This window comes from Modestobacter sp. SYSU DS0657 (assembly GCF_054050925.1).
Map to the genome: position 1 here is coordinate 1 of NZ_JBJHAG010000024.1, position 56,404 is coordinate 56,404.

The following is a 56,404-nucleotide window of genomic DNA, read 5'->3' on the forward strand; positions in this document are numbered from 1 at the left end:
GGTGCGCCGCGGGCGCGCGGCCCGCGCGCCCGCCCCCCCCCCCCCCCCCCCCCCCCCCCCCCCCCCCCCGCGGGCGCCCCCCCCCCCCCCCCCCCCCCCCCCCCGTTCCCACATGTAGGCACAGTTCGGCCGTAGACGCAGAGAGGCGGCGATCATGGCCGCTTTCGTCGACCGCGTGACGGTCCACGTGGCCGCAGGCAAGGGCGCCAACGGGGTCAGCTCCGTGCACCGCGAGAAGTTCAAGCCCCTCGGTGGCCCCGACGGCGGGAACGGTGGGGACGGCGGCGACGTCGTCGTCGAGGTCGACCCCAGCGTGCACACCCTGCTGGACTTCCACCACCACCCGCACCAGAAGGCCGGCAACGGCAAGCAGGCCGCCGGCAACTACCGCAACGGTGGCCGCGGCGAGGACCTCGTGCTCCGCGTCCCCTCGGGCACCGTGGTGAGCATCGGCGGGGAGCCCGTGGCCGACCTGGTCGGCGCCGGCGCCCGCTTCGTGCTTGCCCGCGGGGGCAAGGGCGGGCTCGGCAACGCCGCGCTGGCCAACGCCCGCCGCAAGGCCCCCGGCTTCGCCCTGCTCGGGGAGCCCGGCGATGCCGTCGACGCCGTCCTGGAGCTCAAGAGCATCGCCGACGTCGGCCTCGTGGGGTACCCCTCCGCGGGCAAGTCCTCGCTGGTCGCCGCCATGTCCGCGGCCCGGCCGAAGATCGCCGACTACCCGTTCACCACGCTCGTGCCGCAGCTGGGTGTGATCCGCTCCGGCGACACCACGTACACGATGGCCGACGTCCCCGGGCTCATCCCCGGCGCCTCGGTCGGCAAGGGCCTGGGCCTGGAGTTCCTCCGGCACGTCGAGCGCTGCGCCGTGCTGGTGCACGTCATCGACATGGCCACGATGGAGCCCGGGCGCGACCCGGAGACCGACATCGAGGCGCTCGAGCACGAGCTGCGCGAGTACGGCGGCGAGGAGCTGGACCTGGTGGGCCGGCTGCGGATCGCCGTGCTCAACAAGATCGACGTGCCGGACGCGCGGGAGCTCGTCGACCTGGTGCGCGCCCCGCTCGAGGAGCGCGGGCTGACCGTCTTCCCGATCAGCGCGGCAACCGGCGAGGGCCTGGCCGAGCTGGGCTTCGCGCTCGCGGCCGCGGTCGAGGAGCACCGGGCCGCGCTGCCGGAGCTGGCGCCGGCGCCGATCACCCTGACGCCGCGTGCGGTCGACGACGGCGGCTTCACCGTCGAGCCCGACCCGCGCACCGACGGCTGGCTGGTCCGCGGTGTCCGCCCCGAGCGATGGGTCCGGCAGACCGACTTCAGCAACGACGAGGCGGTCGGGTACCTCGCCGACCGGCTCAACCGGCTGGGCGTGGAGGAGGAGCTGGCCAAGGTCGGCGCCGTCCCCGGTGACGCGGTCACCGTCGGCGACGTCACCTTCGACTGGGAGCCGACCCTGCCGGCCGGCACGCTCAGCGTCGAGGAGACCGCCGGCCTGGGTGGCCGGGGCACCGACACCCGGCTGGAGACCAGCACCCGGCTGTCGGCCGACGAGCGGCTGGCGGCCAAGAAGGCCCGGCGGCTGCCCTACGAGCTGGCCGACGCCGACGGCTCCTTCGACCAGGAGCTCCTCGAGGGCGACAGCGACCGGTGAGCGTGCGGGCCGAGATCGCCGGCGCACAGCGGGTGGTCGTGAAGGTCGGGTCGTCGTCGCTGACCACGCTGCCCGGCGGGCTGGACGAAGGCCGGCTGCGCGCGCTGGTCGACGTCCTGGGGGCCCTGCGCGCGGCAGGCCGGGAGGTCGTGCTGGTCTCCTCCGGCGCCATCGCCGCCGGCCTGGCGCCGCTGGGGCTCGACAGCCGCCCCCGTGACCTGGCCACCGCGCAGGCCGCGGCCAGCGTCGGGCAGCTGCGCCTGGTGCAGACCTACGCCGACGCCTTCGCCGGGCACGGGGTGACGGTCGGGCAGGTGCTCCTCACCGCCGACGACCTCACCCGGCGCAGCCACTACCGCAACGCCCGGCAGACCGTCGAGCGGCTGCTCACGCTCGGCGTCCTGCCGATCGTCAACGAGAACGACACGGTCGCGACCGAGGAGATCCGCTTCGGTGACAACGACCGGCTCGCCGCGCTCGTGGCGCACCTGGCGGTCGCCGACGCACTGGTGCTGCTCTCCGACGTCGACGGCGTCTACGACGGCGACCCGCGCACCGGCCCGGCCCAGCTGGTCGACACCGTGCGCAGCCGGGAGGACCTGGCCGCGGTCACCCTCGGCTCGGCCAGCCGCAACGGCGTGGGCACCGGGGGCATGGCCACGAAGGTCGAGGCCGCGTTCATCGCCTCCGCGGCCGGCGTGCCCGTCGTCGTCACCTCCACGCCCCGGGCGGCCGCGGCGCTGGCGGGGGAGCGGGTCGGCACCCTGTTCGCGCCCAGCGGCCGGCGCCCCTCGGCCCGGCAGTTCTGGCTGCGGTACGCCAGCCGGCCGCGCGGGCGGCTGCTGCTCGACGAGGGCGCGGTGCGCGCCGTCCGGGAGCGGCACGCCTCGCTGCTGGCCGCCGGAATCACCGGGGTGGCCGGGGAGTTCCTCGCCGACGACCCGGTCGAGCTCGTCGGACCCGACGGCGTCGTCGTCGCCCGGGGCCTGGTGGCCTACGACGCCCGCGAGCTGCCCGACCTGCTGGGCCGCAAGACCGGTGACCTCGACCCGGAGCACCGCCGCGAGGTGGTGCACCGCGACGAGATGGTGCTCGTCGGGCGCCGCGCCCCGGCCTGAGAGACTGCCTGCCGTGACCGTGCGACCCATCCGCGAGATCGGTGACCCGGTGCTGCGCACCCCGGCCGACCCGATCCGCTCCTTCGACGCCGACCTCGCCGCGCTCGTCCGCGACCTGGAGGAGACCGTCGACCACCCCGGCCGGGCCGGCGTGGCCGCCACCCAGATCGGGGTGGGCCTGCGGGTCTTCTCCTACAACGTCGACGGCGTGATCGGGCACCTGGTGAACCCGATGATCACCGAGCGGTCCGAGGAGACGCAGGACGGCGACGAGGGCTGCCTGTCCATCCCGGGGCTCTACGCACCCACCGTGCGGGCGATGCACTGCGTCGCCGAGGGCTTCGACGTGCACGGGGAACCGCTGCGGCTGGAGGGCAGCGGGCTGATGGCGCGCTGCCTGCAGCACGAGGTCGACCACCTGGACGGCAAGCTGTTCGTCGACCGGCTGACCGGCGAGGCACGCAAGCGCGCCATGCGCGCACTGCGTGCCTGAGCTGCCGGTGGCCGAGCCGGCCGGCTGGGGTCCGGTTGCGCTGACCGGTCAGCTGGTGACGCTGGCGCCGCTGTCCCTGGCCGACGCCCCCGACCTGGCCGTCGCCGCGGCCGACGGGCGGCTGTGGGAGCTCTGGTACACGTCGGTGCCCACGCCCGAGGCGATGGCCGACGACGTCGCGGCCAAGCTCGCCGCCCAGCAGGCGGGCACGATGCTCCCCTTCGTCGTCCGCCGCCGGGGCACCGGGGACGCGCTCGGGGTGACGACGTACTGCAACCTCGACCGGACCACCCCGCGGCTGGAGGTCGGCTACACCTGGACCCGGGCGTCGGCCCAGTGCTCCGGGGTGAACAGCGAGAGCAAGCTGCTCCTGCTGCAGCACGCGTTCGAGGTGCTCGGCTGCGTCGCGGTGGAGTTCCGCACGCACTGGCACAACCGGCAGTCGCGGACGGCGATCGCCGCGCTCGGCGCCAAGCAGGACGGCGTGCTGCGCAACCACCGCCGCCAGCCCGACGGGTCGCTGCGGGACACCGTGGTCTTCTCCATCACCGTGAGCGAGTGGCCGGCGGTGCGGAGCAACCTGCGCTCCCGCCTCGCCCGCCACGCCGCCCGGGATCAGGAGAGCTGATCGTGCGTGCTCCTGGCTCACCCCGCACCGTGAGCCAGGAGCACGTGAGCTGAGCCCGGACGCCGCTGGTGCCGCGTAACCTCGACGCGTGTCCGACGCCGACTTCCCGCTCATCGGCGCCGCCGCGGTGCGTGCCCGCGAGGCCGCCCGCGTGCTGCGCACCCTGCCCACCGAGACCAAGGACGCCGCGCTCGCCGCGATGGCCGAGGCGCTGGTCGAGCGGGCCGACGAGGTGCTCGCCGCCAACGCCGCCGATGTCGAGGCGGCCGCGGCCGACGGCACCCCGGCCTCGGTGCTCGACCGGCTGCGGCTGGACCGGCCGCGCGTGGCGGCGGTCGCCGACGCGCTGCGCCAGCTGATCGCGCTGCCCGACCCGGTGGGCGACGTCGTCCGCGGCTCGACGCTGGCCAACGGGCTGCAGCTGCGCCAGGTCCGGGTGCCCCTCGGGGTGGTCGGGATCGTCTACGAGGCCCGGCCCAACGTGACCGTCGACGCCGCGGGTCTCTGCCTGAAGAGCGGCAACGCGGCGCTGCTGCGCGGGTCGGCGTCGGCGCACCGCACGAACACCGCGCTGGTGGCCGTGCTCACCGAGGCCGCCGAGAAGGCCGGTCTGCCGGCCGGCTCGATCGCCCTGCTGCCGGCCGACCGGGCCTCGGTGGGCGAACTGCTGGCCGCCCGCGGGCTGGTCGACGTGGTGATCCCGCGCGGCGGGGCGTCGCTGATCCAGCGGGTGGTCCGCGAGGCGGTCGTGCCGGTGATCGAGACCGGCGTGGGCAACTGCCACGTCTACGTCGACGCCTCGGCCGATGCGGCGACGGCCGAGGCGATCGTGCTGAACGCCAAGACCTCCCGGGTCAGCGTGTGCAACTCCGCCGAGACGCTGCTGGTGCACCGCGACGTCCCCTTCCTGCCGCGGCTGCTCGCGGCGCTGGCCGACGCCGGGGTGACGCTGCACGGTGACGAGACCGCGCGGGAGGCGCACGACGCCGTCGTCCCGGCCACCGACGAGGACTGGGCGACCGAGTACCTCTCTCTGGACATGGCCGTGCGGGTGGTCGATGACCTGCCGCAGGCGCTCGACCACATCGCGCAGTGGGGGAGCGGGCACTCCGAGGCGATCGTCGCCGACTCCGCGTCGGCGATCGCCGCCTTCACCGCGGGGGTGGACGCCGCGGCGGTGCTGGTCAACGCCTCGACGCGGTTCACCGACGGCGGCGAGTTCGGGTTCGGTGCCGAGATCGGCATCTCCACCCAGAAGCTGCACGCCCGCGGCCCGCTGGGGTTGCCGGAGCTCACCTCGACGACGTACGTGGTGACCGGCAGCGGCCACGTCCGCTGACGGGGACACCGCGCTCCACCCCCGGTGTAGCGAGACAGCACCGTCCACATGTGTCAGGGTGTGCGACGGCGGGCGGCTGCCCGCGGGTGCCCGGGGTCTCCCACCGGGGGACCGGCGGCACGGGGGCGCCGGTCACCGGGCCCGCGCGACGGCGGCCGTCCGCCCCTGGCCGCCCGGTCCCACCGGGATCCGGTGGTCGGGCGACCGGATCACGCGATGCCGGGCTAGGCTCGGTCAGTGGCAGCGCGTCGGCTCGGGGTGATGGGTGGCACGTTCGACCCCATCCACCACGGGCACCTGGTGGCCGCCAGTGAGGTGGCCGAGCTGTTCGGGCTCGACGAGGTCGTCTTCGTCCCGACCGGCCAGCCCTGGCAGAAGTCCGAGCGCGGGGTCAGCCCGGCCGAGGACCGCTACCTCATGACGGTGATCGCCACGGCGTCCAACCCACGCTTCTCGGTCAGCCGGGTCGACGTCGACCGCGGCGGCCCGACCTACACCATCGACACCCTGCAGGACCTGCACCGCGAGCACCCGGACAGCGAGCTGTTCTTCATCACCGGTGCCGACGCGCTGGCCCAGATCGTCGGCTGGCGGGACACCGACAAGCTCTTCGACCTGGCGCACTTCGTCGGGGTGACCCGGCCGGGCTACCAGCTCGGGGACGCCGATCTACCGGCGGGAGCGGTGAGCCTGGTCGAGGTGCCCGCGCTGGCGATCAGCTCCACCGACTGCCGCGACCGGGTCCGGCGGGGCCGGCCGGTCTGGTACCTGGTGCCCGACGGTGTGGTGCAGTACATCGAGAAGCGCGGCCTGTACCGCACCGAGGGCACCGGACGCCCAGCGGTCGGCCGCCCGGCCGCCGGCCGGCACACGCCCGAACCCGCCGAGCCGACCCTGCCCGACGACCCAGCCCCCGGGGACACCTCGTCCCCCGATCTGCAGGAGATGCCCCGATGACCGCCTCGGCCGAGGCCCGAGAGACCGCGCTGATCGCCGCGCAGGCCGCCGCGGACAAGCTCGCCACCGATGTCTCGATCGTCGACGTCAGCGACCGGCTCGCCATCACCGACGCCTTCGTCCTGGCGTCGGCTCCCAACGAGCGCCAGGTGCAGTCGATCGTCGACGCGGTCGAGGAGCGGCTGCGCGACCACGGGGTCAAGCCCGTGCGACGCGAGGGCGTCGCGGAGTCCCGCTGGGTCCTGCTCGACTTCGTCGACGTCGTCGTGCACGTCCAGCACGCCGAGGAGCGCGCCTACTACGCGCTCGAGCGGCTGTGGAAGGACTGCCCGGTCATCCCCTTCGTCGACCGGTCCGCGCCTGCCGCCGCGCAGGCGCCGGTGGCCGCGACCCCGGCGGCCGACGCCGACGAGTCGACCGAGGACGCCGAGTCGGGCACGACCGACCGGTGAGCGAGGCCGCCCCCGGTACCCCGCCGGTCGGCCGGCTGCTGGTCTGGCGCCACGGGCGCACCGAGTGGAACGCCAGCGGGCGCTTCCAGGGGCAGCTCGACCCGCCGCTGGACGCGGAGGGACGGGCGCAGGCCGCTCGCACCGCACCGGTGCTGGCGGCCGGCCTGGACCCGGCCACCACCGTGCTGGTCTCCAGCGACCTGCAGCGCGCCCGGGACACCGCCGGTGCTCTGGCGTCGCTGCTGGGACTGCCCGTGCAGGTCGACGCCCGGCTGCGTGAGCACGGCCTGGGCAGCTGGGAGGGGCTGACCCGGGACGAGGTCGCCGAGCAGCTGCCGGAGCAGTACGCGGAGTGGGTGGCCGGTCGTCCGGTGCCCGGCCGCGGCGGGGAGCTGCAGGCCGACGTCGCCGCCCGCGCCCTGGCGGCGGTGGCCGACCTACCGCCGGCCGAGACCGCGGTGCTGGTGACCCACGGCGGCACTGCCGGCCGGCTGCTGGAGGTGCTGCTGGGCCTCGGCCCGGAGCACCGCAGGATCTTCGGCCCGCTCGGCAACTGCCACTGGAGCGAGCTGTCGTTCCAGGCGTCGGGCTGGCGGCTGATGCGGCACAACTCGGCGGTGCCCACGCCCGGTCCGGTCGAGGGTGGGCCGGGCGCCCACCGGGACCGCGGACCGTCCGGGTCCGATGCGCCGGACGCGCCGCTGCCGCCCGCCGGCGCGAGCCCCGAGGAGGGGGCGCCGGCGCAGGACGCCGACGCCGGCGGCTGAGCCATCCGGTCCTCCGGGGCCCGTGGGTGGGAACGGCCGGCGCGGCGCCGGTTAGCCTCCGCCCATGTCCGTCGCCGTGGTCACCGACTCCACGGCCTACCTGCCGGCGGAGATCGTCGCCGAGCTGGGCATCGAGGTCGTGCCGCTGTACGTGGTGCTGGCCGGCCGCTCCGGCCGCGAGGGCAGCGACGTCACCTCCGCCGAGGTGGCCCGCGCGCTGGCCGTCCGCGGCGGGCACGTCACCACCTCCCGGCCCACGCCCGGGGACTTCGTGGCCACCTACCGCCGGCTGCTGGACGGCGGCGCCGACCGGGTCGTCTCCGTGCACCTGTCCGGTGAGCTCTCCGGCACCTGGGACGCCGCGCGGGTGGCGGCCGGGCAGGTGGGCGAGCACCTGGTCACCGTGCTGGACTCCCGCTCGGCCGCCATGGGCAACGGGTTCGCGGTGCTGGCCGCGGCACGCGCGGCGGCTGTCGGTGGCAGCGCGGAGCAGGTGGCGCAGGCGGCCCGGGAGACGGCCGCGGCCAGCCGCACGTTCTTCGTCGTCGACACCCTCGAGCACCTGCGCCGCGGCGGCCGGATCGGGTCGGCAGCCGCGTGGCTGGGCACCGCGCTGGCGGTCAAGCCGGTGCTGCACGTGACCGAAGGCCGGGTCGTCCCGCTGGAGAAGGTGCGCACCTCCGCCCGTGCGATCACCCGGCTGGTGCAGCGCGCCGCCGAGGTCGCCGGGGACCGCCCGGTCGATGCCGCCGTGCACCACCTCGCCGCCCCCGAGCGGGCGGACCGGCTCGCCGAGCAGTTGCGCGCGCGCCTGCCCGGGCTGCGCGAGCTGCACGTCAGCGAGCTCGGGGCCGCGATCGGCGCGCACGTCGGCCCCGGTGCCGTCGGGGTGGTCGTCGACCCGACCGTCCACGGCACGGACTGACCGGAGGCGGCGCGCGAGGCAGCGGGCGGGCGGCATCGGCCGACCGTGCCGGGCTGGCAGCTCAGGCCGGCCGTCGCCGTCCACAGCCGGGACCTCCGTCCACAACCTGGTCGGAGGCGGTGCGGGACGCAGCGCGGCCTCCCTAGCGTCCTCGGCGTGCGCTCCTCGCCCCGTCGCAACGACGACGACGTCATCCGTGCCCGGCTGCGGGCGCTGCTGGCGGAGGGGCAGCGCCCCGGCGGCTGGGTCCCCGACGAGGACGAGGGCGAGGACCGGTCGGGGCGTCCCGACGACCGCGACTCGGACGATCTCCGCGACGGCGCAGCGCGCCGGCCCTCCCGGGCACCCGACGACACGCCGACGACCCCGCTCGGCGAGCCGGCCGAGGAGCAGGGGCTGCCCCCTGGGCTGGGGCGCCACCGGGCCCCAGGGCCGGCCGCGCGGGTGAGCCCGGGCCGGCCGGGGGCGTGGACGCTGTGGGCGGTCGCCGTCCTCGCCGCCGCGGTGGTGGTCGGCTGGACCTGGGCCGACCGGCCGACGGTGGACCAGGTGTCGGCCGGGTCCAGCTCGGCGGCGTCACCGGGCCCGGTGCCGACTGCCCCGTCGCCGGCCCGGGCGCGCAGTGAGCCGTCCGCCGCTGCCGAGGTGGTCGTGTCGGTGATCGGCCAGGTCGCCTCGCCTGGGCTGGTCACCCTGCCGGCGGGCTCGCGGGTCGCGGACGCGCTGTCCGCTGCCGGGGGGCTGCTGCCGGAGGCCGATCCCGCGTCGGTCAACGCGGCAGCGGTCCTGGTCGACGGCGAGCAGCTCGCCGTGGGGCTGCCGGGGGCGGTCCCCGGGCCACCGGAGGCAGCCGGAGGCCACACCGCCGGTGGGCTGCTCGACCTGAACCGGGCGACGGCGGCGGAGCTGGACGCCCTGCCGGGCATCGGCCCGGTGCTCGCCCAGCGGATCGTGGTGCACCGGAGCAACCACGGCCCCTTCACCAGCGTCGAGCAGCTGGACGACGTCAGCGGCATCGGGCCGGCCACCTTCGCCGAGCTCGTCGACCTGGTCACGGTCTGACGTGCCGGCCGGACGACGGTCCGCCGCGCCTGGCCCGGTGCCGCTGCCGGTGCACCGGGTGCGGGCGGCCGGCCGCTGGCGCTGGCTCGACCTGCGACTGGTGCCGGTCGCGGCCACCGTCTGGCTGCTGACGCTGGCCGCACCGCTGCTCTCCCCGGGTCTGCTCCTCGGCCTGGCGGGGAGCGCTGCGGCGGTCGCCGTCGTCCTGCTCGCCAGCCGCCGGGCCGGCGCGGCGCTGGTCCTGGTCGGGTGCCTGGCCGCGATCACCGTCACCGGTGCCGTCGCCGGCGTGCGGAGCCAGGCCCGGGACGACTCACCGCTGACCGGGCTGGCCGCCCGGGGCGCCGTGGTCTCCGTGGCCTTCGCACTCGGCTCGGACCCCCGGCCACTGGTCGGCAGCCCCGAGCGGGTGCTCGTGACCGGCCGGGTCAGCGAGGTCGACGGCCATCCCACCGGCGGGGACCGGGTGCTGCTGTTCGGCCCGGCGGAGGAGTGGCGGGGCCTGCTGCCCGGCCAGTCGGTGACGGTGCGGGCCTCGCTGCGCCCGGCCGGCACGACCGACGACGTGCTCGCGGTCCTGTCGGCGCGCTCCCCACCGCAGCCGGTGGGTGACGCCAGTGCCATGCAGTCGGCGGCGGGGACCCTCCGCGCCGGGCTGTCCGCGGCAGCGTCCCGCACGCTGCCCGATCCCGCGGCCGGCCTGCTGCCGGGGCTGGTCGTCGGCGACACGTCCGGCCTGGACGACGTGCTCATCGGGGAGTTCCGCCGCTCCGGGCTCTCCCACCTGCTGGCCGTCTCCGGTGCCAACGTGGCGATCGCGGTGGGGCTGGTGCTCGCCCCGCTCCGGGCCCGCGGCAGCGACCGGCGGCTCCAGGCCCTCGTCGGCGTGCTGGCCATCGCCGGCTTCGTGGTGCTGGCCCGGCCGGAGCCGAGCGTGCTGCGGGCCGCGGCGATGGGCGCGGTGGCGCTGCTCGCGCTGGCCTCGGGCCGCAGCCGGGTCGCCGTCCCAGCGCTGGCGGCCAGCGTCACCCTCCTGCTGCTGGTCGACCCGGCGCTGGCTCGGGATCCCGGGTTCGCCCTGTCGGTCACCGCGACCGCCGCGATCGTGCTGCTGGCGCCGGGCTGGTCCCGCCGGCTGCGGCGACGGCGACTGCCCCGGCCGGTCGCCGACGCGGTGGCGGTGAGCGCGGCGGCCGGGCTGGCCACCGCCCCGCTGGTCGCGGCCCTCTCCGGTGCGGTGAGCCTGGTGTCGCTGCCGGCCAACCTCCTCGCCGCTCCGGTGGTCGCGCCGGCGACCGTGCTCGGGCTGCTGGCCGCGCTGGTCGCCCCGGTGACCGAGACGGGGGCCGACGCGCTCACCTGGCTGGCCGGGTGGCCGGTCCGCTGGCTGGTCCTGGTCGCCCGGACGGCAGCCGCCGTCCCCGACGGTGCGACGCCCTGGCCGGCCGGGCGGACCGGCGCCCTGGCGCTGGCGCTGTTGCTCGGGGCGGTCTGCTGGGCGCTGGTCCGCTGGCCGCGGTCGCGCGGGCTGGCCCTGGCCGCCGTGCTGGGCGCGGTGGTGGTGGGGTGGCCGTTGCGCCAGGCCGGGCGCGGGTGGCCGCTGCCGGAGACCGTGGTGGTCGCCTGCGACGTCGGGCAGGGCGATGCCCTGGTGTTCCCGACCGGGCCGCGCGAGGGGGTTCTGGTCGATGCCGGACCCGACGCGGCCCTGGTCGACGGCTGCCTGGACCGGCTCGGCGTCGACCGTCTGCCGCTGGTGCTGCTCTCGCACCTGGACGCCGACCACGTCGGCGGGCTGGCCGGGGCGCTCACCGGCCGCGCGGTGGGTGAGGTCGCCACCGGTGCCCTGGCCCCGGACGAGGACCGGCTCTCGGCGGTCCTGGAGGTGCTGGGCCAGGTGGGTGGGCGGCACGCCGTCCTGCGGCCGGGGGAGCGGCGCACGGTGGGCGGAGCGGTGTTCGATGCGCTCGCCCCCGATCCGACCGAGGCCACCGCGGGCGCGGACGCCAACCACCTGTCCCTGGTGGTGCGCGCGGAGCACCGCGGACTGCGGGTGCTGCTCACCGGTGACATCGGCGAGGAGGCGGAAGCCCGGCTCCGCAGGTCCGGGGCCGACCTCACCGCCGACGTGCTGAAGGTGCCGCACCACGGCAGCGGTGACGTCGACCCGGGTTTCGTCGCCGCGAGCCGGGCCCGCGTGGCGCTGATCTCCGTGGGCGCCGGCAACAGCTACGGGCACCCGGCGCAGGAGCTGCTGGCGGTGGTCGCCGGGGCCGGGATGCGGGTGCACCGCACCGACCGGGACGGCGACGTGGCGGTGGTCGGCCGGGCGGGGCAGTGGGGCGTGGCGGTGCGCGGCCCGGACACCGTGCTGCGCGGGGCGGCCGCGCCCGAGCCGGCCGCCCCGCTGCTGACGGCGACGGTCCCGGTGCGCCGGGCGGCAGCACGGTCGTGTCGGGAGCGCGTGGCAGCATGGCCTCGTGGCTGCCGCACCCCCCGCTCCGACGTCCCGGTTGCGGCTGGTGGTCGGGGAGGAGGAGCTGCTGCGGGCCCGCGCCGTCTCCGCGGTGCGCGCCGCGGTCCGCGACCGCCACCCCGACGTCGAGGAGCACGAGCTGGTCGCCGCCGGGCTGCCGCTCGGGCACCTGGCCGACGTGCTGTCCCCGTCGCTGTTCGGCGGGCACCGGTTGGTCGTCGTCGCCGGCGTGCACGAGGCCGCGGCCGCACTCGCCGACTCCCTGACCGCATACCTGAAGGACCCGGACCCCGAGCTCACCCTGGTGCTGGTGCACGGCGGCGGGAAGCGCAACGAGGCCCTGCTGAAGGCGTTCAAGGCCGCCGGGGCAGCGGTCGACGAGTGCCCGAGGATCAGTTCGGCGGGGGAGCGGGTCGCCTTCGTGCGCAACGAGGTCCGCCACGCCGGTGGCCGGATCACCCCCGATGCGGTCACCGCCCTGCTCGACGCGGTCGGCAACGACCTGCGCGGGCTGTCGGCGGCGGCGAGCCAGCTGGTGTCGGACTTCGGCGGCAGCATCGACGCCGACGACGTCGCCCGCTTCCACCGCGGGCAGGCCGAGGTCACCGGCTTCACCGTCGCCGAGCGGGTGCTGGTCGGCGACACCGCCGGGTCGGTGGAGATGCTGCGGTGGGCGCTGGACCGCGGCGTGGCGCACGTCCTCATCGCCGACGCCCTGGCCGACGGTGTCCGCACCGCGGCCCGTGTCGCCTCGCTGAACACCTCGAACATCGGCGAGCTCGCCCGGCAGCTGAAGCTCCCGCCGTGGAAGGTGAAGAAGGCGCAGAGCCAGGCCCGGGGCTGGAGCATCGACGCCCTGCAGCAGGCGATCGGCGTGGCCGCCGAGCTGAACGCCGACGTCAAGGGCGCGGCCGCCAGCGCCGACTACGCGCTCGAGCGGGCGGTGCGCCGGATGGTGGCCATCCGGGCCGCCGGCGGCGGACGGGCCCACGCCGGCCGTTGACCCGGTCGCCCCGGGGCCGCGCCGAGCTGCCGACCGGCCGGTCAACGCGTCGGGCCCCCACTCCCGGAGGGGAGTGGGGGCCCGACGTCCAGCGGCGCAGCTCCGGTCAAGCGGGGCGCCGCTGCGGTGGATCAGAGAGAGGCGACCCGCTTGGCCAGCGCCGACTTGCGGTTGGCGGCCTGGTTCTTGTGGATGATGCCCTTGCTGGCGGCCTTGTCCAGCGCCTTGCTGGCGGTCTGGAGCGCGGTGGTCGCCGCTTCCTTGTCCCCGGCGTCGGCGGCCGCGCGGAAGCGACGCACCTGCGTCTTCAGGGCGGACTTGACCGCGACGTTGCGCTGACGCGCGATCTCGTTGGTCTTGATCCGCTTGATCTGGGACTTGATGTTCGCCACGCGTGAGCCTCGGATGTCTCGCAGGGAGGTGTACTTCTGACAGTGCGTCCGCGGCGCAGCACAGCGCACTGCGGACCGGCCTCACAAGATACCAGCTCATCCGCACCAGCCCCTACGGCGGACCGGTCGCCCACCCGGCGCACCGCCCCGCGCCACCGTGGGGGACGACGCCCCGCCGGGCGATCGCCGTCCCCGGCCCAGTCATGGGACGATGGTCAGCACTGTGACGACTCCTGCCTCCACCGATCCCGCCCGGATCCGGAACTTCTGCATCATCGCCCACATCGACCACGGCAAGTCGACGTTGGCCGACCGGATGCTCGAGGTGACCGGGATCATCGAGGCGCGGCAGATGCGTGCCCAGTACCTCGACCGGATGGACATCGAGCGCGAACGCGGCATCACCATCAAGGCGCAGAACGTGCGCCTGCCGTGGACCCCGCGCACCGGTGCAGCCGCCGGCGACGAGTACGTGCTGGACATGATCGACACCCCCGGCCACGTCGACTTCACCTACGAGGTGTCCCGGTCACTGGCCGCGTGCGAGGGCGCGGTGCTGCTGGTCGACGCCGCGCAGGGGATCGAGGCCCAGACCCTGGCGAACCTGTACCTGGCACTGGAGAACGACCTCACGATCATCCCGGTGCTCAACAAGATCGACCTGCCGGCCGCCCAGCCGGAGAAGTACGCCGCCGAGATCGCCCACATCATCGGCTGCGACCCGGCCGACGTGCTCCGGGTCAGCGGCAAGACCGGCGAGGGCGTCGCCGAACTGCTCGACGCGATCGTGGAGAAGATCCCGCCACCGGTCGGCGACGCCGACGCCCCGGCGCGCGCGATGATCTTCGACTCGGTCTACGACATCTACCGCGGCGTCATCACCTACGTCCGCGTCGTCGACGGCCGGATCAGCGGCCGTGACCGGATCAAGATGATGTCCACCGGCGCCGCCCACGAGCTGCTGGAGATCGGCGTCATCTCCCCGGAGCCCAAGCCGGTCGAGGGCCTCGGGGTGGGCGAGGTCGGCTACTTCATCACCGGGGTGAAGGACGTCCGGCAGTCCCGGGTCGGTGACACCGTGACGCTGCAGCACAAGCCGGCACCCGAGCCGATCGGCGGCTACAGCGACCCCAAGCCGATGGTGTACTCCGGCCTGTACCCGATCGACGGCAGCGAGTACCAGCTGCTGCGCGAGTCGCTGGACAAGCTGCTGCTCAACGACGCGGCGCTGGTCTACGAGCCGGAGACCTCCGCGGCGCTGGGCTTCGGCTTCCGGGTCGGGTTCCTCGGCCTCCTGCACCTGGAGATCGTCCGCGAGCGGCTGGAGCGCGAGGCCGGGATCAGCCTGATCTCCACCGCGCCCAACGTCGTCTACCGGGTGGTGATGGAGGACCGCTCGGAGGTCGTCGTCACCAACCCCAGCGACTGGCCCAGCGGCAAGATCGACAAGGTGTACGAGCCGATCGTGAACGCCACGATCATCGCCCCCAGCGACTACACCGGGGCGATCATGGAGCTGTGCCAGAGCCGGCGCGGGTCGCTGACCGGGATGGACTACCTGTCCGAGACCCGGGTCGAGCTGCGCTACACGCTGCCCCTCGGCGAGATCATCTTCGACTTCTTCGACGCGCTGAAGTCCCGCACCCGCGGCTACGCCTCGCTGGACTACGCCGAGGCCGGTGAGCAGGAGTCGAAGCTGGTGAAGGTCGACATCCTGCTGCAGGGCGAGGCCGTCGACGCCTTCTCCGCGATCGTGCACGCCGACAAGGCCTACAGCTACGGCGTGCTGATGGCCGGCAAGCTGCGCGAGCTCATCCCGCGCCAGCAGTTCGAGGTGCCCATCCAGGCCGCCGTCGGCTCCCGGGTCATCGCCCGGGAGACGGTCCGCGCCATCCGCAAGGACGTCCTCGCCAAGTGCTACGGCGGTGACATCAGCCGCAAGCGGAAGCTGCTGGAGAAGCAGAAGGAGGGCAAGAAGCGGATGAAGATGGTCGGCCGCGTCGAGGTCCCCCAGGAGGCCTTCGTTGCCGCGCTGTCCACCGCCGAGCCCACCAGCGCGAAGAAGTGACCGGTCAGGTCCTCGCCGTCTGTGTCTCGGGCGCGGACCTGCTGCCGCTGCCGGACAAGCGCCCCAGCCGGTCGGGCATCGACAAGCGGCCGGTCGCCGGCCGGGTCGTCGTCGGCGAGCTCGGCCTGGACGGCGACGTGCAGGTCAACAAGAAGCACCACGGCGGCGAGGGCCAGGCGGTCTACGCCTACGACCAGGCCGACGCCGACTGGTGGGCCGCCGAGCTGGACCGCGAGCTGCCGCCCGGCCGGTTCGGGGAGAACCTCCGCACGTCCGGCCTGGACCTGACCGCCGCGCTGATCGGCGAGCGCTGGCAGGTGGGGACGGCGCTGTTCGAGGTGACCGCCTGGCGCACCCCGTGCGCGAACTTCGCCCGGTTCTGGGGCGTGCCCGACCTGGTCAAGCGGTTCGCCGCCCGGGGTGCGACCGGCGCCTACCTGCGGGTGCTGGAGACCGGTGACGTCGGCGCCGGGGACGTGGTCGAGGTGCGCGACCGCCCCGACCACGGCATCACCGTGGGGGAGGCGTTCCGCATCGCGACGTTCGAGAAGTCGCGCGTCCCGGAACTGGCCCCGGCGCTGCCGTACCTGCCGGTGCGGGCGCAGCCGAAGCTCGCCGCCCAGATCGAGAAGCGGCTGGCAGCCCGGGCCTGACCGCCGCTCAGACGGTGAAGACGATCTTGCCGTTGGTGCGCCCCTCCAGCATCCGCGCGAACCCCTCGCGGGCCTCGGACAGCGGCAGCTCCACGTCGATCTGCGGGCGCACCCCGGTGACCCGGCACATCTCGATCAGGTCGTCGAGCTCCTCGCGGGTGCCCATCGTGGAGCCGATCACCGACAGCTGGGTGAAGAAGACCCGGTTCAACTCGGCGCCGGGGTTGAAGCCGGTGGTCGCCCCGCAGGTGACGACGACGCCGCCGGGCTTGAGCGACCTGACGCTGTGGCTCCAGGTGGCCTCGCCGACGGTCTCCATCACGCCGTCCACCCGCTCGGGCAGCCGCGCGCCGGACTCGAACGCCTGGTCGGCACCGAGCGCCAGCGCCGCGGCGCGCTTCTGCTCGCTGCGGCCGGTCACCCACATCCGGTAGCCGGCGGCGGAGCCCAGCCGGACCAGTGCCGTGGCCACGCCGCCGCTGGCGCCCTGCACGAGCACGGTCTGCCCCGGCCGCAGGCCGGAGCGGACGAAGAGCATCCGGTAGGCGGTCAGCCACGCGGTGGGCAGGCAGGCGGCCTCGGCGAAGGACAGCTCGGCCGGCTTGGGGACGACGTTGCGCCGCGGCACCGCCACGCGCTCGGCGAGCGTGCCCTGGTACCGCTCGGACAGCAGCGAGCGCTTCGGGTCCATCGTCTCGTCACCGGTCCAGCCGGGGGAGGAGACGACCGCGTGCACGACGACCTCGTTGCCGTCCTCGTCCAGCCCCGCGGCGTCGCAGCCCAGCACCATCGGCATCCGCTCGGCCGGCAGCCCGACACCGCGCAGGCTGAACAGGTCGTGGTGGTTGAGCGAGGCGGCCCGCACCGTCACCGTCGTCCAGCCCTCCGGGACCTCCGGCTCGGGCCGGTCGCCCACCTCCAGCACCGAGAGCGGGTCGTCCGGGGCGGGCGTGGAGACGAAGGCAGCCAGCATGCCCGGACGCTAGCCGACCACCTCCCCCGTCCGCGACGCCGTGGTCGCGACCGTCCCCGGTTCCCCGGCTGCCTGGCGGGCCGCGGTGGCGCGCCAGGCAGCCGGGTGCGAACGGTGCCCGGACGGTCGGGCGACCGGGTGTCAGCGGATGGCGTGCCCGTCCGGATCGAACAGCAGGACCTCGCCCAGGTGGACGCGCAGGACCAGCTCGGTGCCCTCCTGGACGACCTGGCGCTTGTCCAGCCGGACGATCAGCTCGCTCCGCGGGGCCACGCCGTCGTTGAGGCCCAGCGGGTCGAGGAAAGCCAGCGTCTCCGAGCCGAGGCGCTCGATCCGGGTGACCCGTGCGGCCAGTCGGTCCCCTGACCCGGTCACGTCACCCCCGATGGCGTCGGCCCCCTCCGGACGGATGCCGACCGTGACCCGCTCGTGCCCCGTCCTGCCACCGGGAACGGGGATCTGCAGCCACGGGGTGACCTCGGCCCGGCCGTTCCGCACCGGCACGCCGTCCACCAGGTTGATGGACGGCGAGCCGATGAACCCGGCGACGAAGGAGTTGACCGGCCGCTCGTAGAGCTCGGTCGGAGTGCCCACCTGCTGCAGTTGCCCGTCCCGGAGAACGACGACGCGGTCGCCCATCGTCATCGCCTCGGTCTGGTCATGGGTGACGTAGACGGTCGTGGTGCCCAGCCGCTTCTGCAGGTTCGCGATCTCCGCCCGGGTGGACACCCGCAGTTTCGCGTCCAGGTTGGACAGTGGTTCGTCCATGCAGAACACCTTCGGATCCCGGACGATCGCCCGCCCCATCGCGACCCGCTGCCGCTGCCCGCCGGACATCTTGGCGGGCCTGCGGTCCAGCAGGTCCTCCAGCTGGAGCACCCGGGCGGCCTCGGCCACCCGCGTGCTGATGTCCGCCTTGCTGACGCCGAGGTTCCTCAGGGCGAACGCCATGTTCTCCCCGGCGGTCATGTTCGGATACAGCGCGTAGCTCTGGAACACCATGGCGACGTCCCGGTCACGGGCCCGGCTGCCGGTGACGTCGACACCGTCGATGAGCACCCGCCCCGAGGTCACCGGCTCCAGGCCGGCGAGCATCCGCAGGCTCGTGGACTTCCCGCACCCAGACGGACCCACGACGACGAGGAACTCGCCGTCGTGGACGTCCAGGTCCAAGCGGTCCACTGCCGGCCGCTCACCCCGGGCGAAGGAGCGTGTGACCTCCTCGAACCTCACCGACGCCACGGCCGGCTCCCTCCTGCTGCTGGCCGGGACGTCACAGCTTCGGCTCGATGTCCCGCTCGTAGACCTGCTGGCTCTCCTCGGCCAGCTGACCGAAGACGGTCTCCACGTCCTCACCGCCGATGGTGATGCGGTCGAGGCCGGCGCCGATCCGGGCGCCACCACCGGGCAGGAACACCCGGACGTAGTCCTGCGGCGCGGTGACCTCGAGCTGCTCCAGCGCGGTCCGCGCGTTCGGGTTCTCCTCCAGGTAGGCGGCCATCTCCGGGGCGTCGATGGCGTCCTTGCGGACCGGCATGTACCCGGTGGCCTGGCTGAAGGTCACCGTGTTGTCGGTGTTGGTGAGGAAGGCGATGAGCTCCATGGCCGCCTCCTTGCGCTCATCGGAGATGCCCGCAGGGATCGCCAGCCCGGCTCCACCGGTCGGCGTGCCGGGACGCGGGCCGGGCAGGAAGGCCGTGCCGAACTCGAACTGGGCGGTCTCGCTGAGCCCGCCCAGGGACCCGGTGGACTGCAGCAGCGAGGCAGCCTGGGCAGCACCGAACTGGTTGTTCGCGTCGTTGGAGATGGCGATGTGGTCCTGGCGGTACTGGTCCTGCAGGAAGCGACCGGCCTCCAGCGACTCCGGGGAGGTGAACGTCGGCTCCCACTCGTCGGAGTACGCCCCGCCGAAGGTCCAGATCATGCCCTGGAAGTACCAGTCGAGGTAGTTGCTGCCGTCGGGCAGCACCATGGGGGCGATCCCCGGGTTGGCGGCGGCCAGCCGCGGTGCCCACTCGGCGAACTCCGCCCAGGTCTCCGGGCCGCGGTCGGGCAGGCCGGCAGCCGCCCACATCTCCTTGTTGTAGTAGAAGAGCGGCGTCGACCGGGCGTAGGGCAGGGCGTAGTGGGCGCCGTCGTACTCGTAGTCCTCCCGGAGGGAGTCGACGTACCCGGCGGTGTCCACGCCGGCGGCCTCCCACAGGTCGTCCATCGGGGTGATGGCGTCGTTGAGCGCGAAGTTGAACCAGGTGACGTCGGAGGCGATGACGACGTCGGGCAGGTCCCCGCCGGACAGCGCGGCGTTGAACCGTTGGGCGGCTTCCTCGTAGGACTGCCCCGCGGTGACCAGATTGACCTCGATCCCGGTCTCGGCCGTGAAGGCGTCGAGCAGCTCGGTCTCGACGGGCTTGGACTCACCCGGGTGGTTGGACCACATGGTCAGCGTCTCGACCGCTCCACCGTCGCCGGACCCCCCGGTCCCTCCGGTGGCGGTGCCGGCGCAGGCGGACAGCGCGAGGACGCCGACCGTGGCACCGGTCAGCAGGAAGGAGCGGCGGTCCAGGGACCTCATGGGGGATCTCCATTCGTGGTGGTGGGATTCGTGCGGTGGGGTGTGAAGGGCACGCACCGGTGCGCAGGACGAACCGGCTGCCCGGGTCGGCCGACGTGGGTGGTGAGGGAGGGGAGCGGGGGCCGCGGCACGGACCGGCGTCCGAGCCGCCGGATCACCCCTTGACCGCGCCCGCGGTCAGGCCCTTGATCATGTGCCGCTGGAGCAGCAGGAACACGATCAGGATGGGCAGCATGGTGAGCACCGTCCCGGCCATGACGGGGCCCCAGTTGGTGAGGCCCGCAGTGTCCTGCAGCTGGGCCAGCCCGACCGGCAGAGGCGCGGTGGAGGAGTCGTCCGCCATCAGCAGCGGCCAGAGGTACTGGTTCCACTCGGTGACGATCGTGATGAGCACGAAGGCGATCAGGGTGGGCCAGGACATCGGCAGGACGACCCGCCACAGCATCTTGAGCGGCCCGGCCGCGTCCATCTCCGCCGCCTCGATGATCTCCTTCGGCAGCGACAGGAAGTGGTTGCGCAGCAGGAACGTGCCGAAGGCGACGCCGGCCAGCGGGACGATGATCCCGGCGAAGGTGTTCCGCCACCCGAGCTGGGCGACCAGGGCGTAGTTGCTGATCACGGTCACCTGGTTGGGGACCATCAGGCTGGCGATCACGAACAGCAGCACCAGACTGCGGCCCGGGAACCGCAGGAAGGCGAGCGCGAACGCCGAGAGCACCCCGAGGGTGACCTCCACGACCGTGAGCACCGTGGTGATCAGGATCGAGTTGCGCAGGTAGTCGGTGAACGCGACGCCGGTGCCGACCCGCGAGTAGTTCGCCGTCGTGAACGGGTCAGGCACCCACGTGACCGGCACGGTGTAGATGTCCGGCCGCTCCTTCAGCGACGAGATCAGGATCCAGTACAGCGGCAGGGCCACGACCAGGACGATCAGCAGCAGCCCCAGGTAACCGCCGATGCGGCCCAACGGCCCGGACTTCTCGTGCGGCGCTGACTGCCCGTGCGCCGCAGGACCCGTCCGCGCCTGCGGCGTCGCGTCCGTCTGCCCGGAGGGCGTCGGCGTGCTCACGACTCCCGCCCCCGCTCCATGACGCGGACCTGGACGAGGGTGACGACCAGCAGGACCAGGAACATGATCGTCGCCACCGTGGCGCCGAAACCGGCCCGCTGGTGCACGAAGGTCTCCTGGTAGACCTGATAGACCATCGTCGTCGTGCCGTTGCCGAGCGGGCCACCGCGGGTCATCGTGTCGATCACGTCGAAGACCTGGAAGCTGTTGAGCAACACGGTGATGAGCAGGAAGAACGTCGCCGGGCGCAGCTGCGGCCACGTGACGTGCCGGAACCTGCGCCAGGTCGAGGCCGCGTCGATCTCGGCGGCCTCGTCGAGCTCTGCCCGCCTGCCCTGCAGGGCTGCCAGGTAGATGACGAAGGTGTAACCCAGGTTCTTCCAGATGTAGGTGGCAGTCACCATGAACAACGCCCACCCCGGGTCCTGGTAGAACGCCGGGGCGTCCACGCCGACCCGGCCGAGCAGGTCCTGCACCAGGCCGAACGTCGGGTCGAACACGAACTGGAACGCGACGCCGACCGCTGCCCCGGCGAGTACGAAGGGCGCGAAGACCAGCGAGCGCACCGCGTTGCGACCGAAGAGCTTCTGGTCCAGCAGCAGGGCCAGCGCCAGGCCGATGACCATCGAACCGATCACCGCCGCCCCGGTGAAGACGACGGTGTTCCACAGCACCTGCCGGCTGGCCTGGCTGGTGAACCACTCGACGTAGTTGTCCAGGCCGATGAACGAGGCGGTCGGTGCGGAGATGTTCCAGTCGGTGAACGACAGCCGGACGTTGTCCAGCAGCGGGCGGTAGGTGAAGACCGCCAGCAGGACGAGGTTGGGCAGCAGGAAGGCGGCTGCGATGAGCACGTCGCGCCGACGGTTGCCCGGGGGGTCGGCCTTGAGCGAGGGCGCAGGCAGGTCGGGAGGGGCGGCCAGCGGAGCCGATGGGCGCGGAGTGTCGGACGCAGCGGTGATCGGCTGGGCACTCACGGTCGCCGACCTTGACTCGCTGGGGTGAACAGCAGGTGATCGGGCGTGTCCGTCGGACACGCCGTCGGGTGAACACGCCGATCCGGCGACTCGGCGACCTGTGTCCCCGCTCGTCGAGCCCGGCGGTGCCCGGGTTCGACCGACCGCCCTCGTCCGGCGCTGCCGGGCGCTCACCGGACGACGACGGCGAACTCCTGCTGCTCGACGAACTCACCGATCACCGGGGCGCCCAGCACCTCGCCGCCGAGCAGCAGCCCGCCGGAGGTCTGCGCGTCGGCCAGCAGCAGCGCCTCGTCCTCGCTGACCGCGGACAGGTCGGTGTGCGGGCGCACCCAGTCCAGGTTGCGCCGGGTGCCCCCGGAGACGTAGCCGGCGGCCAGCGCCTCGCGCGCCCCGGTCAGGTACGGGACGGCGGCGGCGTCGACCACCGCGGTCACCCCGCTGGCCCGGGCCATCTTGTAGAGGTGGCCGAGCAGGCCGAACCCGGTCACGTCGGTGCCGGCGCGGATCCCGGCGGCGACGGCGGCGCGGGAGGCCTCGGCGTTGAGCGTGGTCATGGCGGCGAGCGCCTCCGGGGAGACCTCGCCGGTGGCCTTCATCCGGTTGTTCAGCACGCCGACGCCCAGCGGCTTGGTCAGCGACAGCGGCGTGCCGGCGACCGCCCCGGAGTTGGTGATGATCCGGTCGACGTCGACCAGCCCGGTGACCGCCATCCCGTACTTGGGCTCCGGGTCGTCGATGGAGTGCCCGCCCCCGACGTGGCAGCCGGCCTGGTGGGCGATCTCCAGCCCGCCGCGCAGCACCTCGGCGGCCAGCTCCGCGGGCAGCACGTCGCGCGGCCAGCCCAGCAGGTTCACCGCCACGACCGGGGTGCCGCCCATCGCGTAGACGTCGGACAGCGCATTGGCGGCGGCGATCCGGCCGAAGTCGTAGGCGTCGTCGACGACCGGGGTGAAGAAGTCGGTGGTCAGCACCAGCCCCTGGCCGCCCGGGATGCGCACGACGGCCGCGTCGTCGCCGTCGTCCAGCCCGACGACCAGCTGGGCGGCGGGGTCGACCGGACCGGTGGCGGTCAGCCCGGCCACGACGGACTCCAGCTCGCCCGGCGGGATCTTGCACGCGCACCCGCCGCCGTGCGCGTACTGGGTCAGCCGGATCGCAGTGGCGGTCATGACCTCGAATCTAGGCGCTCGCTCCCGGCCCGGTCGGTGACGCCCGGGTCCGGGCGTAGGGTCGGTCGCGGAGACGTCAGGGTGCCTGGTGGCCCCCGCGGCCTCTAAAGCCGACGTGGCCGAGCATCTCGGTCAGGCGGGTTCGATTCCCGTCCGTCTCCGCCAGCCCGCGCCCGCGGGGCCGGTCCCGCACCGGCCCCGCGCCGCTGCTGGTCTGCGGCACTGCCCAGCCGTCCGCTCGTCGGGGCGTGGGTGGGCGCCGTGCTGTGGCACGCTCGCCCCGGAACTGCGGACGGGTGTCCGCACCCGGCACGGGGGCCCCGCGGCCCCCGACCGGGACAGTGACGGGGAGGAGCTGCCGTGGCCGCCACCCTGCACGACGTCGCCCGGCTGGCGGGGGTCTCGTTCAAGACCGTGTCCAACGTGGTCAACGACTACCCGCACGTCCGCGCGAGCACCCGGCAGCGCGTGCGGGCCGCCATCGAGGAGCTGGGGTACCAACCCAACCTCTCCGCCCGCAACCTGCGGTCCGGCCGCTCCGACGCGATCAGCCTCGCCGTGCCCGAGCTGCGCCTGCCGTACTTCGCCGAGCTGGCCGACGAGGTGATCCGCGCCGCCGAGCGGCGCGGTCTCGTCGTGCTCATCGAGCAGACCAACCGCGACCGGCAGCGGGAGGTCGACCTGCTGACCAGCAACCGCCTGCGGATGGTGGACGGGCTCCTGTTCAGCCCGCTGGGGATGGGGGAGGAGGACGCCGCCCTGCTGGAGATCGGCGTCCCGCTGGTGCTCCTCGGTGAGCGGCTGTTCCACCCGTCGGTCGACCACGTGATGATCCAGAACGTCGAGGCGGCGCGGGCCGCGACCCGGTACCTGATCGAGCGCGGTCGCCGGCGGATCGCCGTGGTGGGCTACCACCCCGGCGAGGTCGTCGGGTCCGCCGGCCTGCGCCTGCAGGGGTACCGGGAGGCGCTGGAGGAGGCCGGGATCGCCCTGGACGAGCGCCTCCTCGGCGTCGCCCAGCTGTGGCACCGGCACCAGGGTGCCGAGGCCACCCAGCAGCTGCTGGACTCCGGTGCGGACTTCGACGCCGTCTTCGCCTTCAACGACACCCTCGCCCTGGGTGCGATGCACGCGCTGCTCGCCGCGGGGCGGCGGGTGCCCGAGGACGTCGCCGTCATCGGCTTCGACAACACCGACGACGGCCAGTACTCCCAGCCGACGCTCACCACGATCGACCCGGGCCGGCGCGCCATCGCCGACCGGGCAGTCGAGACCCTCGCCCGGCGGATCGCCGACCGTGACCTCCCGGTCCAGCACGTCGCGGTCGACTGGTCCCTGGTCGAGCGAGAGTCGACCTAGGACCCGGTCGGACCGGGGCAGGCGGCCTGATCCCCCTGGCGAGAGCGCTCTCCCGCCGGAGGACTCGCGGAGCACCTGCGCGCCCCCGACACGCGCTACGTCACGAGTAGGTCCCGCGTGCTTGACAGCTCTCCCCGAAGTGAGCACGATCTCCATTCACAACGTTGTAAAAGTGCTCCACCGCACAACCCGACGCGGAGTCAGCACCCCTCGGTCGTCCTCCTCGGCGGCCGGGAAGGCCTCCTCCTCGAGACCTCGCACCGACTCCGCACCGCTGTACCGGGCCCGCCGCGGCCGGCCCGGTACAGCACCGGGGCACCCCTTCCGGCCGGTGCCCTCGCTCCACCGCACCACCCCACGACGACGACGTCAGTGGGCGTCACTTCCGAGAGGGAGCACCGTGAAGACCCGACTCCTCACCGCCGTCATCGGCGCCGGCACCGCCCTGGCCACTCTCTCCGCCTGCGGTGGCGGGGGCGGGGGCGGCACCGCCAGCGCAGACAGCGGCAACTGCAGCGTCCCGATCACCAAGACCGAGGCCCCCGTCGTCTCCGTCTGGGCCTGGTACCCCAACATGAAGACGGTCGTGGAGAACTTCAACGAGCTCCACGACGACGTCCAGGTCTGCCTGACCAACGCCGGCCAGGGCGCCGACGAGTACGCCCGCCTGCAGACCGCGGTCTCCGCGGGCACCGGCGCGCCGGACGTGGTCATGCTCGAGACCGACACCGTCCCGGTCTTCGCGCTGCAGGAGGCCCTCGTCGACCTCACCGAGTACGGCGCCGAGGAGGTGCAGGGCAACTTCGGTGAAGGCGCCTGGCGGGACGTCTCCAGCGGCGACGCCGTCTACGGCATCCCGGTCGATGGCGGCCCGATGGCGATGATGTACCGCAAGGACATCTTCGACCAGTACGGCATCACCCCGCCCACCACATGGGACGAGTACCGGGCTGCGGGCGAGCAGCTCAAGGCCGCCGGCGGGCCCCTGATGGGCGACTTCCCGGCCAACGTGCCGGCCCCGACCGTCGCGCTCATGCAGCAGAACGGTGCCGAGCCGTGGAAGTACGACTCCGCCGACCCGACCCAGCTGGAGATCGACCTCAACGGCCCGGAGAGCAAGCAGGTCCTCGACTACTGGGCCGGCCTGGTGCGCGACGGGCTCGTCGGCACCCAGGACCAGTTCACCACCGACTACATCGCCGGTGCGATCCGCGGGGACTACGCCACCTACATCTCCGCCGCCTGGGCGCCCGGCTACCTCACCGGTGCCGGGGCCGGAGAGGGCGAGGACGCCGGCACCTGGGCCGTCGCGCCGCTGCCGCAGTGGGACGCCGACAACCCGGTGTCGGTGAACTGGGGTGGCTCGGTCTTCTCGGTCACCAGCCAGTCCGAGCAGCCCGAGCTGGCGGCGAAGGTGGCGATGGAGCTCTACGCCGACGAGGCCTCGCTCACCGACGGGTGGACCAGCCAGACGATCTTCCCGCTGAACCAGTCGGTGCTCGGCTCGCCGGAGTTCATCAACAACGAGTCGGAGTTCTTCGACGGCCAGACGGCGAACCGGGACGTCTACATCCCCGCGGCCGAGGCCTACGAGGGCTCGACCTACAGCCCGTTCGGCACCACGTTCTACGCCCAGTTCACCGAGGAGATCGCCGCGATCAACGCCGGGGAGAAGACCGGCTCCGAGGCGCTCGACGACCTGCAGGCGGAGATGGAGAACTACGCGACGCAGCAGGGCTTCACGCTCAACTGAGCTGCCCCGCCGACCCGTCCGGGTCCCGGGAGCGGGTCACCCCCGCTCCCGGGACCGCCTCCACCTCCCCGCGCACGAGAGCGAGACCGCAATGGCAACGCTGGACACGGCGGCGCGACCGCAGGCCCCGGTCGCGCACCCGGCTCCCGAACGCAGTCGACGGCGACGTCGCGGGCGTTCCCAGGGCCTCATCGGGTGGGCCTTCCTGGCCCCCTTCGCAGTGGTGTTCCTGGTCTTCCTGGTGGCGCCGCTGCTCTACGCCTTCTACCTCAGCCTCTTCACCAAGGGGCTGGCCACCGGTGAACGGTTCGCCGGTCTGGACAACTACACCCGCGCCTTCACCGACCCGGCGTTCCTGAACGGCGTCTGGTTCGTCGTCCGGTTCTCCGTGGTCGTCATCCCGGTGCAGATCCTGGTCGCGCTGACCGCCGCCCTGGTGCTGGACTCCCTCACCAGCCGCTTCGCCCGCTTCTCGCGCCTGATGATCTTCGTGCCGTACGCGATCCCCGCGGTCATCGGTGCGGTGATGTGGGGCTTCCTCTACAGCCCCACCTTCGGGCCGCTGGAGCAGGTGTTCGGTGACTCCGCACCGTTCCTGCTCAGCCGGGACAACCTCTTCTACGGCTTCACCAACGTGGTGACCTGGCAGTGGGCCGGCTACTACATGATCATCATCTACGCGGCGCTGCAGGGCATCGACCCGGCGGTGTACGAGGCGGCGCGGATCGACGGCGCGAGCGCCCGGCAGATCGCGCTGCGGATCAAGATCCCGATGATCAGCTCGGCGCTGATCCTCATCCTGGTGTTCTCGCTGATCGGGACGCTGCAGTTCTTCACCGAACCCCAAGTGCTGACCCCGATCTCCAACGGGGCGATCACCACCGACATCACGCCGAACGTCTACGCGTTCAACCTGGCGTTCCGGTTCGCGCAGTTCAACTACGCCTCCGCCATCTCCTTCGCGCTGGGCATCGTCGTCTTCATCGGCGTCTACCTCTTCCTCTTCCTGACCCGCAAGCGTGGGGGGTTCCTCAAGTGAGCGTCCTGTCCCGCACCGCCGACGTCGAGGCCCCACCCGTGGGCACGGCCGGCGCCCCCCGCCGCCGTGGGCGGCGCGCCTGGGCCTCGCACGTGTTCCTCGCGTTCCTGGTCCTGTACTTCGTGCTGCCGCTGTGGTTCCTGGTCGTCGCGAGCACCAAGAGCGGGGGTGGCCTGTTCAACTCACCGAACGGTGCCCTCTGGTTCGGCGACGGCCTGCACCTGTTCGACAACCTGTCGACGCTGTTCACCTACAACGACGGCATCTACCTGCGCTGGCTGGGCAACTCGCTGCTCTACGCACTGGGCGGGGGAGTGGGGGCCACCGTCCTCGCCGTCCTGGCGGGCTACGCCTTCGCCAAGTTCGACTTCCCCGGCCGGCGGCTGACCTTCTCGCTGCTGCTGGGCGCGGTGATGGTGCCGATGACGGCGCTGGTGATCCCGACCTTCGTGATGCTGTCGGAGGTGGAGATGACCAACACCGTCTGGGCGGTCATCCTGCCGTCGATGCTGAGCCCGTTCGGCGTCTACCTGATGCGGGTCTACTGCGCCGACGCCGTCCCCGACGAGCTGCTGGACGCCGCCCGGATGGACGGCGCCGGGGAGTTCCGGGTGTTCCGGCAGGTCGCCCTGCCGCTCATGCGCCCCGCGGTCGTCACCGTGCTGCTGCTGTCGGTGGTCGGCACCTGGAACAACTACTTCCTGCCGCTGGCGGTGCTCTCGGACTCGCAGTTGTTCCCGGTCACCGTCGGCATCAACCTCTGGCAGGGGCTGGCCGGCGCCAACAACGGCGGCGGGGTGTCGCTGTACACCCTGGTCATCGTCGGCTCGCTGATCTCGATCCTGCCGCTGATCGCGGCCTTCCTGGGCCTCCAGCGGTACTGGCAGGGCGGGTTGTCCATCGGCAGCCTCAAGTAGCCCGCGGCGGGGGCCCCCCCCCCCCCCCGCCCCCCCCCCCCCGCCCCCGCCCCCCCCCCCCCCCCCCCCCCCCCCACCACTGTGCGGGGGGTGGGTGGATGAGACGGCTCCACCGGCGTCGGCGCAGCAGCACCGGCTCGACTCCGCCGGCGCCCAGCTCCTCGGTCGCCCCGTCGCAATCAGCGCAGGGTGACGACGACCTTGCCGCGCACGTGCCCGCCGGCCACCAGCTCCTGGGCCTGCGCGGTCTGCTCCAGCGGGAACGCCTTGGCGATCGACACCCGCAGCTGACCGGCGTCGGCCATCCGGCCGAGCTCCTCCAGGTCGTGCCGCTCGGGACGGACGAAGACGTACCGGCCGCCCATCTCGTTGACCGCGGGGTCGACCACGCTGGCGATCCGGGACACGTCGCGCACCTGCTTGGGGGCGTCGGTGAGCGCGTCCCCGCCGTTGAGGTCCAGGACCGCGTCGACCGGCTCGGCCAGCTGCTCGCTGATCGGGCCGGCGGAGTAGTCGAGCACCTCTGCGGCCCCGGCGTCGCGCAGGAAGCCGTGGTTGCGCGGGCTGGCGGTGCCGATCACGTGCGCACCGAGAGCCGCGGCGATCTGCACGGCGAAGAAGCCCACGCCGCCGGCGGCCCGGTGCACCAGCACCCGGTCGCCCTCGCCCACGGCCAGCGCCTCGGTGAGCGCCTGGTAGGCGGTCAGCCCGGCCAGCGGCAGCGCCCCGGCCTCGGCGAAGGAGAGCGAGGACGGCTTGTGCGCGAGGCACCGCTGCGGGGCGGGCACCAGCTCGGCCGTCGTCCCCCACTGCACCTCGTCGCGGCGCAGGTAGCCGAACACCTCGTCGCCCGGGGCGAAGTCGACGATCGCCGGGCCGACCGCCTCGACCGTTCCGGCCAGGTCCCAGCCGGGGATGATCGGGAAGTGGTGCGGGAAGAACCCGGCCAGGCCGCCGGCGCGGATGCCCATGTCGACGGGGTTGACCCCGGCGGCGTGCGTGCGGACCAGCACGGTGTCCGGCCCCACCGGCGGCTCGGGCAGGTCGTCGCGCAGCTGCAGCACGTCGACGTCCCCGAACCGGTCGTACGCGATCCCTCTCACCGACGTCCCTTCACGTAGCGCCCGAAGGCCCGCTCCATCTCCCGGCGCGAGTCGCGCTCGGCGAGGTCCTGCCGCTTGTCGTAGCTCTTCTTGCCCTTCGCCAGCGCGAGGGTGGCCTTGACCTTGCCGTCCTTGAAGTACAGGTCCAGCGGGACGAGCGTCAGCCCGCCCTCCTTGGTCTTGCCGATCAGCTTCTCGATCTCGGCGCGGTGCATGAGGATCTTCCGCTTGCGGCGCGGGGTGTGGTTGGTCCACGTGCCCTCGGTGTACTCCGGGATGTGCACGTGCTGCAGCCACACCTCGCCGTCGTCGACGGAGGCGAAGCCGTCGACGAGCGAGGCACGGCCGGCCCGCAGGCTCTTCACCTCGGTGCCGGTGAGCACCAGGCCCACCTCGTAGGTGTCGAGGATCGAGTAGTCGTGCCGCGCCTTCTTGTTCTGGGCGATCAGCTTGCGCCCCTGTTCCCGCGGCATGCCCACCAGTCTACGAAGGCCCCGCAAACGATCACGGCGCCGCTGGGCTGCCTCCCAGTTCTGCGATCTGGTGGTCACCCTTGCCGGGTAGCCACCGGATCGCAGCACTCGCTGGGCCTGTGGACAGCCCCGGCGCCGCCGGCGGGCGAACCGCCACCCTCTGCGGGTGCCCCGCCGCCCCGCACCGTCCCGCATGCGCGGCCCGAGCACGCGCGCGGCCGCGCGCGCTGCCGGCATCACCGGCTGGCAGCTCCGCCATCCGGACGTGGTGCGGCTCAGCCGGGACACCTATCTCCCGCGCAGCGACGATGCCGACCTGCGCACGCGACTGCCGGCGGTCCTGCTGACCGCGCCGCCCGGTGCTGTGATCAGCCACCACACCGCCGCACGACTGTGGCGGATCGAGATCCCCCTGGCCTCGCCCTCGCGCGTGGCCCAGCTGACGGTGCCGGCGGGGTCGAGGGCCCGGAACCGGGCCGACCGTCGCCTGCACCGCGCACCACTGCCGCCGGAGGACGTCGCCCGGTGGTGGGGCATGCCGGTGACGACACCCGCCCGCACCTGGCGTGATCTCGCAGCGGAACTGGAGCCGGCTGCCCTGCTCGCGGTGACCGACCAGCTCCTCGACGTGCTGTGCCGGCCGGCCGAGCTCCAGGCCGCGCTGCAACGGCGACCCACCGGACGGGGCGCCGCCCGCGCCCGGCGGGTACTCCCGGTCGCGGAGCCGAGGGTGGACTCGCCGATGGAGTCCGTGCTCCGGTGGCTGCTGCACGACGCCGGCCTGCCCCGGCCGGCGCTGCAGCACCAGGTGCGCGACGACGCCGGGCGCCAGATCGGTTTCGGGGACCTGGCCTGGCCTGACGAAAAGGTGCTGGTGGAGTTCGACGGCGACGTCCACCGCGAGCGTCTGGTCTTCGTCACCGACCTCAGGAGGCAGAACCGCCTCGTGCTGGAGGGCTGGGTCGTGCTGCGGTTCAGCTCGGCCGACGTCCTGGGTCACCCGCAAGAGGTCGTCACCGCCGTCCGCCGTGCCCTGCGCCGGTGAGTTCTGCGGTCTCGTGGTCACTCCGGCCAGGAAGCCACGAGACCGCAGAACTGACGGCTACAGCCGCACGTACAGCCGCAGGGTGACGTAGGCGGCGACCGCGGCCAGGCCGACGCCGGCCGCGGCGATGATCGGCGAGATCGCGGCGATCGCCGACCAGTCGACCGGCGGGATGATCCCGGCCTTGATCGGGCCGGCCAGCGTCTTGTCGACGAAGAGGATCTTCGTGAGCACCAGGCCGCCGATCGCCAGCCCCGCGCCGATGAGGCCGGCGAGCGCCGCCTCCAGGATGAACGGCAGCTGGGTGTACCAGCGCGAGGCGCCGACCAGCCGCATGATGTTGGTCTCGTTGCGCCGGTTGAACGCGGCCAGCTGGATCGTGTTCGAGATCAGCAGCAGCGCCGCGAGCGCCTGGACCACCGCCACCGCGATGGTGGCGTTGCGCGCCCCGTTGAGCAGGCTGAAGAGCCGGTCGAGGAAGTCGCCCTCGTCGCGGACGTCCTCGACACCGTTCTGCCCGACCGGGAACTGCTCGGCGATGACCTGGTAGCGCTCGGGGTTGACCAGCTCGACCCGGAAGCTCTCCGGGAGCGCGTCCTCCGGGGTGTTGGCGATCAGCGCCGGCTGCTCCTGGAACTGCTGGGTGAAGCGCTCGTAGGCCTCGGCCTTCGACTCGTAGAGGAAGCTGGCCACCTCCGGCGAGTCCTCGAGGGTGGCGGCGATCGAGTCGCGCTGCTCCTCGGTGACGTCGTCGGTGAGGTAGATCGAGACCTGCACCTTGTCGTAGTAGATCTCGCGCATGTCGCTGATCATGTTGGCGATCAGCAGGCCGGTGCCCATGAGCCCGAGCGAGATCCCCGTGGTCAGGATCATGGCCACCGTCATGGTGAGGTTCCGGCGCAGCCCGGCGGCCACCTCGGAGAGGACGAAGTTGACGCGCATCAGTTCCCTGTCGTGTCGTTCAGCTGCACGGCGGGCCCGGCGGCCCGCAGCTCAGCGGCCAACGCCGTAGACGCCACGAGACTGGTCGCGGGAGAGGACCCCGTCGTTCAGCTCGATCACGCGCCGCCGCATGGAGTCGACGATGTGGTAGTCGTGCGTGGCCATCACCACGGTGGTGCCGGTGCGGTTGATCCGCTCCAGCAGCAGCATGATGTCCTGGCTGGTCTCCGGGTCCAGGTTCCCGGTGGGCTCGTCGGCCAGCAGCACCAGCGGCCGGTTCACGAACGCGCGGGCGATGGCCACCCGCTGCTGCTCGCCACCGGAGAGCTCGTTGGGCAGCCGGTTCTCCTTGCCGTCCAGGCCGACCATCTCCAGCACCTCGGGCACGACCCGCTTGATGGTGCGCTGCGGCTTGTTGATCACCTCGAGGGCGAAGGCGACGTTCTCGGCGACCGTCTTGTTGCGCAGCAGCCGGAAGTCCTGGAAGACGCAGCCCATGGTGCGGCGGAGCTTGGGCACCTGCCACTTGCTCATGGTGCTCAGGTTCTTGTCGTTGACCTTGATGACGCCCTTGGTGGGGCTGTCCTCCTTCAGCAGCAGCCGGAGGAAGGTCGACTTGCCCGAACCCGAGGACCCGATGAGGAAGACGAACTCGCCCTTGTCGATCTGCATCGAGACGTCATCCAGAGCCGGCCGGGGGCTGGTCGGGTAGATCTTGGTGACGTGTTGCAATTCGATCACGAGGCGCCACGGTACCTGCCGCGAGGCCCGGCACGGCCCCTCCGCACGGCGTGCCCCGAAGCTGTGTGCGCGCAGAGTGACGAGCGGGCCACCGACCGCCGCTACGACGCGCACGGAGCGTCGGCGTCCAGCCCGGGTTCCCACGCGTCGTGTGGCCGTTCTCTCCCCCGCGCCGCCCCTCCCGTGCCTGGGTCAGCGGCCCGGGGCGGGAGAGTCAGGCGGCCTCGGCGTCCTGCCGCCGCCGCCAGCGGATGCCGGCCTCGATGAAGGCGTCGATGTCGCCGTCCAGCACCGACGCCGGGTTGCCGGTCTCCACCTCGGTCCGCAGGTCCTTGACCATCTGGTACGGGTGCAGCACGTAGGAGCGCATCTGGTTGCCCCAGCTGCTCCCCTCCCCCTTGAGCGCGTCCATCTCGGCGCGCTGCTCCTGCTGGCGGACGACGAGCAGCCGGGCCTGCAGCACCCGCAGCGCGGCCGCCCGGTTCTGGATCTGGGACTTCTCGTTCTGGCAGGAGACGACGATGCCGGTCGGGATGTGGGTCATCCGGACGGCGGAGTCGGTGGTGTTGACGCTCTGCCCACCGGGGCCGGAGGAGCGGAAGACGTCGACCCGGATCTCGTTCTCGGGGATGTCGACGTGGTCGGTCTGCTCGACGACGGGCAGCACCTCGACCCCGGCGAAGGAGGTCTGCCGGCGGCCCTGGTTGTCGAAGGGCGAGATGCGCACCAGCCGGTGGGTGCCCTGCTCGACCGAGAGGGTGCCGTAGGCGTAGGGCTGCTTGACCGCGAAGGTCGCCGACTTGATGCCGGCCTCCTCCGCGTAGGAGACGTCGTAGACCTCGGTCGGGTACTTGTGCCGCTCCGCCCAGCGCAGGTACATGCGCAGCAGCATCTCGGCGAAGTCGGCGGCGTCCACGCCCCCGGCCTCGGAGCGGATGGTCACCAGCGCCTCGCGGGAGTCGTACTCGCCCGACAGCAGGGTGCGCACCTCCAGCTCCTCGATGGCGGTGCGGATGCTGGTCAGCTCGCGCTCGGCCTCGGCGGTGGTGGCGGGGTCGTCCTCCTCCGCGGCCATCTCGTGCAGCACCGCGACGTCGTCCAGACGGCTGCGCAGCTCCTCGACCCGGCGCAGGTCGCCCTGCAGGTAGGAGAGCTTGGAGGTCAGGGCCTGTGCCGCCTCGACGTCGTTCCAGAGGTCCGGGGCGGCGGCCTGTTCCTCCAGTTCGGCGACCTGCTTGCGGAGGTCGTCGACGCGCAGCACGGCCTCGATCGACGCGAGGGTCGTGTTCAGTTCGTCCAGGACGACGGAGAAGTCAGCGGCCACGTCGATCGAGGGTAGTGCGCCGGGCGCACGGGTACCTGCACCCGGCATGAGCGAACCCCGCAAGGACCGGAGCCGGACGGAGTACGAGCAGGGACTGCCCGACCACCACGACCCGACCGCGGGCATCGGCGGGGCCGCCCCCGCCCGGAGCGCGCTGACGCTGCGGCTGGTGCTCGCCGCCTTCGGCCTGGTGATCTGCACGGTGTTCGGGATCCTCGCGCTGAACATCGACCAGGTGCCGGTGGTCTTCCCGATCGTGCTGTTCGTGCTGGCCGCCGTCGCGCTGGTCGACCTGGTGGTGGTGGCGCGCCGCAAGCTGCGCGGCGAGCCGGGCTGAGCCCGGCGGTCAGCCCGGCGGCAGGTGCTCGGCACCGCGGCCGGCCACCCGCCGGCGCAGCCACGCGGTGAGGTCGTCGGCGGGCATCGGGTGCCCGATGTGGAAGCCCTGGGCGTAGGTGCAGCCCAGCTCGGCGACGAGCGCGAGCTGGTCCGCGGTCTCCACGCCCTCGGCCAGGCTCTGCATCCCGCAGGCCGAGGCCAGGCCGACGACGGCGGCGATCGCCGCGGCCGACTCGCTGCGGCGCACCCGGGTGCCGGCGATCAGGCTCCGGTCGAGCTTGAGCAGCCCGGCGGGGATGGAGACCAGCTGGCTGAGCGAGGAGAAGCCGCTGCCGAAGTCGTCGATGGAGACCTCGACGCCGGCGACCCGGAGCTGGGCGAACTGCGCGGCGGCGCGCAGCGGGTCCTCGGCGACGCTGGTCTCGGTGAGCTCCAGCAGGAGCCGCTCCGGCGGCAGCCCGGCGGCGGTCAGCGCGTCGTCGACGTCGGCGACGAGCGTGCCGGTGGCGAAGTGCGCGGCGCTGATGTTGACCCCGGTGACCAGCGGCAGGCCGAGCCGGTCCCAGGCGACGGCCTGCCGGGTGGCCTCGGCCAGCACCCACTGGGTCAGCCGCACCACCACCCCGTTGTGCTCGGCGGCGGGGATGAAGTCCGCGGGCATGAGCAGCCCTCGCTCGGGGTGCTGCCAGCGGACCAGCGCCTCCACGCTCTTGACCTCACCGCTGGGCAGGTGCAGCACCGGCTGGTAGTGCAGCACCAGCTGCCCGGCGTCGATGGCCTGGCGCAGCTCGCCGGCGACCAGCACCTTCTGCCGGACCGCCGAGCGCAGCTCGGGGGTGAAGACCCGGACGCGGTCGCGGCCGCCGGCCTTGGCCGCGTACATGGCCAGGTCGGCGTCGCGGACCAGGTCGGTGGAGCGCACCTCCTCGTTGCCGGCGGTGGCGATGCCGATGCTCACGCTGAGCCCGGTGATCCGCTCCCCCGCCAGCTGGAAGGGCTCGTCGAAGGTGCGCCGGAAGCGCTCGGCGAGGGTGAGGGCGCCGTCGACGTCGCAGTCCCGGCAGAGCACGACGAACTCGTCGCCGCCGAGGCGGCCGACGGTGTCCTCCGCCCGGGTGCGCCCGGTGAGCCGGGCCGACAGCTGCCGCAGCAGGTGGTCGCCGACCTCGTGGCCGAGGGTGTCGTTGACGTCCTTGAAGCCGTCGACGTCGAGGAAGAGCACGGTGACCGGGCCGCGGTCGGGCCGGGCGAGCTCGGCGGTGATGAGCTCGTGCAGGTGGGCCCGGTTGGGCAGCTCGGTGAGGTGGTCGTGGCGGGCCTGCCAGGCGGAGTCGCGCTCGGCACGGACCCGGGAGGTGACGTCGGTGTGGGTGACCACCACCCGGCCGGCCTGATCGGCCCGGGCGGCCTGCAGGTGGTACCAGCGGACCCCCGCGGGGGTGGGCAGCGCGTAGTCGGTGGCGACGGTCTCCCGCCGGCCCTCCGACAGCGCGGTGAGCTCGGCGATCCGCCGCCGGTTCCGGGCGTCGTCGCTGAGGCCGAGGATCAGCTGGAAGTAGTTGCCCCCGACCCCGACGCGCAGGTCCTCCACGCCGAGCACGTCGGCGACGTCGGTCCAGCCGGAGTTGGCCAGCAGGATCGTCCCGTCGGTGTCGATGAGGACCGTGGGCGAGGGCAGGGCGTCGAGCACGCCGGCGAGCAGGCCGGCCTCCAGCTGGCCGTCGTGGCGGCGTTCGTGCACGTCGGCGGGGAGGAGCGAGACCCTGGTCGCTGGGGGCACGTACACCTCCGGGCTGTGGGTCGTCGGGCGCCGCGGATCCGGTCCCGGTGTCACCGAGACCATCGGCGCCACCGTTCCGAGCATGAAGCACGTCGTGCCGACACGCCCGCAAAGAGTGACCGACGACGCGCCCGGGCGGTGCCGCCGCGTGTACCCGGACGCTGCCACCGGGTAGGGATCACGGCATGAGTGGATCGACGACGATCGAGCTCGGTGGCGAGGAGTACCTGGTGCACCGCGACGGCGACGTGCTCCGGCTGGGCCGCCAGGTGGGTGGGGACACCGTCTGGCTGGACGACCTCGAGGTCAGCCGGCTGCCCGGGCCGGCGCGGGAGGCGCTGGACCGGGGCGAGCACACCGACCAGACGCTGCAGACGGCGCTGCTGGGCGTCGTGCGGGCGGAGGTCGATCGCGGCGGCTGAGCCCGGCGGTGGATTGCGGCTTCCTTGCGGATCGCTGGAGGCGCCCGTGCGGTCGGCCTCGCAGGGTCGGGACATGGACCTCGCCACCGCCCGCGCCCTGCTCGCCGAGCTCGAACTGCACGAGGTCGAGGACCTCGACGACGAGTGGTTCGAGGCCGAGCTGGCCGAGCTGCTGCCCACCGCTTGAGCCACCTCCCCACGCACCGCACCGAGGACCGCCGGCGTTCCTCGCACTGGAGGCACCACGATGACCGTGTTCTACCGCTGCGACCAGTGCGGGGCCCAGTCTCCCGCAGAGTCCGCCGTGGGGTGGGTGGAGGTGCGCGCGCTGGGGGGTCACCCGCTGCTGACCGAGCCCGAGCCCACCCAGCTGTGCCGGCTGTGCTGGGCGCACGCCACCGCCGGACCGCCGCGGACGTGCCCGGACCCGGAGGCACCGCAGCTCAGCGAGCACAGCCAGAACCGCGACCTCGGCCAGTGACCGGTCGGGAGTGCCCGCGCGGGTGACCCAGTGCGGTGCCCCAGTGCGGTGCCCCAGTGCGGTGACCCAGTGCGGTGCCCCAGTGCGGTGCCCCAGTGCGGGTGGCTCAGTGCGGGTGGCTCAGTGCGGGTAGCCGTCCCCGCCGGCGAGCGCCGTCAGCGCGACCATCGCCGCGAACACCAGCACGGCCGCGACCAGCACGCCCGCGACGAGCACCCAGCCGCGGTCCTCCAACCCCGGCTCCTCCATGGGGGGCTGCTCGGCCGGCGGCGCCGCGGGCTCCTCGACGAGGACCGGACGCTGCTCGAGTTCGACGCTCATGACCACTCCCTGTGCGAGGTGGGCGCCGTGCGGCGCCCACCTCCCATGCTCGGGACGGCGCGGCCGCCGGGGCAGGGCCGAGGGTCCCGGTCCCCGGGCCGGAGGACCCTGCCTGCCGGTGCGAGGGGGCGCCGTCCCGGGGCCTGACGGCGCCCCTTCGCACGTCCGCACGGGGGGTCAGGTCGCCCGGGCGAGCGTCTCGGCCGGCCCGGTGCGCAGCGCCAGCCGGGTCGGCACCTCGATGGCGGCCAGCGCGACCACGACGACGACGGCGGCGGTCGCCGGCAGCAGCCACCACGGGCCGGCCGGCCAGGGGTGGCCGAGGAAGCCGACGCCGAGCAGCGCCAGCGGGACGGCCGACAGCAGCACGCCCGCCGCGACGGCGGCGAACGCGACCAGCCCGGCCTCCCGACGCATCATCGCCCGCACCTGCGCGGGCGTGGTGCCGGTCAGCCGGAGCGCGGCGAGCTCGTCGCGGCGCTGGGCGGTGGCGGCGACCAGCGCGTTGGCGATGCCCAGCAGCACGTAGCCCAGCAGCACCCCGAGGACGGCCACGTTCAGCCACACCTCCGGCGGCACGCCCTGCTCGGTGCCGGCTGCCGCGTCGTCCAGCACGACGCCGGGGCGGTCGCCGGCCAGCGCCGCGAGCCGGTCGGCGGTCGCCGCGCTGCCGTCGGTGCGCGCCAGCACCTGGTCGGCCAGGTCGGTGGTGCGGTGCCCGGCGGCCAGGTCGGCCGAGAGCGCCACCCCGCCGAACCCGAGGTCGCGGTCGTAGACGGCGACCACCCGGGGCTCGACCTCGGTGCCGTCGCCCAGGGTCAACGGCAGCTCCTCCCCCACCTCGGCCACGCCGCGGGCGACGGCGACGGTCGCGCCGGACAGGTCGGCCAGGTCGCCGTCCCGCACGCCGAGGTCGAGCACCCCCGCGGCGTCCGGGGTGAGCACGAGCGCCTGCTCGGCCTCGACGGTCACGTCACCGAGCAGGCGGGTGCCCAGCAGCACGGTGGTGGCGCTGACCGGGGCGGCGGCCTGCACCCCGGGCGTGGCCGCCACCGCGGCGGCGACGTCGCCCGGCACCCCGCCCAGGCCCGGCGCGGCGACGGCGGTGTCGGCGAGCGTGCCGGCCTCGGCGTCCTGCTCGGCGGCACCGCTCACCGTGGTCTGGGAGAAGGCGTAGGTCAGCGTGAAGACCACCGCCATGGCCAGCGTGGTGATCGCCCCGGCCGAGCGGAGCGCGTAGCCGTGCAGGTTCGCCACCGCCAGCCAGCTGGGTGCCGACGTGCCGGCGGGCAGCACCCGGACGACCCGGCCGGTGACCGCGCGCAGCAGCGCCGGCCCGGCCATCGCCAGCCCGATGGCGGCGACGAGGCCGGCCAGCGAGGTGCCGGCCGCGCCGAGCACCGAGCGGTCCAGCAGCGGGGACACCGCCAGCGGGACGGCGGCGGCGAGCAGCGCCAGCCCGGCGACGGTGCGGGTGCGCGAGGGCGTCCTCGGCCCGGTGCGCGACTCGCCCAGCGCGGTGGTCACCGGCTCCCGGGAGACCCGCCAGGCGGCCGAGCGGGCGGCGACCTGGACGACGGCCAGCACCAGCAGCACAGCGGCCAGCGCGGGCAACGGGGAGACGGTCAGCGGCAGCTCGGCGGGCAGCATGCCCAGGTGCACCAGCAGCCGGCGGAGCTGGCCGGCCAGCAGGTACCCGAGCGCCAGGCCGGGGACGGCGGCGGCGACGCCGACCAGGGACGCCTGCGTGGCGACCAGCCGGCGCACCTGCCGGGGCGTGGTGCCGACGGCGCGCAGCAGGGCGAGCTCGCGGCGCTGGCCGGCGATGCCGACGCTCAGCGCCCCGGCGACGATGAACCCGACCACCAGCAGCGGCACCCCGGCCAGCGAGCCGGCGAGCACGACCAGCAGCGAGCGGCCGGCGGCGGCCTCGGGCAGCACCAGCTCGCCGCGGGCGTCGCCGGTGGCCACCTCGAAGCCCTGCGGCTCCACCAGCCGGCGGGCGGCCGCGGCGACGTCGTCGGCGGTGCCGGGCTCGACCCGCAGGCCGATCAGGTCGACCGTGCCGGCCCGCGGGCCGTCGTCGCGCAGCATCGCGGCGGCGTCGTCCGGGAGCAGCACCCCGGCGCCGGCCGGGGAGACGACGGCGGTGACCCGGACGTCGACCGGGCGACCCCCGCCGACCACGACCTGGGCCGGGTCGCCGGGGGTGAGCCCGGCCGCGGCGGCGAGGTCGGCGCCCAGCGCGACCTCCCCGGGCCCGTCGGGGGCCGCGCCGGTGACGTCTGCGCCGGGCAGCAGGTCGACCGAGGACCAGCCGTGCCCGCCCTGCGCCGGGTCGGGGGCGTCGACGACGGCGCCGTCCCCGGTCAGCAGGGCGGCCGGGAAGCCGACGTCGGTGGCGACGCCGGTGACCCCGGGCAGGTCGCCGAGCCGGCCGGCCAGGTCGGCGGGCAGCGGTGCGCGCTCGGGCAGCGCGATCGGCAGGTCCTCCGGCACCGCGACGGTCTGGTCGGCGGCGACCAGGACGTCGGCTCCGGCGAGCCGGCCGGCGGGCAACTCCGAGCGCAGCCCGGACTCCATCAGCACGCCGGTTCCGGTGACGATCGCGGCGCCGCCGAGCACCGCGCAGAAGACCGCGACGAGCGCGGCCAGCCGGCGGCGGGCCATCGCGGTGGCCAGGCCCAGCACGGCTCAGCCCTCCCCGAGCGCGACCAGGCGCGCGGCCAGGGCCGCGGCGGTCGGCCAGTCCAGGGTGTCGACGATCCGGCCGTCGGCCATGACGACGGTGCGGTCGGCCTCGGCGGCGGCCGCCGGGTCGTGGGTGACCATCACGACGGTCTGCTGCAGCTCGTCGACCAGCTCACGCAGCAGCCCGAGGACACCGGCGGCACTGGTCCGGTCGAGGGCACCGGTGGGCTCGTCGGCGAAGACGACGGCGGGCCGGGCGACCAGGGCCCGGGCGATCGCGGCCCGCTGCTGCTGCCCGCCGGAGAGCTCGGCCGGCCGGCGGTCCAGGTGCCCGCCCAGCCCGACGCGGTCCAGCAGGTACTGCACCCACCCGGGGTCCGGCGGGGCACCGGCCAGCCGCAGCGGGAGGGTGACGTTGTCGGCGACGGTGAGCGCCGGCAGCAGGTTGTAGGACTGGAAGACGAAGCCGATCCGGTCCCGGCGCAGCTCGGTGCGCCGGGTCTCGTCGAGCCGGCTGATCTCCTCGCCGGCCAGCAGCACCTCGCCGCCGGTGGGGGTGTCCAGCCCGGCGGCGCAGTGCAGCAGCGTGCTCTTGCCCGAGCCGGAGGGGCCCATGACGGCGAGGAAGGTGCCGCGCCGCACGCTGAGGGAGACGTCGTCCAGCGCGCGGACGCCGTTGGGGTGGACCTTGCTCACCGAGCGGAGCACCACGGCCGGCTCCGGCGCGTCCGCGCGCCGGTCACCGGGGGCGGTCAGCGGGGCGCTCATCGCCGGCGGAAGTGGTCGACGACGAGTGCGGCGACGCAGGCCGCGGTGACCAGGCCGAAGGCGATGTTGAGCGCCAGCGGCAGCACGCCGAGCGAGGCCAGGCTGTTGCCGGCGACGCTGAGCGCGAGCACCACCCACAGCAGGGTGCGCCCGGGGTGGGCGCCGGTGCGGCGGGCCGGCGGGGCCTGCGGTGAGCCGTCGATGCGGTAGGGGTCGGGCACGGGGTCCTCCTGGGGGGTGAGGTGTCCCCTCGAGGTTCGTCCGGCAGGTGCTCGCTCTCGATCCCCTGACCTGGCCTCTTGCAGGTACAGCAGGCTGTACTCCTGGGTGGGTTCGCGTGACGTGGGGTCACCGGCGGACCTAGCGTCTGGGCCGTGCCGCACCCGTCGCCGTCCGCCCGCACCCGCCGGGGTGGTAGCCGGTCGGTGCTCGAGGCGCTGGAGCAGCTGGGCGGTGGCTTCGGGACGGCGCTGCTGGCCTTCTGCCTGCTGCTGTGGGTGCTGGTGGTGGCCGCGCTCTCGCTGGTCGGGGTCGGGCTGCTGCTCGTCCCGGGTGCCGTGCGGGCGGTGCGCCGGCTGGCCGACCAGGAGCGGACCCGGCTGGGCCGGTGGGGCCCGGACGTGCTCGGCCCCGGGCCGGCGCCGACGTCCTGGCGGGAGGCGCTGGGTGACCTGGCCGTCGCCCGGGAGCTGGTCTGGGTGGCCCTGCACGGCACCGCCGGGGTGGTCTACGGCCTGATCGGGGTGGCGCTGCCGATCTACGCCGTCCGGGACCTGACCTTCCCGCTGTGGCGGCCGCTGCTCAGCGGTGAGCTGGCCGAGAGCTCTCCCTGGTGGTGGCAGGTCGACAGCACCGCCGACGCGCTGGCGGTCAGCCTGCTCGGGCTGGGCTGGGCGGCGCTGACGGTCGGCGTGACGCCGCTGATGGCCCGCTTCCAGCGCCGGGTGGTGAGCCGGCTGCTCGGCCCGCCCCCGGGCACCGACCTGACCCTGCGGGTGGCCGAGCTGACCGCCACCCGGGCCGCGGCGCTGGACGCGCACCTGGCCGAGCTGCGGCGGATCGAGCGGTCGCTGCACGACGGCACGCAGAACCGGCTGGTCGCGGTCACCGTGCTGCTCGGCGCGGCGCGGCGGTCGCTGGACCGGGACCCGCCCGCGGCCGAGGAGCTGCTGGAGCGGGCGCAGGACGCCGCGGAGCAGGCGCTGGCCGAGCTGCGGTCGGTGGCGCGGGGCATCCTGCCGCCGGTGCTGGTCGACCGCGGGCTGGCCGGGGCGCTGAGCGGGCTGGCGGCGTCCAGCCCGGTGCCGTGCACGATCGACGTCGACGTGCCGGGGCGCTGCGCGGCGTCGGTGGAGGCGACCGCGTGGTTCGTGGTGGCCGAGGCGCTGACCAACGTGGCCCGGCACAGCGGTGCGTCGTCCGCGCGGGTGACGGTGCGCCGGCACGGGGACCGGCTGGCGCTCGCGGTCACCGACGACGGGCACGGCGGCGCGGTGGAAGGTGCGGGCTCGGGGCTGGCCGGGATGCGCCGGCGGGTGGAGGCGCACGACGGGGTGTTCACGCTGACCAGCCCGCCGGGCGGGCCGACGACGCTGGAGGTGGAGCTGCCGTGCGGATCGTGATCGCCGAGGACGACGCGCTGCTGCGGGAGGGGCTGGCGCTGCTGCTCCGCGCGGAGTCCCTGGACGTGGTGGCCACCGCGGGTGAGCCGGACGGGTTCCTGGCCGCGGTCGACGCGCACCGGCCGGACGTGGCGATCGTCGACGTCCGGATGCCGCCGACGCACACCGACGAGGGGGTGCGGGCCGCGGTCGAGGCGCGGCGCCGGCAGCCGGAGCTGGCGGTGCTGGTGCTGTCGGCGTACGTGGAGCAGGCGTTCGCCACCGAGCTGCTGGCCGGCGGGGCGCGGCGGCTGGGTTACCTGCTGAAGGAGCGGGTGGGTCGGGTGGAGGAGTTCCTCGGCGCGCTGCACCGGGTGGCCGACGGCGGGACGGCGATCGACCCGGAGGTGGTCGCGCAGCTGCTCACCCGGTCCCGGCCGGACGCCGGGCTGGACCGGCTGAGCGCGCGCGAGCGGGAGGTGCTGGCGCTGATGGCCGAGGGGCTGGGGAACGCGGCGATCGCGGCCCGGCTGGTGGTCACCGACGGGGCGGTGCACAAGCACATCCGCAGCATCTTCGCCAAGCTCGACCTGCCGCCCACCGACGCCACCGACCGACGGGTCAGCGCGGTGCTGCGCTACCTGGACGCCGTCCGGCGCTGAGCGTCAGCCGCCGAACGAGGCCGTGCCGCCGGCCAGCGCGGTGAGCGCGATCATCAGCCCGAACGCGGCGAGGATGGCGACCACGGCGGTGACCGGCACCAGCCAGCTGTGCTCCTGGAACAGCCCTCGCGCGTTGGGCGCGTTCTTGTCACCGCCGCCCGCGTCCGACGTGTCGGTCGCGGCGTCCTGGGCGGTGATGAGGCGCTCGACGCTGGTCCGGCGTTCGGGGTCGTTCTGGTTGACCAGCGGCTGACCGTTGCGGGTGGAGACGCGGTGGGATCGGGTCATGGGGACCTCCTGGGAGGCGGTGGCGGGGCACGGCGCGGCTCGGGCTGCCGACGGTCCTACCCCGACCGGCATCCGCTGACCCGTCTCGTGCCGAACGCCCGGTGTGCGCGAGGTGGTTGCGCACCTGCCGGGGTGTCCCGCGGCCTCGTGCCCCCGACAGCTGGCCACCGCGGGCACGTGTGACGGACCATCGCGGGATCAACGTCTGGTCGACGTCAGATCGTCATGTTCGTCCGGCAGGCTGCTGCCCATGACGGCGAGCCTCTCCCTGACCGGCACCCAGCTCTCGGGCACCCACGTCGCCTCCGTGGCCCACGACCCGCGCAGCAGCAGCGCGCTGACCCACGCCGTCGCCCGGCCCGTCGTGGACGGCCTGGACCAGTCGGTGTGCGGCGTGCTGGTCTCCGCCGTCGCCGACCAGGACTGGCTCGCCTTCGCCGGCACCGACCGCTGCCCGGAGTGCGCCCGCATCGCCGGGTGACCAACGGCGGGCGGCACCTCGGTCGGCGATCAGTCCGCCAGCAGCACCTCGGTGTCGCCCGTGTCCCGGTTCCACACGATGGCCCCGCCCTGGAAGTCGCTGCGCAGCCCGTCCGCGACCTCGTACTGCCCGCTCACCGGGTAGCCCAGCGGCCCACGCTCCCACTCCAGGCTCGCCCAGTGCCGGCGGATGGCGCCGTGGATCTCGTGGGCACCGGTGTCGGGGGTCCAGTAGATCGAGGAGCCGTCGCTGCCGGCGAAGTGGTTGTACCGGCCCACGCCGTCCGGGGTGGACCGCGTCCCGGTCACCGGGTAACCCAGCGGCCCCCGCTCCCACGCCAGCTCCGCCCAGCGGGCACGAATGGCGCCGTGGATCTCGTGGGCACCGGTGTCGGGGGTCCAGTAGATCGAGGCGCCGTCGCTGCCGGCGAAGTGGTTGTACCGGCCCACGCCGTCCGGGGTGGACCGCGTTCCGGTCACCGGGTAACCCAGCGGCCCCCGCTCCCACGCCAGCTGCGCCCAGCGATCACGGATCGCGCCGTAGATCTCGTGCGTCCCGGTGGGGGTGCCGTAGATCGAGGCGCCGCCGCTGCCGTTGAAGTGGTTGTAGCGGCCGATGCCGTCGGGCGTCGGGAGTTCGCCGGTCACCGGGTAGCCCAGCGGCCCCCGCTCCCAGCCCAGGCTCGCCCAGTGTCGGCGGATGTCGCCGTAGATCTCGTGCGCTCCGGTGTCGGGGGTCCAGTAGATCGAGGCGCCGCCGCGGCCGGCGTAGTGCTGGTACCGGCCGACCTCGTCCGGGGTCGACTGCTCCCAGGTCACCGGGGGACCGAGGAGGCCGCCGGCCTGGCCCAGCGACCGGTACGCCTGCTCGACCGGCGACCAGTTCACCGGCACGCCCTGGTTGCGGGCGGCCCGCTCCCGTTCGGCGATGAGCGGCCAGACGTTGGCCAGGCAGCCCTGCAGCGAGATGGACTGCTGCTGCATCACCGGGGCCAGCTGGCCGCCGCCCGCGCAGTCCGGGTGCCCCAGGCCGAGCCAGTGCCCGACCTCGTGCAGGATCACGTACTGCCGGTACAGCGGGAGCCCGAGCGTCCAGGAGCTCGTGCCCAGGCGCCACCGCTCGTCGTTGATGTAGACCGTCCGGCCGACCCGGCAGCTCCACGTGCTGCTGCAGCCGGGCGACGCGTTCCCGACCACGGCGGGGGACGCGAGGACGAGGTCGAAGTCGGCGCCGGAGGGGACCTGCTGGAAGGCGAGCGTGCCGCCGAGGCTCCAGCCGCGGTCGTCGGCGAGCGTCTCGGCCGCGACGGCGGTGAAGTGCCCGAGGTCGCCGGAGACCGCGCCGCGGGTGGACACGGTGTAGGTGATCGTCCGCTCTGCGGCCTGGGCGGTGCCTGGGCCCGGCACGAGCACGGTCGCGATCGCGATCAGCGCGGCCAGGACGGTCGTCGCGTACCGGTTCATCTGCCACCTCGTTCCCCGCAGGCGACGCGGTCGCGCTCCTGCGCGTCGGTCCCCGGCGGGCGTCGGCCGGGGCGCCGGGGTGCGGGATCGGTCCCACCGGGCTTCCGTTCGCACGGTAGCGAGCCGACCGGGTGATGCGCGACCCCGCCGGAGCGGCCCGGTCAGCCGTCGACGTAGCGGTCGCGTTCGACGACGGGTCAGGCCTGGCCGGCAAGCTGGACGACGGCCGCGACCAGCTGGTCGCCGTCCAGCAGCACCCGGTCGTTGTGGTCGGCGCCGGGCACCTCGACCAGGTCGCGCAGGTGGGCAGCCGCCTCGGCCACCGCGCGGCTCTGCTCGGGCGGCACCACGGTGTCCGCGCTGCCCAGCACGACCGTGGTGGGGACGTCGACCCGAGCGACCTGCTCCGCCACCGGGTCCTGGTCCCACAGCAGCTGCCGCACGGGCAGGAACGGGTAGTGGACGGCGGCGACCGAGGCCAGATCGACGAACGGGGACCGCAGCAGCAGCCCGGCGGGCGGGTGCTCGGTGGCCAGTTCGGTGACCACCGCGGCGCCGAGGCTCTCGCCGAAGTACACGATCCGGTCGGGCGGCACCCCGGCCTCCTCGACCAGGAATGACCGGGCTGCCCGGACATCGCGGGCCAGCCCGTCCTCGCTCGGACTGCCGTCGTTGCCGGCGTAGCCCCGGTAGTCGAACAGCAGGACGGCGAGCCCCTCGTCGCCGAGGGCGGCCGCGAGCGGCGCACGCAGGCCGCGGTGCCCGCCGTTGCCGTTGGCCACGAGCACCGCAGGGGCGTCCGGGTCGGCGGCGGGCAGGTACCAGGCGGCGAGCTCGAGCCCGTCGGACGTCTGCAGGACGACGTCCCGGGCGCCAGGCAGCTCGGTGGCGACAGGACCGGGTACGCCACCGGGCAGGTGGACCAGCCGCCGCTGGAACCCCCAGGCCAGCGCGAGCAGCAGGAGGGGCACGGCGAGGAGGACCCCGCCGGTGACCAGGACCGGGTGCCGCACCGCCCCAGCCTAGGGACGGGTGGCCCGGTGCCGGCGGACGTGACGGGACGTCGCAGGACCACCGCCGCACAGCAGTTGGATCGTCACCGCCGGTTGACCCGACGCCGCTGGCTGCCCCCCGGCGACCGCCGCCCGGCTGTGGAGCTCGGACCGGCGGACCGGCTGCACGCATGTCCAAGCGACCGGGCACCACCGTCCCTAGCGTCTGGGCATGACGAACAGCTCAACGACTGTGAAGGTCGCGGCGGTGCACGCCGCGGCCCCGTTCCTGGACCTCGAGGCCGGCGTGCAGCGGGCCTGCGAGTTCATCCGCGAGGCCGGCCGCGCAGGCGCGAAGCTGGTCGCGTTCCCCGAGACGTTCCTCCCTGGTTACCCCTACTGGATCTGGTCGCACACCACGAAGTACGCCGCACCGTTCTTCGCCGAGCTGTACGCCAACGCTGTCGAGCTGCCGAGCGAGGCGTCCCGGGCCCTCGGCGAAGCGGCCCGCGAGGCCGGCACCTGGGTGGTCATGGGGTTGAACGAGAAGGACGGCGGCACGCTCTACAACACCCAGGCCTACTTCTCCCCCTCCGGTGAGCTGGTCGCGCGCCACCGCAAGCTGCACCCGACCAATGCCGAGCGGACCGTCTGGGGCCGCGGGGACGGCCGCGACGTGTTCGTCGTCGACGCCGGCTTCGCGCGGGTCGGCGGGCTGATCTGCTTCGAGCACAGCATGGACCTCAACAGGTATGCACTGGCCACCCTCGGCGAGCAGATCCACGTCGCGGCATGGCCGGCGATCAACGCAACGCACGCCGACCCGAACGCCGGCAACTTCGACCACTACGCGACCACGCTGGCCGCCGCGCACGCGATCTGCGCCCAGACCTACGTGATCGTGGTGCAGGGCCGGATCAGCGAGGAGATCGTCGAGCGTCTCGGCGTCCCGGAAGGCCCCGACGCCCCCACCGTGGGCGGCGGGCTCACCGGGTTCATGGGGCCGGACGGGCGCTGGCTGACCGAGCCGCACCGGGACGACGAGGCGATCGTCTACGCCGAGCTGGACCTGGGCGTGATCGCCTTCGCCAAGTTCTTCGCCGACGGCGCCGGCCACTACGCCCGCCCGGACGTCTTCAGCTTCGGCGTCGACCGCACGCCCCAGGAGCCGCTGACCACCCAGCGGGTCTCGGCGATCGAGACGGTGCTGAGCCCTGAGGACCGGCCTCTCGCCGACCCCGAGGCGCTCACCGCCGGCGCCGTGCTCAGCACCGTCCCCCGGGGCTGAGCGACCCACCGACCCCCTGCGGCCCGGGTGGTCCCCCGTCCCCCGGGCCGCAGGGCCCACCCCGCAGGTCACCGCCCAGCCCGACCGCTCCCCTGGCTCAGCCGGTACCGGCGCGGCGAGAGCCCGTACGCCTGCCGGAACACCCGGCTGAAGTGCGCCGGGTCGGCGAACCCGCACGCGAGGGCCACCTCCGCGACCGGCACCTCGTCGGCCGTCGCAGCAACCAGCAGCTCGCGGGCACGCTCCAGCCGGACGGTGCGGACGTACTCGGCCACCGGCCCGGTCTCCGCGGCGAAGAGCTCGTAGAGGTAGCGCCGGGAGACACCGAGGACCGCGGCCACGTGGCCGGGCGCGAGCTCCGGATCGGCGATCCGCCGGCCGATGAGCTCCTTCGCCGCGGTGAGCAGGGCTGCGCGGTCCCGGTGCGCCGGCAGCCGGACCGGTGGCGCCGACCGGACCAGCCGCTCGAGCGCGTCGAGCAGCGGCTCGAGTCCGCCGTCCGCCCGCTTGCCGGTGGCGGCGTGGACCAACCCGCGGGCGACCGCCCCGGCCGCCTCGCCGGGCAGGGCGGTTCCGGCGACGGCGGCTACCCGATCCCGGCTGAGGCCGAGCGCGTCCCGTGGGATGCGGGCGACCAGCAGGCCGAACCGGACGTCGCCACTGACGCTGTAGGGCTCAGAGGTGTCGTAGACGGTCATGTCCCCCGGCCCCAGCGCGACCCGTCGCCCGTGCTGGCTGACCACCGACCGCCCGTGCAGCCCGACGGCCACCTTGTAGTGGTCGGCGCCTGGGCCATCGGCCAGCCCTCCGTCGCGGACCGCCGCGTGCGGGGTCGCCGACATCCGGCAGATGCTGACCTCGTCGACCTCCCGGGCGGAGATGACGCCGAGGATCGAACTGCCGGCCGCGGAGATGCGCATCGGCACCAGGAAGCGGGCGGTCGCCTGCTCCCACAGCCGGATCCGGACCGCGGGCGCGACACGTTGCGCGTCGAACGCGGCTCTCTTCCCGATCCCGCTCATCCAGCTGACCTCCCGCCCAACTGACGGCACGTGCTCGACCGCCGTCCGACTCGGACGCTAGCCGCGCAGTGTTGCCGTGCAGTTGCCGTGCATCGGCCGATCTCGGGCAGGAACTCGCCGATCGGTGCGACGGGCGGCGTCCGTGCCCCGCTGCCCGGTCAGCCGTCGACGTAGCGGTCGCGCTCGACGACGAACTGGCCGGTGGCGGTGTTCGCGTCGATGAACTCCGGCAGCAGCGGCACCCGCACGGTCACGGTCACGCACACGCTGAACTCCTCCCCGGCACCATCGCCGGCGTGTAGCTGCCGCGCGGCCAGGGCCGGGCGGGGCTAAGCCCCGCCCCGTCGGCCCCGCCCAGGTACTAGCCCGGCTCACCCCGTGATCCCGGTCTGCTGGCCGTCGTCCGTCCCGCTGTCGTGGCACGGTGCTGCCATGACCATCCGGTTCAGCCGCCGGCCCCACGACGTCGCGGCAGCCCGCGCCTTCCTGCTGACCACCCTCGACCGGCCGGAGGACCGGCTGCCCAGCTATGGCGAAGTGGCCGCAGCCATCGGCGCCGTAGCCCGCGGCGTGGCGCCCGTGCTCAACAGCATCGCGCGGCAGTGTCATGACAAAGGTGAGCCAGACCTGTCTGTGCTGGTCGTCTTGAGGGACACCGGTCTGCCGGGGAGCCTGGCGGGGCAGCCGGTCGACCCCGCCGACCCCACCGCCCGGCAGCGATGGCGCGAGGAGCTGGAGCGGGTGCGGGTCTTCCCGTGGCGCGACTGACAGCCCCTCACCGAACGCGCTACCGGACGAAGCTCCGCGCGGTGGGCGGCGAGCCGCTTGGGCCGGGGGTCTCCGCCGCTCGCAAGTACTGCTCGCGGAAGTGCAAGCCGAGCGGTAGGGCCGCGGGCAGCGACCGCTCGGAGTAGCCGGCGATGACGTCGTAGGGCAGCCGCACCCGCATCGCCGGTTGAGCCTCCGCTGCGTTGCCGCCGTTGGGCATTCGTCGTCGGTCCGACCCGAGCGGACCGACGACGAGTGCACACCGGCGAGCGGTCAGCCGTCGACATAGCGGTCGCGTTCGACGACGAACTGGCCGGTGGCGGTGTTCGCGTCGATGAACTCCGGCAGCAGCGGCACCCGCACGGTCACCGTCACGCACACGCTGAACTCCTCCCCGGGCACCAGCGCCGGGGTGTACTCACCCGCCGCCTCACACCCGGAGCCGGGCGGGGCGTAGGCCAGCACCACGTCGGTCGCCGCCACCGACTGGTCTGCCACCGCCACGGCCACCGCGGCCTCCGCCCGCGCCTGACCGGTGGCCAGGTCCGGCGCCGTCGCCAGTGCCCGCCCGGCCTCCCGCGCCGCCGCGTTCGCCGCGAACACCCCGCGCTGCACCGCCGAGAACCCCGCGATCACGTAGACCAGCGGCAGGAACACCACCAACGCCACGAACACGAACTCCACGATCGCCGACCCGCGCTCACCGTCCCCACCCTGACCCAGGCGGGCCCGCAGCCACCTCACCGGGCCTCCTCCACCGCACGCCCGGTCACCGACAACGGCAGCAGATCACCCAGCCCACCGATCAGCGAGGGCACCGCGCCGGTGCAGCGCACCACCACCAGCGTCAGCCCCGTCTCGTCGGTCTCCTCCACCGACGAGCACGCCAGCCCGGACGCCGTCCCCTCCGAGGTGGCCCGCGCGATCACCTCCACCGCCCGCCCCGCACCCACCTCGGCCGGCACGTCCGCGTTCGCCGCGTACCGGGCACCCTCGGCCGCGCTCGCCACGACCACGTTGCGCAGGTGCACGTAGACCGCCACCTGCAGCACCGCCAGCAGCAGCGCCAGGATCAGCACCCCGACCAGCACGAAGTCGACGACCGCGCTCCCCCGCTCGCCGTCGTCGGGATCGCCGGAGCCAGGCCGGCTACTGGACGGCCGTGACCGAGGACAGCGCATTGCTCACCGCGGTCACGATCGCCTCCCGGAACGGGATCAGGATCGCCAGCACCAACGCCGCGGTCATCACGGTGATCATCACCCAGCCCGGGACGTCGCCCCGCTCGGGCTCCCCGTCGTCCAGCCGTGCCACCAGGGCGGCGAGCGTGGTCGTGAACGCAGCGGTCAGGTACGCGTAGACGCGCATCCGTCGTCCTTCCTCTTCGGTCACCGGCGTCACTGCGCCAGCGAGACGATGCTGATCAGGCCCGGGTACAGGGCGAACAGGACGGTGACCGGCAGCACCAGGAAGACGACCGGCACCATCATCTGGATCTCCTTGCGGCCGCCGGCCTCCAGCAGCCGGCGCTTGCCGGCCTCCCGGACGTCGGCGGCCTGGGCGCGCAGCACCTCGGCCAGCGGGGTGCCGCGCTCGATGGCGACGACGACGCCGTCGACGAACCGGGCCAGCGCCTCCAGCGACGTCCGGTCGGCCAGCTCCTGCAGCGCCTCGACCAGCGGCGTCCCCGCCCGGGCCCGGCCCAGTGCGGCGCCCAGCTCACGGGCCAGCTCGCCACCGGACAGCCGGGTGACCCGGGCGATCGCCGCCACCGGGCTCTCCCCCGCCGTCACCGCCAGGGCCAGCAGCTCGGCCACCACCGGGAACTCGGCCAGCAGCAGCTCCTCGCGGCGCTGCACCTGCTGGGTCAGCCACCAGTCCCGGCCCAGCACACCACCGACCAGACCGGCCACGCACAGCAGCACCGCCGACAGCACGTTCACCGATCCGGTCAGCGCCGCGCCGACCAGGGTCAGCAGCGCGCCGCCGAGCAGGCCGAGCCCGCCCCAGACGACCTGCTCGACCCGGAAGTCCTCCACCGTGGTCTCCGCACCCAGCGCGTCGAGCCGCCGGCGGACGGCGACCCGGCCACCGAGCAGCCGGTCGACGTGCCGGGCGCCGTCGACGAGCACCGGGGCGAACACCCGCCGGGCCGCGGTGAGCATGCCGGGCTGGGTCGCGGTGCCCAGCAGCCGCGACGGCGCGGGGGTGTCGTGCACGTAGGGCGCGAGCCGGTCGACCAGCCGCACCTGCCGGAACGGCGGGGAGAACGAGACCGCGAGCAGCACGCCGCAGGCCAGGGTCAGCCCCAGCAGCATGCCCAGGACGCCGGCCGTCACGACGACACCTCGCCGCTCCGCGGCCCGTTCGCTCCGCTCCTCACTCGCTGTGCGCCGGCTCGCCTCCGCGCTCGCTCCGCTCCTCGCTCGCTGGCGCTCGCTGCGATGCTCACTCGCTGTCGGCTCGGCTGCTCGCTGCGATGCTCACTCACTGGAGCACCCGGACGTCCTCGGGCAGCCGCCCGATCCGCTTCATCAGCCGGTACGCCACGACGCACACCGCGCCGCCGGCCAGCAGCAGCACCAGGCCGGTCGGGGTGTCGTAGGCGGTCAGCGTCTGCTGCTGGGTGGCGAGCAGCAGCAGCACGGCCCAGGGCGCGGCCACCGCGAGCCGCGCGGCCTGCACGACCCAGCCCTGCCGGGTCTCCAGCTCGGCGCGGGCGCGGGCGTCCTCGCGCAGGAAGGAAGCGAGCGTGCGCAGCACCCGGCCCAGGTCGCTGCCGCCGACCTCGCGGGCCACCCGCAGGGTCTCCACGATCCGGTCGCCGACCGGGTCGGCGAGGTCGTCCTTGAGCCGGTCGAGCGCGTCGTTGAACCGCCCGGACGACCGGTGGTCGGCGGCGAACCGGGCGAAGGCGGGCCGCAGAACCTCCGGCCCGCGCACGGCGAGCGCGCCCAGCGCCTCGGGCAGCGACAGGCCCGCCCGCACCGCCGAGGCCAGGTTGTCGACCACCTCGGGCCACACCTCGCGCAGGTCGGCCCGGCGCCTGGCGGCCAGCCGGCGCACCAGCAGGTGCGGGACGGCGGCGCCGAAGACCCCGAAGACCGCGCTGATGCTCACCGTCGCCGTGGTCAGCAGCACCAGGACCGCCGTCACCAGACCGAGCCCGACCTGCAGCGCCACCAGCTGCGCACCGTTGATGCCGGTGAGCCCGGCGGCGGCCAGCAGCTGCTGCCGCCGTCCCGGGCCCCGACGGTCCGGACGGCGCTGCGGCGCCCGCGGCCCCGAGCGCCAGATCAGCAGCAGGCCGACGCCGAGGGCCAGCCCGATCAGTCCACCGGGGACGGTCACGCTTCCCCCAGCAGCGCGGCCAGGTCGAAGCCCGCAGCCGCGAACCGCTCGGCGTGCGGCGGGTAGCCGTCGGCGCGCACCAGCCGGCCGTCGCGAGAGGTGAAGACGTCGGCGGTCTCGACCACGCTGCCCTCGGCCCGGCCCGGCAGCGCCACGATCTCCCGCACCCGCCGCTGGCCGGAGGGATCCGTGCCGACGTGCACCACCAGGTCGACGCTGGAGGCGACGGTGGGGACCACGAACGCGTGGCCGATGTTCTCCCCGGCCAGCAGGGGCAGCGTGCACATCTTCACGACGGCCTCGCGGGCGCTGTTGGCGTGCAGCGTGCACATGCCCGGCAGGCCCGAGTTCAGCGCGATCAGCAGGTCCAGGCACTCCTCCTGGCGCACCTCGCCCACCACCAGCCGGGAGGGGCGCATCCGCAGCGCCTCCTTCACCAGCCGGCGCAGCGGGATCTCCCCGGCACCCTCGAGGTTGGCCTGCCGGGTCTGCATCGCCACCACGTCGGGCAGCGGGATGCGCAGCTCGAAGACCTCTTCGCAGGTGACCACCCGCTCCCGCGCCGGGATCGCCGCGCACAGGCAGTTCAGCAGCGTCGTCTTCCCCGCCTGCGTGCCGCCGGCGACGAGGATGTTCAGCCCGGCCGCGACCGCCGCCTCCAGGAACCGCGCTGCCTGGGTGGTGATCGTGCCGAGCGCGACCAGCTCGTCGAGGCTGTGCGCCTGCAGCACGAACTTCCGGATGTTCACCGCCATGTGCCGCCGGGTGACGTCGGGGATCACCACGTGCAGCCGCGACCCGTCGGGCAGCATCGCGTCGACGAACGGCGTCGACATGTCGGTCCGGCGACCCGAGGTGCGCAGCATCCGCTCGACCAGGTCGGCCAGCTCCCCGGCGCGCAGCACCGTCGTCGTCAGCTCCGACCGGCCCCGCCGGGCGACGAACACCCGCCCCGGCTCGTTGACCCAGATCTCCTCGACCTCCGGGTCGTCGAGGAAGCGCTGCAGCGGCCCGTAGCCGGCCACCCGGTCCAGCACGTCCCGGACGACGGTCTCCGGGTCACCGATCGGCGGCAGCGCCGAGGACAGCGACCGCTCCGAGTAGTCGGCGACGACGTCGCGCACCAGCACCCGGACCGGCGCCGGGTCGGCGAACGGGTCGAGCCCGCGCCGGCGGATCAGCTCCCGCACCTCGCCGTCGACGACGTCGACCGCCGAGCCCAGTACCGGCACGATCCCCCCGTCGAACAGCCCAGATGCCTGCAGAGTGCAGCGACTGTAAGGGGAGACCACGTTCCGGCGGGGAGCGCCTGTGGACGAAGCGTGACCGGTTCACCCGGCACTTCACCCGTTCAGGCGACCGGCCGGGCAGGATCGCCTGACACCTGACTACAGCCGCCGTAACGAGCCCACCGCTGCGAGGTGGACCGCCTGGTCAGCCGGCCAGGACGACGCCGTCGACGGTCGGGGCGCCGTCCACGGTCAGCGGGAGGCCGGCCCGGTCGACCGCCACGCGAACCTCCGCCGGGTCGTCCGCGCCGTCGACGACCGAGGCCAGCTCGCGGTAGGCGGCGAGCTGCGCCTGCACCTCACGGGCGGTCGCGCCGTCCCCGGCCAGCTCCGCCCGCTGCTCGGCCCGGGTCAGCAGCTCGACCTGGGTGGCGAGCGGGGCGAGTGCGGCCCGCTGCGCGGCGGCGAGCTCCGCCGCACCCTGGTTGCGCGCCAGCTGCGCATCGGCCGGCGCAGCGGTGGAGCCGCACCCGGTGAGCGCGAGGGTGGCAGCGACGAGGGCGGTGCGGAGCGAGGGAGTGCGCATGGTGCCTTCCGGTGTCGGTCCGGCCCCAGCGGCCAGGACCGCTCGATGCCCCCCTCGACCGTGCACAACCAGATAGCGAACCACCGATCACCCGTCGGAGGGAGGCCGGTCGGCCCTGGACCGGAAGGCAGGCTGCGGCAGGATCGGGGCATGACCGCCGCCGACCCCCGCACCGCCCCGACCACCCGCGAACGGCCGCACCCGATCTGGAGCGCCGTGGTCGGGCTGACCTCGCTCGGCGTGCTGCTGCAGGGCCTGTGGGCCGGTCTCTTCCTGCGCCCCGACGCCGACGGCAGCACCTGGTACACGCTGCACCAGCGCGGCGCCGAGATCACGCTGACCCTGGCCGCGATCGCCACCATCGCCGCCGTGCTCTGGCTGCGGCACCGCCGCGACCTGCTCATCGGGACGGCGCTGCTGCTCGCGCTGCTGGTCGTCGAGTACTTCCTCGGCCGGTCCGGCGACGGCAACCTCCCGCTGCACGTGCCGCTGGCGATGCTGCTGCTGGGCCTCGCCGTCTGGCTGCCGATGGCCGCCCGGCGCCGGTAGTCAGCCCCCGTGACCTCCGGCGGGCAGGTGACCGCGCTCGTCGCGGCCGTCCGGGGTGCGCTGGCCGCGGCCGGCGACCCGGAGCGGGGCCGCAGCCAGCAGGCCTACCTCAAGACTCCCGAGCCCTGCCTCGGGGTCCGGCTGCCGGAGGTCCGCCGGATCGTCCGGGCCGCCGCCACCGAGCACCCACCCCGCTCCGCCCCCGAGGTGCGCCATGCCGCGGAGCTGCTCTGGCGCGACGCCGGCAACCGGGAGGAACGGCACGCCGCGATCGCGCTCACCGGCCTGCCGGCAGCCCGGGGCGCCCTCGAACTGCTGCCGCTGTACCGGGAGATGATCACCACCGGATCCTGGTGGGACCTCGTCGACGGGGTGGCCCCGCGCATCCGCGACCTGCTGCTCGCCCACCCGGCGGCGCTGCGGCCGGTGCTGCGCGGCTGGGCCCGCGACCCCGACCGCTGGCTGCGCCGCAGCGCGATCACCGCCCAGCTGGGCGCCAGGCACCGCACCGACACCGCCCTGCTGGCCGAGGTGATCGAGGCCAACGCCGCCGACCCGGAGTTCTTCGTCCGCAAGGCGATCGGCTGGGCGCTGCGCGACCTCGCGAAGACCGACCCGGCCTGGGTCCGGCGGTTCCTCGCCGAGCACGGCGACGAGCTCAGCCCGCTGTCCCGCCGGGAGGCGGCCAAGCACCTGACGAACTGAGACTCAGTGCGCGGCGCCCTTGCGGCGGTGCACCGTGAGGTTCATGACCAGCACGATCAGCGCCCCGACGACGAGCCCGATCAGCGCGCTGGCGAGGGTGTTGACCAGCCAGCCCACCACCGAGCCGAGCGCGCCGGTGGCGTCGGCCGCCGCCTCCTCCAGGTGGTGCACCACCCCGTAGACGGCGTGCAGCCCCAGCTCGTCGCTGCCCACGAGCAGGATGTGCCCACCCACCCAGAGCATCGCCGCGGTGCCGACGACGGTGAGCAGCGCGAGCACCTTCGGCATGGCCGCCACCAGCCCCCGGCCGAACCGGGCCACGCCCGCACGCGGCAGCTGCGCCAGCTTCAGCCCGACGTCGTCCATCTTCACCAGCAGCCCGACGAACCCGTACACCGCCACGGTGATCAGGACCGCGACGACCGCCAGGATGACCGCCCGGGCCACGAACCCCTGGTCGATCACCTCGTTCAGCGAGATCACCATGATCTCGGCGGACAGGATGAAGTCGGTGCGCACGGCGCCGGAGACGATGGTGTCCTCGTCGGGGAGCGCCCCCTCGTCCGTGGTGTGGTCGTCGTGGTGGCCCGCGACCTTGGCCCACAGCTTCTCCGCGCCCTCGTAGGCGAGGTAGCAGCCGCCGAGCATGAGGATCGGGGTGAGCAGCCAGGGCAGGAACTGGCTGAGCAGCAGCACCGCCGGCAGCAGGATGAGCAGCTTGTTGCGCAGCGACCCCAGCGCGATGCGCCGCACGATCGGCAGCTCCCGCTCGGCCGCCAGGCCGCGCACGTACTGCGGGGTGACGGCGGCGTCGTCGACCACCACGCCCGCCGCCTTGGCGCTCGCCCGCCCGGCCGCCATGCCGACGTCGTCGATCGAGGCCGCCGCGGCGCGCGCCAGCACCGCCACGTCGTCCAGGAGCGCTACCAGTCCACCCGCCACCACAAGTCCTTCCGGTCGGTCAGCGGAGCGTGCTGACCCCGACATCTTGCGGTGTCGCGCCGATCCCCGCTCGCGCGCCGCGCGCGAGCGGGGACCGGTGCAGCGGTCAGAAGGTGATGACCAGCCGTCCGCGCACCCCGCCGGCCTCGAGCCGGCGGTGCGCCTCGGCGGCCTCGGCGGCCGGGAAGGTCTCCGCCAGCCGCAGGGTCAGCACGCCCTTCTCCACCGCCTCGCGCAG

General features: G+C 74.1%; 58 protein-coding genes, 1 tRNA gene and 1 pseudogene (1 of these 60 cut by a window edge). 30 read left to right on the forward strand and 30 right to left on the reverse strand.

Annotation, left to right across the window (positions count from 1 at the left end; genetic code table 11):
* Positions 1-154: 154 nt before the first annotated feature.
* From obgE to holA, 12 genes and pseudogenes are all read left to right on the forward strand, one after another.
* A complete protein-coding gene (gene obgE, locus ACI79A_RS14845; RefSeq protein WP_457084433.1) occupies positions 155-1,645 on the forward strand; it encodes a GTPase ObgE in 1,491 nt (496 codons plus the stop codon).
* A complete protein-coding gene (gene proB, locus ACI79A_RS14850) occupies positions 1,642-2,763 on the forward strand; it encodes a glutamate 5-kinase (RefSeq protein ID WP_457084435.1) in 1,122 nt (373 codons plus the stop codon). The genes obgE and proB overlap by 4 nt, the downstream gene beginning before the upstream one ends.
* Positions 2,764-2,776: 13 nt before the next feature.
* Positions 2,777-3,256: a peptide deformylase gene (def, locus tag ACI79A_RS14855; RefSeq protein WP_457084437.1), complete on the forward strand. Its 480-nt coding sequence runs from the start codon at positions 2,777-2,779 to the stop codon at positions 3,254-3,256.
* A complete protein-coding gene (locus tag ACI79A_RS14860) occupies positions 3,249-3,884 on the forward strand; it encodes a GNAT family N-acetyltransferase (RefSeq protein ID WP_457084439.1) in 636 nt (211 codons plus the stop codon). Before def ends, ACI79A_RS14860 begins: the two co-directional genes overlap by 8 nt.
* A gap of 88 nt (positions 3,885-3,972) precedes the next feature.
* Complete coding sequence (locus ACI79A_RS14865) at positions 3,973-5,223, forward strand: glutamate-5-semialdehyde dehydrogenase (protein WP_457084441.1); 1,251 nt, start codon at positions 3,973-3,975, stop codon at positions 5,221-5,223.
* Positions 5,224-5,460: 237 nt separating this feature from the next.
* Complete coding sequence (gene nadD, locus ACI79A_RS14870) at positions 5,461-6,180, forward strand: nicotinate-nucleotide adenylyltransferase (RefSeq protein ID WP_457084443.1); 720 nt, start codon at positions 5,461-5,463, stop codon at positions 6,178-6,180.
* Positions 6,177-6,632 (forward strand): ribosome silencing factor, encoded by a 456-nt coding sequence (rsfS, locus tag ACI79A_RS14875; protein WP_457084445.1) that lies wholly within the window; start codon positions 6,177-6,179, stop codon positions 6,630-6,632. Before nadD ends, rsfS begins: the two co-directional genes overlap by 4 nt.
* A complete protein-coding gene (locus tag ACI79A_RS14880; RefSeq protein ID WP_457084447.1) occupies positions 6,629-7,399 on the forward strand; it encodes a histidine phosphatase family protein in 771 nt (256 codons plus the stop codon). The genes rsfS and ACI79A_RS14880 overlap by 4 nt, the downstream gene beginning before the upstream one ends.
* 64 nt (positions 7,400-7,463) lie before the next feature.
* On the forward strand, positions 7,464-8,324 hold the full coding sequence (locus ACI79A_RS14885; RefSeq protein ID WP_457084449.1) for a DegV family protein: 861 nt from the start codon (positions 7,464-7,466) through the stop codon (positions 8,322-8,324).
* A 156-nt stretch (positions 8,325-8,480) separates the two neighbouring features.
* A complete protein-coding gene (locus tag ACI79A_RS14890) occupies positions 8,481-9,386 on the forward strand; it encodes a helix-hairpin-helix domain-containing protein (RefSeq protein ID WP_457084451.1) in 906 nt (301 codons plus the stop codon).
* Between the two features lie 622 nt (positions 9,387-10,008).
* A pseudogene (locus ACI79A_RS14895) lies at positions 10,009-11,529 on the forward strand (ComEC/Rec2 family competence protein); the annotation flags it as partial.
* Positions 11,530-11,866: 337 nt separating this feature from the next.
* Complete coding sequence (gene holA / locus ACI79A_RS14900) at positions 11,867-12,865, forward strand: DNA polymerase III subunit delta (protein WP_457084453.1); 999 nt, start codon at positions 11,867-11,869, stop codon at positions 12,863-12,865.
* Between the two features lie 131 nt (positions 12,866-12,996).
* Here holA and rpsT read toward each other — a convergent pair whose 3' ends face one another.
* A complete protein-coding gene (gene rpsT, locus ACI79A_RS14905; RefSeq protein WP_457084455.1) occupies positions 12,997-13,257 on the reverse strand; it encodes a 30S ribosomal protein S20 in 261 nt (86 codons plus the stop codon).
* A 223-nt stretch (positions 13,258-13,480) separates the two neighbouring features.
* Between rpsT and lepA the strand changes: the two genes are divergently transcribed.
* The gene (lepA, locus tag ACI79A_RS14910) at positions 13,481-15,325 is read left to right on the forward strand and encodes a translation elongation factor 4 (protein ID WP_457084457.1); all 1,845 of its coding nucleotides are present in this window, start codon (positions 13,481-13,483) and stop codon (positions 15,323-15,325) included.
* Positions 15,322-15,978 (forward strand): MOSC domain-containing protein, encoded by a 657-nt coding sequence (locus tag ACI79A_RS14915; RefSeq protein ID WP_457084459.1) that lies wholly within the window; start codon positions 15,322-15,324, stop codon positions 15,976-15,978. The genes lepA and ACI79A_RS14915 overlap by 4 nt, the downstream gene beginning before the upstream one ends.
* 7 nt (positions 15,979-15,985) lie before the next feature.
* On the opposite strand, the gene ACI79A_RS14920 is transcribed toward ACI79A_RS14915, so the two are convergent.
* The 6 genes from ACI79A_RS14920 to selD all read right to left on the reverse strand — a co-directional run bounded on the left by ACI79A_RS14920 (position 15,986) and on the right by selD (position 22,741).
* Positions 15,986-16,951, reverse strand: a complete 966-nt coding sequence (locus ACI79A_RS14920) for a zinc-binding dehydrogenase (RefSeq protein ID WP_457084461.1) — start codon at positions 16,949-16,951, stop codon at positions 15,986-15,988.
* Positions 16,952-17,092: 141 nt separating this feature from the next.
* On the reverse strand, positions 17,093-18,133 hold the full coding sequence (locus tag ACI79A_RS14925) for an ABC transporter ATP-binding protein (RefSeq protein WP_457084463.1): 1,041 nt from the start codon (positions 18,131-18,133) through the stop codon (positions 17,093-17,095).
* A gap of 91 nt (positions 18,134-18,224) precedes the next feature.
* Positions 18,225-19,523 (reverse strand): ABC transporter substrate-binding protein, encoded by a 1,299-nt coding sequence (locus ACI79A_RS14930; protein ID WP_457084465.1) that lies wholly within the window; start codon positions 19,521-19,523, stop codon positions 18,225-18,227.
* A 154-nt stretch (positions 19,524-19,677) separates the two neighbouring features.
* Positions 19,678-20,592 (reverse strand): carbohydrate ABC transporter permease, encoded by a 915-nt coding sequence (locus ACI79A_RS14935; protein ID WP_457084467.1) that lies wholly within the window; start codon positions 20,590-20,592, stop codon positions 19,678-19,680.
* Entirely contained in the window at positions 20,589-21,446 is an 858-nt protein-coding gene (locus ACI79A_RS14940; RefSeq protein ID WP_457084469.1) for a carbohydrate ABC transporter permease, read from the reverse strand. The genes ACI79A_RS14935 and ACI79A_RS14940 overlap by 4 nt, the downstream gene beginning before the upstream one ends.
* Before the next feature lie 293 nt (positions 21,447-21,739).
* Positions 21,740-22,741, reverse strand: coding sequence for a selenide, water dikinase SelD (gene selD, locus ACI79A_RS14945; protein ID WP_457084471.1), 1,002 nt, complete (start codon positions 22,739-22,741; stop codon positions 21,740-21,742).
* A 69-nt stretch (positions 22,742-22,810) separates the two neighbouring features.
* On the opposite strand from selD, the gene ACI79A_RS14950 reads away from it, so the two are divergent.
* The 5 genes from ACI79A_RS14950 (at position 22,811) to ACI79A_RS14970 (ending at position 27,809) form a co-directional block, all read left to right on the forward strand.
* A tRNA-OTHER gene (locus ACI79A_RS14950) sits at positions 22,811-22,906 on the forward strand.
* A gap of 195 nt (positions 22,907-23,101) precedes the next feature.
* Positions 23,102-24,100 carry a LacI family DNA-binding transcriptional regulator gene (locus ACI79A_RS14955; RefSeq protein ID WP_457084473.1) on the forward strand — a complete coding sequence of 333 codons (999 nt, stop codon included), beginning with the start codon at positions 23,102-23,104 and terminating at the stop codon, positions 24,098-24,100.
* A 400-nt stretch (positions 24,101-24,500) separates the two neighbouring features.
* Positions 24,501-25,853, forward strand: a complete 1,353-nt coding sequence (locus ACI79A_RS14960) for an ABC transporter substrate-binding protein (RefSeq protein ID WP_457084475.1) — start codon at positions 24,501-24,503, stop codon at positions 25,851-25,853.
* 223 nt (positions 25,854-26,076) lie between these two features.
* Positions 26,077-26,892, forward strand: a complete 816-nt coding sequence (locus ACI79A_RS14965; RefSeq protein WP_457084477.1) for a carbohydrate ABC transporter permease — start codon at positions 26,077-26,079, stop codon at positions 26,890-26,892.
* Complete coding sequence (locus ACI79A_RS14970; protein ID WP_457084479.1) at positions 26,889-27,809, forward strand: carbohydrate ABC transporter permease; 921 nt, start codon at positions 26,889-26,891, stop codon at positions 27,807-27,809. The genes ACI79A_RS14965 and ACI79A_RS14970 overlap by 4 nt, the downstream gene beginning before the upstream one ends.
* A gap of 179 nt (positions 27,810-27,988) precedes the next feature.
* On the opposite strand, the gene ACI79A_RS14975 is transcribed toward ACI79A_RS14970, so the two are convergent.
* A complete protein-coding gene (locus ACI79A_RS14975; protein ID WP_457084481.1) occupies positions 27,989-28,912 on the reverse strand; it encodes an NADP-dependent oxidoreductase in 924 nt (307 codons plus the stop codon).
* Positions 28,909-29,385, reverse strand: coding sequence for an SsrA-binding protein SmpB (smpB, locus tag ACI79A_RS14980; protein ID WP_457066169.1), 477 nt, complete (start codon positions 29,383-29,385; stop codon positions 28,909-28,911). The genes ACI79A_RS14975 and smpB overlap by 4 nt, the downstream gene beginning before the upstream one ends.
* 193 nt (positions 29,386-29,578) lie before the next feature.
* Here smpB and ACI79A_RS14985 point away from each other — a divergent pair, with 193 nt between their 5' ends.
* Positions 29,579-30,430, forward strand: coding sequence for a DUF559 domain-containing protein (locus tag ACI79A_RS14985; RefSeq protein WP_457084483.1), 852 nt, complete (start codon positions 29,579-29,581; stop codon positions 30,428-30,430).
* Positions 30,431-30,487: 57 nt separating this feature from the next.
* On the opposite strand, the gene ftsX is transcribed toward ACI79A_RS14985, so the two are convergent.
* The 3 genes from ftsX to prfB form a co-directional block, all read right to left on the reverse strand.
* Positions 30,488-31,372 (reverse strand): permease-like cell division protein FtsX, encoded by an 885-nt coding sequence (ftsX, locus tag ACI79A_RS14990; protein WP_457084485.1) that lies wholly within the window; start codon positions 31,370-31,372, stop codon positions 30,488-30,490.
* A gap of 51 nt (positions 31,373-31,423) precedes the next feature.
* On the reverse strand, positions 31,424-32,113 hold the full coding sequence (gene ftsE, locus ACI79A_RS14995) for a cell division ATP-binding protein FtsE (RefSeq protein ID WP_457084487.1): 690 nt from the start codon (positions 32,111-32,113) through the stop codon (positions 31,424-31,426).
* 214 nt (positions 32,114-32,327) lie between these two features.
* Entirely contained in the window at positions 32,328-33,437 is a 1,110-nt protein-coding gene (prfB, locus tag ACI79A_RS15000; RefSeq protein WP_457084489.1) for a peptide chain release factor 2, read from the reverse strand.
* A 46-nt stretch (positions 33,438-33,483) separates the two neighbouring features.
* Between prfB and ACI79A_RS15005 the strand changes: the two genes are divergently transcribed.
* On the forward strand, positions 33,484-33,774 hold the full coding sequence (locus ACI79A_RS15005) for a DUF6343 family protein (protein ID WP_457084491.1): 291 nt from the start codon (positions 33,484-33,486) through the stop codon (positions 33,772-33,774).
* A 9-nt stretch (positions 33,775-33,783) separates the two neighbouring features.
* On the opposite strand, the gene ACI79A_RS15010 is transcribed toward ACI79A_RS15005, so the two are convergent.
* Positions 33,784-35,556 (reverse strand): putative bifunctional diguanylate cyclase/phosphodiesterase, encoded by a 1,773-nt coding sequence (locus tag ACI79A_RS15010; RefSeq protein ID WP_457084493.1) that lies wholly within the window; start codon positions 35,554-35,556, stop codon positions 33,784-33,786.
* A gap of 185 nt (positions 35,557-35,741) precedes the next feature.
* On the opposite strand from ACI79A_RS15010, the gene ACI79A_RS15015 reads away from it, so the two are divergent.
* Together ACI79A_RS15015 and ACI79A_RS15020 are read left to right on the forward strand one after the other, a co-directional pair.
* Positions 35,742-35,978 carry a hypothetical protein gene (locus ACI79A_RS15015; protein ID WP_457084495.1) on the forward strand — a complete coding sequence of 79 codons (237 nt, stop codon included), beginning with the start codon at positions 35,742-35,744 and terminating at the stop codon, positions 35,976-35,978.
* Between the two features lie 247 nt (positions 35,979-36,225).
* Entirely contained in the window at positions 36,226-36,459 is a 234-nt protein-coding gene (locus ACI79A_RS15020; RefSeq protein ID WP_457084497.1) for a hypothetical protein, read from the forward strand.
* Between the two features lie 120 nt (positions 36,460-36,579).
* On the opposite strand, the gene ACI79A_RS15025 is transcribed toward ACI79A_RS15020, so the two are convergent.
* The 4 genes from ACI79A_RS15025 to ACI79A_RS15040 all read right to left on the reverse strand — a co-directional run bounded on the left by ACI79A_RS15025 (position 36,580) and on the right by ACI79A_RS15040 (position 40,460).
* Positions 36,580-36,780 (reverse strand): hypothetical protein, encoded by a 201-nt coding sequence (locus ACI79A_RS15025; protein WP_457084499.1) that lies wholly within the window; start codon positions 36,778-36,780, stop codon positions 36,580-36,582.
* Between the two features lie 177 nt (positions 36,781-36,957).
* Entirely contained in the window at positions 36,958-39,471 is a 2,514-nt protein-coding gene (locus tag ACI79A_RS15030; protein WP_457084501.1) for an ABC transporter permease, read from the reverse strand.
* Positions 39,472-39,474: 3 nt separating this feature from the next.
* Positions 39,475-40,239, reverse strand: coding sequence for an ABC transporter ATP-binding protein (locus tag ACI79A_RS15035; protein WP_457084503.1), 765 nt, complete (start codon positions 40,237-40,239; stop codon positions 39,475-39,477).
* Complete coding sequence (locus tag ACI79A_RS15040; protein WP_457084505.1) at positions 40,236-40,460, reverse strand: hypothetical protein; 225 nt, start codon at positions 40,458-40,460, stop codon at positions 40,236-40,238. Before ACI79A_RS15040 ends, ACI79A_RS15035 begins: the two co-directional genes overlap by 4 nt.
* A 153-nt stretch (positions 40,461-40,613) precedes the next feature.
* On the opposite strand from ACI79A_RS15040, the gene ACI79A_RS15045 reads away from it, so the two are divergent.
* Positions 40,614-41,861 (forward strand): sensor histidine kinase, encoded by a 1,248-nt coding sequence (locus tag ACI79A_RS15045; RefSeq protein WP_457084509.1) that lies wholly within the window; start codon positions 40,614-40,616, stop codon positions 41,859-41,861.
* A complete protein-coding gene (locus ACI79A_RS15050) occupies positions 41,849-42,502 on the forward strand; it encodes a response regulator (protein ID WP_457084511.1) in 654 nt (217 codons plus the stop codon). The genes ACI79A_RS15045 and ACI79A_RS15050 overlap by 13 nt, the downstream gene beginning before the upstream one ends.
* A gap of 3 nt (positions 42,503-42,505) precedes the next feature.
* On the opposite strand, the gene ACI79A_RS15055 is transcribed toward ACI79A_RS15050, so the two are convergent.
* The gene (locus ACI79A_RS15055) at positions 42,506-42,790 is read right to left on the reverse strand and encodes a hypothetical protein (RefSeq protein WP_457084513.1); all 285 of its coding nucleotides are present in this window, start codon (positions 42,788-42,790) and stop codon (positions 42,506-42,508) included.
* Positions 42,791-43,040: 250 nt separating this feature from the next.
* On the opposite strand from ACI79A_RS15055, the gene ACI79A_RS15060 reads away from it, so the two are divergent.
* Positions 43,041-43,271, forward strand: coding sequence for a hypothetical protein (locus ACI79A_RS15060; RefSeq protein ID WP_457084515.1), 231 nt, complete (start codon positions 43,041-43,043; stop codon positions 43,269-43,271).
* A gap of 29 nt (positions 43,272-43,300) precedes the next feature.
* Here ACI79A_RS15060 and ACI79A_RS15065 read toward each other — a convergent pair whose 3' ends face one another.
* Both ACI79A_RS15065 and ACI79A_RS15070 read right to left on the reverse strand, forming a co-directional pair.
* Positions 43,301-44,734 (reverse strand): DUF3152 domain-containing protein, encoded by a 1,434-nt coding sequence (locus ACI79A_RS15065; RefSeq protein ID WP_457084517.1) that lies wholly within the window; start codon positions 44,732-44,734, stop codon positions 43,301-43,303.
* 197 nt (positions 44,735-44,931) lie between these two features.
* A complete protein-coding gene (locus ACI79A_RS15070) occupies positions 44,932-45,747 on the reverse strand; it encodes an alpha/beta hydrolase (RefSeq protein ID WP_457084519.1) in 816 nt (271 codons plus the stop codon).
* Between the two features lie 211 nt (positions 45,748-45,958).
* On the opposite strand from ACI79A_RS15070, the gene ACI79A_RS15075 reads away from it, so the two are divergent.
* Positions 45,959-47,014: a carbon-nitrogen hydrolase family protein gene (locus tag ACI79A_RS15075; protein ID WP_457084521.1), complete on the forward strand. Its 1,056-nt coding sequence runs from the start codon at positions 45,959-45,961 to the stop codon at positions 47,012-47,014.
* 68 nt (positions 47,015-47,082) lie between these two features.
* Here ACI79A_RS15075 and ACI79A_RS15080 read toward each other — a convergent pair whose 3' ends face one another.
* Entirely contained in the window at positions 47,083-48,036 is a 954-nt protein-coding gene (locus ACI79A_RS15080; protein ID WP_457084523.1) for a helix-turn-helix domain-containing protein, read from the reverse strand.
* A gap of 432 nt (positions 48,037-48,468) precedes the next feature.
* Here ACI79A_RS15080 and ACI79A_RS15085 point away from each other — a divergent pair, with 432 nt between their 5' ends.
* The gene (locus ACI79A_RS15085) at positions 48,469-48,804 is read left to right on the forward strand and encodes a hypothetical protein (RefSeq protein ID WP_457084525.1); all 336 of its coding nucleotides are present in this window, start codon (positions 48,469-48,471) and stop codon (positions 48,802-48,804) included.
* Between the two features lie 273 nt (positions 48,805-49,077).
* Here ACI79A_RS15085 and ACI79A_RS15090 read toward each other — a convergent pair whose 3' ends face one another.
* The 7 genes from ACI79A_RS15090 to ACI79A_RS15120 all read right to left on the reverse strand — a co-directional run bounded on the left by ACI79A_RS15090 (position 49,078) and on the right by ACI79A_RS15120 (position 53,970).
* A complete protein-coding gene (locus ACI79A_RS15090; RefSeq protein ID WP_457084527.1) occupies positions 49,078-49,548 on the reverse strand; it encodes a hypothetical protein in 471 nt (156 codons plus the stop codon).
* Positions 49,545-49,985, reverse strand: coding sequence for a TadE/TadG family type IV pilus assembly protein (locus tag ACI79A_RS15095; protein WP_457084529.1), 441 nt, complete (start codon positions 49,983-49,985; stop codon positions 49,545-49,547). Before ACI79A_RS15095 ends, ACI79A_RS15090 begins: the two co-directional genes overlap by 4 nt.
* Positions 49,954-50,172, reverse strand: coding sequence for a hypothetical protein (locus ACI79A_RS15100; RefSeq protein ID WP_457084531.1), 219 nt, complete (start codon positions 50,170-50,172; stop codon positions 49,954-49,956). Before ACI79A_RS15100 ends, ACI79A_RS15095 begins: the two co-directional genes overlap by 32 nt.
* A gap of 29 nt (positions 50,173-50,201) precedes the next feature.
* Positions 50,202-51,143, reverse strand: a complete 942-nt coding sequence (locus tag ACI79A_RS15105; RefSeq protein ID WP_457084533.1) for a type II secretion system F family protein — start codon at positions 51,141-51,143, stop codon at positions 50,202-50,204.
* A gap of 148 nt (positions 51,144-51,291) precedes the next feature.
* Positions 51,292-52,155 (reverse strand): type II secretion system F family protein, encoded by an 864-nt coding sequence (locus ACI79A_RS15110; RefSeq protein WP_457084535.1) that lies wholly within the window; start codon positions 52,153-52,155, stop codon positions 51,292-51,294.
* Entirely contained in the window at positions 52,152-53,387 is a 1,236-nt protein-coding gene (locus tag ACI79A_RS15115; RefSeq protein WP_457084537.1) for a CpaF family protein, read from the reverse strand. Before ACI79A_RS15115 ends, ACI79A_RS15110 begins: the two co-directional genes overlap by 4 nt.
* 202 nt (positions 53,388-53,589) lie before the next feature.
* Complete coding sequence (locus ACI79A_RS15120; RefSeq protein ID WP_457084539.1) at positions 53,590-53,970, reverse strand: hypothetical protein; 381 nt, start codon at positions 53,968-53,970, stop codon at positions 53,590-53,592.
* Positions 53,971-54,120: 150 nt separating this feature from the next.
* On the opposite strand from ACI79A_RS15120, the gene ACI79A_RS15125 reads away from it, so the two are divergent.
* Complete coding sequence (locus ACI79A_RS15125; RefSeq protein ID WP_457084541.1) at positions 54,121-54,519, forward strand: hypothetical protein; 399 nt, start codon at positions 54,121-54,123, stop codon at positions 54,517-54,519.
* A 9-nt stretch (positions 54,520-54,528) separates the two neighbouring features.
* Positions 54,529-55,224 (forward strand): DNA alkylation repair protein, encoded by a 696-nt coding sequence (locus ACI79A_RS15130; RefSeq protein ID WP_457084543.1) that lies wholly within the window; start codon positions 54,529-54,531, stop codon positions 55,222-55,224.
* A gap of 3 nt (positions 55,225-55,227) precedes the next feature.
* Here ACI79A_RS15130 and ACI79A_RS15135 read toward each other — a convergent pair whose 3' ends face one another.
* Positions 55,228-56,166 carry a DUF808 domain-containing protein gene (locus tag ACI79A_RS15135; RefSeq protein ID WP_457084545.1) on the reverse strand — a complete coding sequence of 313 codons (939 nt, stop codon included), beginning with the start codon at positions 56,164-56,166 and terminating at the stop codon, positions 55,228-55,230.
* A 106-nt stretch (positions 56,167-56,272) separates the two neighbouring features.
* A protein-coding gene (locus tag ACI79A_RS15140; RefSeq protein WP_457084547.1) for an NADP-dependent oxidoreductase crosses the window boundary here: on the reverse strand, positions 56,273-56,404 show its 3' portion. 807 nt of this gene lie beyond the right edge of the window; the window shows 132 of its 939 coding nt (coding positions 808-939); its start codon lies off the right edge, out of view — the gene reads right to left on this strand; its stop codon occupies positions 56,273-56,275.

Bases quoted from the DNA above. Each gene is read 5' to 3' on its own strand.
- ACI79A_RS15055 (WP_457084513.1), bottom strand. From the start codon at position 42,790: ATGACCCGATCCCACCGCGTCTCCACCCGCAACGGTCAGCCGCTGGTC.
- ACI79A_RS15100 (WP_457084531.1), bottom strand. From the start codon at position 50,172: ATGCGCGTCTACGCGTACCTGACCGCTGCGTTCACGACCACGCTCGCC.
- ACI79A_RS14985 (WP_457084483.1), top strand. From the start codon at position 29,579: ATGCGCGGCCCGAGCACGCGCGCGGCCGCGCGCGCTGCCGGCATCACC.
- ACI79A_RS14920 (WP_457084461.1), bottom strand. From the start codon at position 16,951: ATGCTGGCTGCCTTCGTCTCCACGCCCGCCCCGGACGACCCGCTCTCG.
- ACI79A_RS15065 (WP_457084517.1), bottom strand. From the start codon at position 44,734: ATGAACCGGTACGCGACGACCGTCCTGGCCGCGCTGATCGCGATCGCG.
- ACI79A_RS15060 (WP_457084515.1), top strand. From the start codon at position 43,041: ATGACGGCGAGCCTCTCCCTGACCGGCACCCAGCTCTCGGGCACCCAC.
- smpB (WP_457066169.1), bottom strand. From the start codon at position 29,385: ATGCCGCGGGAACAGGGGCGCAAGCTGATCGCCCAGAACAAGAAGGCG.
- ACI79A_RS15085 (WP_457084525.1), top strand. From the start codon at position 48,469: ATGACCATCCGGTTCAGCCGCCGGCCCCACGACGTCGCGGCAGCCCGC.
- rsfS (WP_457084445.1), top strand. From the start codon at position 6,177: ATGACCGCCTCGGCCGAGGCCCGAGAGACCGCGCTGATCGCCGCGCAG.
- ACI79A_RS15015 (WP_457084495.1), top strand. From the start codon at position 35,742: ATGAGTGGATCGACGACGATCGAGCTCGGTGGCGAGGAGTACCTGGTG.
- ACI79A_RS15005 (WP_457084491.1), top strand. From the start codon at position 33,484: ATGAGCGAACCCCGCAAGGACCGGAGCCGGACGGAGTACGAGCAGGGA.
- ACI79A_RS14885 (WP_457084449.1), top strand. From the start codon at position 7,464: ATGTCCGTCGCCGTGGTCACCGACTCCACGGCCTACCTGCCGGCGGAG.
- ACI79A_RS15025 (WP_457084499.1), bottom strand. From the start codon at position 36,780: ATGAGCGTCGAACTCGAGCAGCGTCCGGTCCTCGTCGAGGAGCCCGCG.
- ACI79A_RS15075 (WP_457084521.1), top strand. From the start codon at position 45,959: ATGACGAACAGCTCAACGACTGTGAAGGTCGCGGCGGTGCACGCCGCG.
- ACI79A_RS14930 (WP_457084465.1), bottom strand. From the start codon at position 19,523: ATGAGGTCCCTGGACCGCCGCTCCTTCCTGCTGACCGGTGCCACGGTC.
- ACI79A_RS15035 (WP_457084503.1), bottom strand. From the start codon at position 40,239: ATGAGCGCCCCGCTGACCGCCCCCGGTGACCGGCGCGCGGACGCGCCG.
- obgE (WP_457084433.1), top strand. From the start codon at position 155: ATGGCCGCTTTCGTCGACCGCGTGACGGTCCACGTGGCCGCAGGCAAG.
- selD (WP_457084471.1), bottom strand. From the start codon at position 22,741: ATGACCGCCACTGCGATCCGGCTGACCCAGTACGCGCACGGCGGCGGG.
- ACI79A_RS15095 (WP_457084529.1), bottom strand. From the start codon at position 49,985: ATGCGCTGTCCTCGGTCACGGCCGTCCAGTAGCCGGCCTGGCTCCGGC.
- ftsX (WP_457084485.1), bottom strand. From the start codon at position 31,372: ATGCGCGTCAACTTCGTCCTCTCCGAGGTGGCCGCCGGGCTGCGCCGG.
- ACI79A_RS15020 (WP_457084497.1), top strand. From the start codon at position 36,226: ATGACCGTGTTCTACCGCTGCGACCAGTGCGGGGCCCAGTCTCCCGCA.
- ACI79A_RS15120 (WP_457084539.1), bottom strand. From the start codon at position 53,970: ATGCGCACTCCCTCGCTCCGCACCGCCCTCGTCGCTGCCACCCTCGCG.
- ACI79A_RS15080 (WP_457084523.1), bottom strand. From the start codon at position 48,036: ATGAGCGGGATCGGGAAGAGAGCCGCGTTCGACGCGCAACGTGTCGCG.
- ACI79A_RS15125 (WP_457084541.1), top strand. From the start codon at position 54,121: ATGACCGCCGCCGACCCCCGCACCGCCCCGACCACCCGCGAACGGCCG.